Origin of the sequence: Chryseobacterium hagamense (assembly GCF_007991455.1) — a bacterium.
GTDB lineage: Bacteria > Bacteroidota > Bacteroidia > Flavobacteriales > Weeksellaceae > Chryseobacterium > Chryseobacterium hagamense.
Genome location: NZ_BJYJ01000021.1, coordinates 1 through 57,671, shown reverse-complemented (window position 1 = coordinate 57,671; position 57,671 = coordinate 1). Strand labels below are relative to the sequence as shown.

General features: G+C 41.6%; 57 protein-coding genes (1 of these 57 running past the window's edge). 24 read left to right on the top strand and 33 right to left on the bottom strand.

Annotated features, from left to right (window positions below; genetic code table 11):
- Window positions 1–2,930: the 5' portion of an AAA family ATPase gene (locus CHA01nite_RS15605; RefSeq protein WP_146943021.1), read on the bottom strand. The gene continues 109 nt to the left of window position 1, outside the view; only the first 2,930 of its 3,039 coding nucleotides appear in the window; its start codon is at window positions 2,928–2,930; its stop codon lies off the left edge, out of view.
- Window positions 2,931–2,998: 68 nt separating this feature from the next.
- Window positions 2,999–4,210, bottom strand: coding sequence for a metallophosphoesterase family protein (locus CHA01nite_RS15600; RefSeq protein WP_146943019.1), 1,212 nt, complete (start codon window positions 4,208–4,210; stop codon window positions 2,999–3,001).
- Between the two features lie 155 nt (window positions 4,211–4,365).
- Between CHA01nite_RS15600 and CHA01nite_RS15595 the strand changes: the two genes are divergently transcribed.
- Window positions 4,366–4,617, top strand: a complete 252-nt coding sequence (locus CHA01nite_RS15595; RefSeq protein ID WP_146943017.1) for a VF530 family protein — start codon at window positions 4,366–4,368, stop codon at window positions 4,615–4,617.
- A gap of 110 nt (window positions 4,618–4,727) precedes the next feature.
- Window positions 4,728–5,228 carry an FKBP-type peptidyl-prolyl cis-trans isomerase gene (locus tag CHA01nite_RS15590; RefSeq protein WP_146943015.1) on the top strand — a complete coding sequence of 167 codons (501 nt, stop codon included), beginning with the start codon at window positions 4,728–4,730 and terminating at the stop codon, window positions 5,226–5,228.
- A gap of 470 nt (window positions 5,229–5,698) precedes the next feature.
- On the opposite strand, the gene CHA01nite_RS15585 is transcribed toward CHA01nite_RS15590, so the two are convergent.
- From CHA01nite_RS15585 to CHA01nite_RS15570, 4 genes are all read right to left on the bottom strand, one after another.
- On the bottom strand, window positions 5,699–6,076 hold the full coding sequence (locus tag CHA01nite_RS15585) for a YchJ family protein (protein WP_146943013.1): 378 nt from the start codon (window positions 6,074–6,076) through the stop codon (window positions 5,699–5,701).
- Window positions 6,077–6,149: 73 nt separating this feature from the next.
- Window positions 6,150–6,485 carry a superinfection immunity protein gene (locus CHA01nite_RS15580; protein ID WP_146943011.1) on the bottom strand — a complete coding sequence of 112 codons (336 nt, stop codon included), beginning with the start codon at window positions 6,483–6,485 and terminating at the stop codon, window positions 6,150–6,152.
- A gap of 102 nt (window positions 6,486–6,587) precedes the next feature.
- Complete coding sequence (locus CHA01nite_RS15575) at window positions 6,588–8,729, bottom strand: M3 family metallopeptidase (protein ID WP_146943009.1); 2,142 nt, start codon at window positions 8,727–8,729, stop codon at window positions 6,588–6,590.
- 222 nt (window positions 8,730–8,951) lie between these two features.
- Window positions 8,952–9,317, bottom strand: a complete 366-nt coding sequence (locus CHA01nite_RS15570; protein ID WP_146943007.1) for an SPW repeat protein — start codon at window positions 9,315–9,317, stop codon at window positions 8,952–8,954.
- Window positions 9,318–9,548: 231 nt separating this feature from the next.
- On the opposite strand from CHA01nite_RS15570, the gene CHA01nite_RS15565 reads away from it, so the two are divergent.
- Window positions 9,549–10,367: a head GIN domain-containing protein gene (locus CHA01nite_RS15565; protein WP_146943005.1), complete on the top strand. Its 819-nt coding sequence runs from the start codon at window positions 9,549–9,551 to the stop codon at window positions 10,365–10,367.
- On the opposite strand, the gene CHA01nite_RS15560 is transcribed toward CHA01nite_RS15565, so the two are convergent.
- The 6 genes from CHA01nite_RS15560 to CHA01nite_RS15535 form a co-directional block, all read right to left on the bottom strand.
- The gene (locus CHA01nite_RS15560) at window positions 10,368–12,245 is read right to left on the bottom strand and encodes a monovalent cation:proton antiporter-2 (CPA2) family protein (protein WP_146943003.1); all 1,878 of its coding nucleotides are present in this window, start codon (window positions 12,243–12,245) and stop codon (window positions 10,368–10,370) included. It lies immediately after the preceding gene.
- 3 nt (window positions 12,246–12,248) lie between these two features.
- The gene (locus CHA01nite_RS15555; RefSeq protein WP_146943001.1) at window positions 12,249–12,770 is read right to left on the bottom strand and encodes an NAD(P)H-dependent oxidoreductase; all 522 of its coding nucleotides are present in this window, start codon (window positions 12,768–12,770) and stop codon (window positions 12,249–12,251) included.
- A 502-nt stretch (window positions 12,771–13,272) separates the two neighbouring features.
- Entirely contained in the window at window positions 13,273–13,575 is a 303-nt protein-coding gene (locus CHA01nite_RS15550) for a hypothetical protein (RefSeq protein ID WP_146942999.1), read from the bottom strand.
- Window positions 13,576–13,767: 192 nt separating this feature from the next.
- Window positions 13,768–14,574 (bottom strand): TPM domain-containing protein, encoded by an 807-nt coding sequence (locus CHA01nite_RS15545; RefSeq protein ID WP_146942997.1) that lies wholly within the window; start codon window positions 14,572–14,574, stop codon window positions 13,768–13,770.
- Entirely contained in the window at window positions 14,555–14,986 is a 432-nt protein-coding gene (locus CHA01nite_RS15540; protein ID WP_146942995.1) for a TPM domain-containing protein, read from the bottom strand. Before CHA01nite_RS15540 ends, CHA01nite_RS15545 begins: the two co-directional genes overlap by 20 nt.
- Window positions 14,986–15,594: a LemA family protein gene (locus tag CHA01nite_RS15535; protein ID WP_146942993.1), complete on the bottom strand. Its 609-nt coding sequence runs from the start codon at window positions 15,592–15,594 to the stop codon at window positions 14,986–14,988. Before CHA01nite_RS15535 ends, CHA01nite_RS15540 begins: the two co-directional genes overlap by 1 nt.
- A gap of 75 nt (window positions 15,595–15,669) precedes the next feature.
- On the opposite strand from CHA01nite_RS15535, the gene CHA01nite_RS15530 reads away from it, so the two are divergent.
- Together CHA01nite_RS15530 and CHA01nite_RS15525 are read left to right on the top strand one after the other, a co-directional pair.
- A complete protein-coding gene (locus CHA01nite_RS15530) occupies window positions 15,670–16,155 on the top strand; it encodes a dihydrofolate reductase (RefSeq protein WP_146942991.1) in 486 nt (161 codons plus the stop codon).
- A 101-nt stretch (window positions 16,156–16,256) separates the two neighbouring features.
- Complete coding sequence (locus CHA01nite_RS15525) at window positions 16,257–16,826, top strand: DUF2892 domain-containing protein (protein WP_146942989.1); 570 nt, start codon at window positions 16,257–16,259, stop codon at window positions 16,824–16,826.
- A gap of 244 nt (window positions 16,827–17,070) precedes the next feature.
- Here the strand turns inward: CHA01nite_RS15525 and CHA01nite_RS15520 are convergent, their stop codons facing one another.
- The 5 genes from CHA01nite_RS15520 to CHA01nite_RS15500 form a co-directional block, all read right to left on the bottom strand.
- On the bottom strand, window positions 17,071–17,499 hold the full coding sequence (locus CHA01nite_RS15520) for a hypothetical protein (RefSeq protein WP_146942987.1): 429 nt from the start codon (window positions 17,497–17,499) through the stop codon (window positions 17,071–17,073).
- Window positions 17,500–17,697: 198 nt separating this feature from the next.
- A complete protein-coding gene (locus CHA01nite_RS15515; RefSeq protein WP_146942985.1) occupies window positions 17,698–18,330 on the bottom strand; it encodes a trimeric intracellular cation channel family protein in 633 nt (210 codons plus the stop codon).
- Window positions 18,331–18,362: 32 nt separating this feature from the next.
- Window positions 18,363–18,605: a four helix bundle protein gene (locus CHA01nite_RS15510; protein ID WP_228458433.1), complete on the bottom strand. Its 243-nt coding sequence runs from the start codon at window positions 18,603–18,605 to the stop codon at window positions 18,363–18,365.
- A gap of 133 nt (window positions 18,606–18,738) precedes the next feature.
- Window positions 18,739–19,203 (bottom strand): pantetheine-phosphate adenylyltransferase, encoded by a 465-nt coding sequence (gene coaD / locus CHA01nite_RS15505; RefSeq protein WP_146942983.1) that lies wholly within the window; start codon window positions 19,201–19,203, stop codon window positions 18,739–18,741.
- A gap of 4 nt (window positions 19,204–19,207) precedes the next feature.
- Window positions 19,208–20,194 (bottom strand): D-alanine--D-alanine ligase, encoded by a 987-nt coding sequence (locus CHA01nite_RS15500; RefSeq protein WP_146942981.1) that lies wholly within the window; start codon window positions 20,192–20,194, stop codon window positions 19,208–19,210.
- A 153-nt stretch (window positions 20,195–20,347) separates the two neighbouring features.
- On the opposite strand from CHA01nite_RS15500, the gene CHA01nite_RS15495 reads away from it, so the two are divergent.
- From CHA01nite_RS15495 to murI, 6 genes are all read left to right on the top strand, one after another.
- Entirely contained in the window at window positions 20,348–21,445 is a 1,098-nt protein-coding gene (locus CHA01nite_RS15495; RefSeq protein WP_146942979.1) for a PASTA domain-containing protein, read from the top strand.
- 71 nt (window positions 21,446–21,516) lie between these two features.
- Window positions 21,517–22,590, top strand: coding sequence for an RluA family pseudouridine synthase (locus CHA01nite_RS15490; protein ID WP_146942977.1), 1,074 nt, complete (start codon window positions 21,517–21,519; stop codon window positions 22,588–22,590).
- Window positions 22,591–22,641: 51 nt separating this feature from the next.
- Window positions 22,642–23,592, top strand: coding sequence for a PorP/SprF family type IX secretion system membrane protein (locus tag CHA01nite_RS15485; protein WP_146942975.1), 951 nt, complete (start codon window positions 22,642–22,644; stop codon window positions 23,590–23,592).
- A gap of 53 nt (window positions 23,593–23,645) precedes the next feature.
- Complete coding sequence (gene hemW, locus CHA01nite_RS15480) at window positions 23,646–24,770, top strand: radical SAM family heme chaperone HemW (protein ID WP_146942974.1); 1,125 nt, start codon at window positions 23,646–23,648, stop codon at window positions 24,768–24,770.
- Window positions 24,771–24,917: 147 nt separating this feature from the next.
- Window positions 24,918–26,585, top strand: coding sequence for a S8 family serine peptidase (locus CHA01nite_RS15475; RefSeq protein WP_146942972.1), 1,668 nt, complete (start codon window positions 24,918–24,920; stop codon window positions 26,583–26,585).
- Window positions 26,586–26,645: 60 nt separating this feature from the next.
- Window positions 26,646–27,476, top strand: coding sequence for a glutamate racemase (murI, locus tag CHA01nite_RS15470; RefSeq protein WP_146942970.1), 831 nt, complete (start codon window positions 26,646–26,648; stop codon window positions 27,474–27,476).
- 46 nt (window positions 27,477–27,522) lie between these two features.
- Here murI and CHA01nite_RS15465 read toward each other — a convergent pair whose 3' ends face one another.
- Window positions 27,523–28,125: a nitroreductase family protein gene (locus tag CHA01nite_RS15465; protein WP_146942968.1), complete on the bottom strand. Its 603-nt coding sequence runs from the start codon at window positions 28,123–28,125 to the stop codon at window positions 27,523–27,525.
- A gap of 84 nt (window positions 28,126–28,209) precedes the next feature.
- Here CHA01nite_RS15465 and CHA01nite_RS15460 point away from each other — a divergent pair, with 84 nt between their 5' ends.
- Window positions 28,210–28,563, top strand: coding sequence for a winged helix-turn-helix transcriptional regulator (locus tag CHA01nite_RS15460; RefSeq protein WP_146942966.1), 354 nt, complete (start codon window positions 28,210–28,212; stop codon window positions 28,561–28,563).
- Here CHA01nite_RS15460 and CHA01nite_RS15455 read toward each other — a convergent pair whose 3' ends face one another.
- The 5 genes from CHA01nite_RS15455 to CHA01nite_RS15435 form a co-directional block, all read right to left on the bottom strand.
- Window positions 28,564–29,151 (bottom strand): RsmD family RNA methyltransferase, encoded by a 588-nt coding sequence (locus tag CHA01nite_RS15455; protein WP_146942964.1) that lies wholly within the window; start codon window positions 29,149–29,151, stop codon window positions 28,564–28,566. It abuts the gene before it with no gap.
- Window positions 29,152–29,212: 61 nt separating this feature from the next.
- On the bottom strand, window positions 29,213–29,929 hold the full coding sequence (locus CHA01nite_RS15450; RefSeq protein ID WP_146942962.1) for a DUF3822 family protein: 717 nt from the start codon (window positions 29,927–29,929) through the stop codon (window positions 29,213–29,215).
- A gap of 18 nt (window positions 29,930–29,947) precedes the next feature.
- Entirely contained in the window at window positions 29,948–30,442 is a 495-nt protein-coding gene (locus tag CHA01nite_RS15445) for a DUF8465 domain-containing protein (protein ID WP_146942960.1), read from the bottom strand.
- Window positions 30,443–30,654: 212 nt separating this feature from the next.
- A complete protein-coding gene (locus CHA01nite_RS15440; RefSeq protein ID WP_146942958.1) occupies window positions 30,655–31,152 on the bottom strand; it encodes a metallophosphoesterase family protein in 498 nt (165 codons plus the stop codon).
- On the bottom strand, window positions 31,153–31,602 hold the full coding sequence (locus tag CHA01nite_RS15435) for a hypothetical protein (RefSeq protein WP_146942957.1): 450 nt from the start codon (window positions 31,600–31,602) through the stop codon (window positions 31,153–31,155).
- Between the two features lie 139 nt (window positions 31,603–31,741).
- Here CHA01nite_RS15435 and CHA01nite_RS15430 point away from each other — a divergent pair, with 139 nt between their 5' ends.
- The gene (locus CHA01nite_RS15430; protein WP_146942955.1) at window positions 31,742–33,286 is read left to right on the top strand and encodes a serine hydrolase; all 1,545 of its coding nucleotides are present in this window, start codon (window positions 31,742–31,744) and stop codon (window positions 33,284–33,286) included.
- A gap of 172 nt (window positions 33,287–33,458) precedes the next feature.
- Here CHA01nite_RS15430 and CHA01nite_RS15425 read toward each other — a convergent pair whose 3' ends face one another.
- The gene (locus CHA01nite_RS15425) at window positions 33,459–33,935 is read right to left on the bottom strand and encodes a SixA phosphatase family protein (protein WP_146942953.1); all 477 of its coding nucleotides are present in this window, start codon (window positions 33,933–33,935) and stop codon (window positions 33,459–33,461) included.
- Between the two features lie 663 nt (window positions 33,936–34,598).
- On the opposite strand from CHA01nite_RS15425, the gene CHA01nite_RS15420 reads away from it, so the two are divergent.
- The 11 genes from CHA01nite_RS15420 to CHA01nite_RS15370 all read left to right on the top strand — a co-directional run bounded on the left by CHA01nite_RS15420 (window position 34,599) and on the right by CHA01nite_RS15370 (window position 47,085).
- Window positions 34,599–38,264 carry a hypothetical protein gene (locus CHA01nite_RS15420; RefSeq protein ID WP_146942951.1) on the top strand — a complete coding sequence of 1,222 codons (3,666 nt, stop codon included), beginning with the start codon at window positions 34,599–34,601 and terminating at the stop codon, window positions 38,262–38,264.
- A 57-nt stretch (window positions 38,265–38,321) separates the two neighbouring features.
- A complete protein-coding gene (locus CHA01nite_RS15415; RefSeq protein WP_146942949.1) occupies window positions 38,322–39,569 on the top strand; it encodes a hypothetical protein in 1,248 nt (415 codons plus the stop codon).
- A 2-nt stretch (window positions 39,570–39,571) separates the two neighbouring features.
- A complete protein-coding gene (locus tag CHA01nite_RS15410) occupies window positions 39,572–39,964 on the top strand; it encodes a hypothetical protein (protein WP_146942947.1) in 393 nt (130 codons plus the stop codon).
- A gap of 348 nt (window positions 39,965–40,312) precedes the next feature.
- Window positions 40,313–40,729, top strand: a complete 417-nt coding sequence (gene ruvX / locus CHA01nite_RS15405; protein WP_146942945.1) for a Holliday junction resolvase RuvX — start codon at window positions 40,313–40,315, stop codon at window positions 40,727–40,729.
- Window positions 40,726–41,298 (top strand): peptide deformylase, encoded by a 573-nt coding sequence (gene def / locus CHA01nite_RS15400; RefSeq protein WP_146942944.1) that lies wholly within the window; start codon window positions 40,726–40,728, stop codon window positions 41,296–41,298. Before ruvX ends, def begins: the two co-directional genes overlap by 4 nt.
- 100 nt (window positions 41,299–41,398) lie before the next feature.
- The gene (locus CHA01nite_RS15395; protein WP_146942942.1) at window positions 41,399–41,965 is read left to right on the top strand and encodes a DUF5606 family protein; all 567 of its coding nucleotides are present in this window, start codon (window positions 41,399–41,401) and stop codon (window positions 41,963–41,965) included.
- Window positions 41,966–42,284: 319 nt separating this feature from the next.
- On the top strand, window positions 42,285–42,830 hold the full coding sequence (locus CHA01nite_RS15390) for a peptidoglycan-binding protein LysM (RefSeq protein ID WP_146942940.1): 546 nt from the start codon (window positions 42,285–42,287) through the stop codon (window positions 42,828–42,830).
- Between the two features lie 19 nt (window positions 42,831–42,849).
- Window positions 42,850–45,423 carry a phage tail-like protein gene (locus CHA01nite_RS15385; RefSeq protein ID WP_146942938.1) on the top strand — a complete coding sequence of 858 codons (2,574 nt, stop codon included), beginning with the start codon at window positions 42,850–42,852 and terminating at the stop codon, window positions 45,421–45,423.
- A gap of 24 nt (window positions 45,424–45,447) precedes the next feature.
- Entirely contained in the window at window positions 45,448–45,978 is a 531-nt protein-coding gene (locus CHA01nite_RS15380; RefSeq protein ID WP_146942936.1) for a phage tail-like protein, read from the top strand.
- Window positions 45,979–46,062: 84 nt separating this feature from the next.
- Complete coding sequence (locus CHA01nite_RS15375) at window positions 46,063–46,371, top strand: hypothetical protein (RefSeq protein ID WP_146942934.1); 309 nt, start codon at window positions 46,063–46,065, stop codon at window positions 46,369–46,371.
- Window positions 46,372–46,650: 279 nt separating this feature from the next.
- A complete protein-coding gene (locus CHA01nite_RS15370; protein ID WP_146942932.1) occupies window positions 46,651–47,085 on the top strand; it encodes a hypothetical protein in 435 nt (144 codons plus the stop codon).
- Window positions 47,086–47,360: 275 nt separating this feature from the next.
- Here CHA01nite_RS15370 and CHA01nite_RS15365 read toward each other — a convergent pair whose 3' ends face one another.
- The 9 genes from CHA01nite_RS15365 to CHA01nite_RS15325 all read right to left on the bottom strand — a co-directional run.
- Window positions 47,361–48,008: a response regulator gene (locus CHA01nite_RS15365; protein WP_146942930.1), complete on the bottom strand. Its 648-nt coding sequence runs from the start codon at window positions 48,006–48,008 to the stop codon at window positions 47,361–47,363.
- A 3-nt stretch (window positions 48,009–48,011) separates the two neighbouring features.
- The gene (locus CHA01nite_RS15360; RefSeq protein ID WP_146942928.1) at window positions 48,012–48,740 is read right to left on the bottom strand and encodes a sensor histidine kinase; all 729 of its coding nucleotides are present in this window, start codon (window positions 48,738–48,740) and stop codon (window positions 48,012–48,014) included.
- Window positions 48,741–48,814: 74 nt separating this feature from the next.
- Window positions 48,815–50,797, bottom strand: a complete 1,983-nt coding sequence (locus CHA01nite_RS15355) for a response regulator (protein WP_146942926.1) — start codon at window positions 50,795–50,797, stop codon at window positions 48,815–48,817.
- A gap of 27 nt (window positions 50,798–50,824) precedes the next feature.
- Complete coding sequence (locus CHA01nite_RS15350) at window positions 50,825–52,261, bottom strand: hypothetical protein (RefSeq protein ID WP_146942924.1); 1,437 nt, start codon at window positions 52,259–52,261, stop codon at window positions 50,825–50,827.
- 10 nt (window positions 52,262–52,271) lie between these two features.
- Complete coding sequence (locus CHA01nite_RS15345; protein WP_228458431.1) at window positions 52,272–55,076, bottom strand: hypothetical protein; 2,805 nt, start codon at window positions 55,074–55,076, stop codon at window positions 52,272–52,274.
- Between the two features lie 11 nt (window positions 55,077–55,087).
- A complete protein-coding gene (locus tag CHA01nite_RS15340) occupies window positions 55,088–55,888 on the bottom strand; it encodes a fimbrial biogenesis chaperone (RefSeq protein WP_228458430.1) in 801 nt (266 codons plus the stop codon).
- 81 nt (window positions 55,889–55,969) lie between these two features.
- Window positions 55,970–56,515, bottom strand: a complete 546-nt coding sequence (locus CHA01nite_RS15335; RefSeq protein WP_146942922.1) for a peptidoglycan-binding protein LysM — start codon at window positions 56,513–56,515, stop codon at window positions 55,970–55,972.
- Window positions 56,516–56,828: 313 nt separating this feature from the next.
- Complete coding sequence (locus tag CHA01nite_RS15330; RefSeq protein WP_146942920.1) at window positions 56,829–57,137, bottom strand: hypothetical protein; 309 nt, start codon at window positions 57,135–57,137, stop codon at window positions 56,829–56,831.
- Window positions 57,138–57,275: 138 nt separating this feature from the next.
- Window positions 57,276–57,671, bottom strand: a 396-nt coding sequence (locus CHA01nite_RS15325) for a peptidoglycan-binding protein LysM (protein ID WP_146942918.1), incomplete at its 5' end; no start/stop codon positions are given.

The window sequence follows — 57,671 nt, the reverse complement described above, 5'->3', positions numbered from 1 at the left end:
TTTTCTTTCCGGAGATTCATCAGGGTTTCAAAAACGATATTGACCGATTCCGAATCCTGGGTCCCGAAGCCTTCATCGATGAAAAAGAAATTTTTCTCAGCACTCGCATTGCTCTGTACGCTTTCCGCCAGGGCCAGCGCGAGGCTTAAGGAAACCTGGAACGCCTGGCCTCCGGACAATGTTTTTACGCTCCGGCTCCGGCCTTCGTTCAGGTAATCCACAATCTCGAAATCGTTGGCCTCATTCAGCTGCAGGCTGAGCTGGTTGCGGGTCATCCGGTGGAAACGGATGTTGGCATGGTCGCAGAGCTGGCGGAGGTAAATGGAAGATACGTACTGTACGAATCCGGCCCCTTTAAAAAGGCTGGCCATCACCTTCAGGTTATCCGCACGTTTCTGAAGCTGCGCCAGGTCCTTCAGGAGGTTTTCTTTTTTCCTGAATTCCTTTTCCAGCCGCTCGATTTCCGCAAGGGTTTTCACCACCGCATCATTGGCTGTTTTTAATTCCTGTTCCTTGATCTTGAACTGATCTTCAGCTGCTGAGAATTCCTCTGGGTTGAAGGCGGAATCTTTCAGCTTTTGTTCAAGTTCCGAAATGCTGTTTTTCAGGGTTTCAAACCGGATCCTGAACTGCTGGATCACCGCCCTTGTTTCCTGAACATCGATTTTCTGCAAGAGAATTTGTTGAATCTCTTCAATCTTCTCAAACCGATGTTCTGACAGTGCTTTTTCGATCAGGTATTCATTAGCGGAAATTTCCTTTTCCAAAGCGGAAATTCTTTTTCCCGATTCATCAGCCATCGTTTTTTGCCGGGCTAATGCGGGGGAAATCTCTTTTTCTTCCGAGGCCAGTTGCAGGTAAAGCTGTTCCATTTCAAGATTTGATTTTGAAAGGCGGGCATGGGTTTCTTCAGCACCGGCGATTTCCTGATCCCGGTAATCTGCCCACTGAAGCATTTTCAGATTGGCTTCGTTGGTTAAAATCTGTTCTTCTTTTTTCGCTTCATCAATCCTGAATTTTTCCAGAGCCTTACTGTACTGGTCCAGATGGGTCCTTTCTTTTTCCAGGTTTTTCTGTTCGGAAGCAAGCTGCCCGTTCAGCGCCTCCATCTTCTTTTCGATGGCGAAAGATTCCTGTCTTTTCTCTTCAAATGCTTGAGGGTTTTCCGCATCAAATGTTGTCCAGATGAAGTTTTTCAGATGTTCATCAAGCGCGATCCGAATCTGTCTTACGCTTTCTTCTTCCGCTTTCAGCTGTTCTTCAAAAATTTTCTTCCGGTCAAGAATTTTCTCAAGTTCCGCCAATTGTTTCTGCCCGTTTTCCTGTCGGGTGGTAATATCCAGGATTTCTTTTTGGATCTCTCCAAGCTCTGCATTTACATCATTGAATTCCACAATATGCGGATGTTCCAGAGCGCCACAGAGCGGACAGGATTCGCCGTCATGCAATGCACTTGCAAAATGGGCCAGTTTCTGCTGCACTTCGAGCTGGCTGCGCCTTTCGGAAAGGGATTTCTTCCGGTTTTCTAAAGCTTCATGCTCATTTTGGAAATCATTTTTAAAAGTTGCGGTATTGAAGTTAAAGGATTTCAGCTCATCGGAAACCTTTTTGATTTCTGACTTTTTAGCTTCTGCCTTTTCAGTCTGCTTTTGCAGGCTTTCCTCTGATTTCTTTCTCTCCAGGAACCAGTTGCCGGCCAGCAACAAGACATTGGAATCCAATTTACGGGATTTTAAAGCTTCGGATTCTTTCCGGAGCGTTTCGATATTCTGCCGGATCAGCTTCTGGCGGGCTTCCACCTTCTGTACTTCATCATCACCTTTCTTTGTTCTTGATTTTAGTGTCTGGATTTCTTCCGAAAATTTAAGCATCTGCAGGATCAGCAGCAGGTCATTTTCCCGGATTCTCGATTGAGGAAGCGCTTCATATTGCGGCTGAAGCACCAAAAGTTTATCTTTTACCTGCTGATAACGGATTTCGGTTTCCTGCCATGTTTTAAGCTGCTGTTTTTTAAGGCTTTGCTGTTCCGAAATTTCTTTTTTCAGCTTATCCTTTTCAGCCAGCAGAGGCGTAAAAGCTCTGGAAACCCGGTCGAACAGCTCTGTTTTGGTTTCCAGGATATCGATTTCATCTTTCTGTAAGATGAGTTTTTCAAAATCGAACTTTTTCTGACGGAACATTTCAAAATCTGCTTTCAGGTTTTTTAACCGGCCATATTTTTCTTCCGTTTCTTTAAAAGCCTGGCGTCTCTGTTCAAAATTTTCCTGTTCATTTTTCAGGTTTTCTTTCTGAAAAGCGATCCGGTCTTCGCTTACTTCCTCAAAACCTTTCAGGCGGCCTTCCAGGTGATCGAGTTCCGACCGGTTTTTATGATGGAGGGCAGAAACATTGTTCTGCAAATCGAAACGCTGGAGCCCGAAGATTTCTTTCATCATATTCGTACGGTCTGTGGCACCCAGTTCCAGAAACTCTTTGAACTGTCCCTGTGGTATAATGATGGTCCGTTTGAAATTTGCGTAGCTCAGGCCGATCAGCTGTTCCGCGTTGGAATGTTCCAGCGGGATCCAGTTGTCGTTCTTCCATTTGTAAAAAGTAACGGACGGGGTTTTTACATCCTCGAAATTTTTGGAATTCCGCTTGAATTCCCTGGTGGCACGGAATTTTTTATTTTCAAAATTGATGAAATCGAATTCGATGTAGGACCGGTTGGATTTCAGGTTCATCATATTGTAGGTACGCCGGTCCCGGGCATTCAGCCGTTCCGTTTCACCGTACAGGGCAAAAGAAATGGCTTCGAGAATTGACGACTTTCCAGAGCCTACCGCTCCGAAGATTCCGAACAGTCCGGCTTCCGTTAAGTTTTCAAAATCGATTTTCTGGCGTTCCCGGTAGGAATAAAGCCCTTCTAAAGTAAGCTGAACTGGAATCATTGTCTGAATTTTAAATAAAAGAGGATCATTGAATGCTCCCGGAGGAGATTAAAATAATGTTTAAAAAGCTAGGACGGGACAGAGGTGATCTCATGAAACAGCCGAATCAGTTCCTCATTTGCTTCCTGCCCACCGTTTCTGGATTTAAAATAGTTTTTAAATAAAGTCTCCATATCCTGGCTGAGATTGATTTCACCGGGATGGCTGTCATCGGTTTCAAGGCTTTTTACTTTCGGGATCAGGTGGACAATTCCGCTGTGCGACTGGTACAGCCGTTTCCTCTCATCCGCTTTCAGGAAAGTTTCGCTTTCCAGGGTAAGTTCTACAAAAGTATCCTGGTTTCGGGTAAGCCAGTCGACGGTTTTTTCGATACAGTCAAAGCTTTTTCTTTCCAGGTATTTTCCGTTTTTCAGGGCAATTCTTTCATAGGAAACAGCCCTGCCGGGTTCCGCGTCGATAAGGACAACATATTTTGCCTGTCCGGCTTCGCTGAAGCTGTAGCACAGGGGGGAAGAGGAGTAAACCACCGGCTTTTCCTCCGTTCCGATGTTCTGGAAACGGTGGAGATGTCCCAGGGCCGTATACTGGATCTGCGCCGGGATAATATCCGAAAAAACAAGGTCTGCGTTTCCTATTTTGATAGGCTTTTCACCTTCCGGCTCTTCCATGATGGGTGCTCCCTTTTTATTCATGTACAAATGGGTAATCAACAGATTAATCCCGTTTTCGTCACAGAAGTTATCCGCATTTTTTGCCCAGTGCTCTGCCAGGACTTTATTGAGTTCAGCTTCCTTATTTTCACCGAAGTACTGTTTCAGCCTTACTTCGTTGGCATAAGGCGTATGGAGGATCCTTACGGGCTGAGGCTGGTTTTTCAGTTCCAGTTCTATAAAGCCTTCCGCAGATCTGGAAATTTTAAAATGTTCCAGCTCAAAACAGTGGATAACCGCTTTGGGATGGCCGATCAGGATGATACCGCACTCCCGGGCCAGAGGATCGGGCGCGTCAATCAGGCTCGGCGAATCATGGTTTCCGGAAATGGCAATTACCGGACGCTTCCCGTTTAAGGAAAGCCGCTTCAGGGTCTTATAAAAAAGTTCCACCGCTTCGACCCCGGGATTGAAATTATCGAAAAGGTCTCCGGCGATCAGAATTAGGTCGGCGTTTTGTTCATCGGCAACCTGAATAATTTCGTCCATCACCGAAACCTGTTCTTCCAGTCTTGAAAAGCGGTCCAGGCGTTTGCCCAGATGCCAGTCGGCAGTATGCAGAATTTTCATAAGGTAAATGTAAAGAAGATAAATGAAAAGTTAGTGATTTAATACCTGATTCCTGATCAATAATTTTAACCATCAGAAGCAACGATAGATAATAAAATATGCGTGCCGGTAACTTTCAGGATTTTTAATCAGGAAATTTTTAACTTTACAAAATTATGGAACAACAATTGAAAGATCCCCTTCACGGAAAAAGGCTGGACGCCATTCTGGAAGAGCTGGTAGCCTATTATGACGGATTTGAAAAACTCGGCGAGCAGATCAATATCCGGTGCTTTACCGATAACCCGAGTATTAATTCCTCCCTGAAATTCCTGAGAAAAACCGATTGGGCGAGGGCCAAAGTGGAAAGCCTGTACCTTTTTATGCTCCGGGAAAAGAAGCGCAATGAAGCCGGAAAACAAAAGTAAGGACATTACTGCAAAGACTGCTTTAACCCTTTATTTCTTCGGTCAATGATTTCAAAAACAGTATCTTTGTGCTGTTAATCGTGAGGAAATTCACGACAAAAAGAAAAAATATGACAATCGAAAACAATCATGTTGTAGCTGTAAGTTACATACTTCACACAATCGAAGAAGATGGAAGTAAGGTTCTTGTAGAAGAAACAACAGCAGAAAATCCGCTTACATTTCTGTACGGTGTGGGAATGATGATTCCAAAGTTTGAGCAGAATATCCATGGCATGAAAGCAGGTGATAAAACCGCTTTTACCATTCAGCCTGAGGAAGCTTACGGTGAGAAACAGCCGGATGCCATTGCCCAGCTGCCGATCGACATGTTCAACGAATCCGGAGTTCCTCCTGTCGGAGCTATTTTGCCTCTATCGGACAACCAGGGGAACAATTTCCAGGCATTTGTGGTAGAAGTTACGCCGGAAGCGGTCATCGCAGACCTTAACCATCCGATGGCAGGGAAAGTATTGGATTTCCAGGTAGAAATTCTGAATACGCGTCCTGCAACGGAAGAAGAACTGTCTCACGGCCATGCGCACGGAATCGACGGAAACGAAGCTCACTAAATGAAATACAATGTCCGGTTCTGCCGGACATTTTTTTTAGATTAAGCGTGAAAATTTTACCACAAAGCCATAAAAACCACAAAAGCTTTAACATATAAGTCTCAGAAGAATTTGTTGTTCGGCTTTGTGCATATTTTAGAACACAGAAGAAAAAAAATAAGATTTTTTTGGTATTGTATAAATACTACCCGGTGGCTGAGCGGAGCCAAAGCCAGGCCTTCATTTGTGAAATTCCGTGCCATCTGTGGGGGAATTTTACCACAAAGCCACAAAAGATATTCATGCTATAGAATAAGGTTAAATACCTGATGATGGGGAAAGCGCACAGAAGTTTTTAAAAATCCTTGATTTTTAATCTCATGTGTTCTAAAAATACGTGTAAAATTTTAAATCTTTCTTTGTGACTTATGTGTTAAGATGAAGAACTTTCATCCGTATAAATCCGTGCCATCTGTGGGGGAATTAAAAGTCTATCCTAAAAAAAATCCGCTCACATAGAACCAGCGGTCCTGAACCATTTTGAAGGTGGATAATTCATGATGGATTTGCGGATTGCCGTTTTCATCCGTATAAAATGCTTTGAATTCTACCTTGCTGGCATTGGGTTTATTCACGATTTCCAGTCTCGTCCAGGTATTGATTTCTCCCCATTCCTGTAAATCTTTGCGATTGTGGTATTTTCTCTTACTCGGAAGGGTCGTTTCCATCAGATAATCACCATTCGGGATGGCAAATGCCGCGAATCTTGAACGCATCAGGGCTTCGGCGCTCGGCGCATCTTTCTCTCCGGTGTGGTAGGGCCGGCAGCAGTCTTCATAAGCTTTTCCGGAACAGCAGGGACAATTCATTGTTTTATTTTAAAGCAAAAGTCTTAAAATTTCCCGGATATTCAAATTCGTTCCATAAAATAAGTACGGACGTTTACCGCAGCAATCTCTTTTTCTGAGTTTCAAATTCTTCATCTGTAATCACCCCCTGATCGTGTAACGCTTTCAATTGCGTCAGCTGATCAATATTTGAAGCGGTATTTCCGGTAATGGTCTGCCGGTCATTTTCTTTGTTGGATAAAGCCCATATTAATGCACCTGCCCAACCGATGAGTGACCATCCTAAAAATAAATTCAAGGCGAAGATAGCACCGATATTGGATTTTTTTCTGCTCCAAGCAATAAATGTCGGGACAAAATAAAAAGGGATGAAAATAAGAAGAAGCAATAAATGTTGCCAGGAAATACTTAAAAGGGTTAAAAAGCTCATATGGATGTTATTGTTTTTGTTAAAAATAAGAGAATCAAATATATCTCTTTTATAATGAACATCTAAACAAAAAAGCATCCAAATAAGGATGCTTTTCAGAAATTATTTAATAAAACCTCTGTTTCTCAATAAAGGCTTGATGTCCGGATCGTGTCCCGTAAAATCCCGGAAGGCCTGGTTCAGGTCTACCGAATTCCCTACGGAGAGGATGTATTTTCTGAAACGGTCGCCGTTTTCTCTCGTCAGTCCGCCATTCTTGCTGATCCACTCCCAGGCATCGTTATCCAAAGTCTCGGACCACAGATAAGCATAGTATCCTGCCGAATATCCGCCGCCCCAGATGTGTGCAAAATAAGGCGTGTGGTATCTTGGCGGTACGGTAGCTAAGGTAAAACCGTGCTTGGCCAGCGACTGTTTTTCAAAGTCCAGTACAGGAATAAGCTGGCTGTCATCGGTTACCGTGTGCCAGTCCATATCCAGTTCAGCTGCAGATACCAGTTCGGTAGTCATATATCCCTGGTTAAAGGTCGCTGCTTTCTTGATTTTATCAACCAGCGGCTGCGGAATCGGCTGCTTGGTCTCATAATGAAGCGCATAATTTTTCAGCACCGCCGGATCCAGTGCCCAGTGTTCGTTGATCTGCGAAGGGAATTCCACAAAGTCCCGCGGTACATTGGTTCCTGAAAGGGAAGGGTATTTCTGGCTCGCAAACATCCCGTGAATGGAATGCCCGAACTCATGGAAAATCGTTGAAACATCATCATAGCTGATCAGCGACGGTTTTCCCGGAGCCGGTTTCTGGTAGTTATAGCAATTGACGATCACCGGCTTTGTTCCCAGTAGATACGACTGCTCCACAAAGTTGCTCATCCAGGCCCCGCCGTTTTTAGAATCCCTGGTGTAGAAATCCAGGTAATAGATCGCCAGCGATTTTCCGTCGTGATCGAAAACTTCATAGGTTACCACATCCGGATGGTAAACCGGCAGATCCGTTCTTTTCCTGAAGGTAAGTCCGTAGAATTTTTCAGCGGCAAAGAAAACCCCTTTTTCCAGGACGGTCGTGATTTCAAAGTACGGTTTAATCTGACTCTCATCCAGATCGAATTTGGCTTTTCTTACCTGCTCCGCATAGAAATTCCAGTCCCAGGGCTCTACCTGGAAACCGCCTTTTTGCTGATCGATCAGGTCCTGAATGTCTTTGGCTTCCCGTCTTGCCGTTTCTACGGCAGGGGTTGCGATCTGGTTCATGAGTTTGGTCGCTGCTTCAGGATTTTTGGCCATTTGGTCCTGCAGTTTCCATTCCGCAAAACTTTTTTTACCCAGAACCTGTGCTTTTTTCAGCCTAAGCTTTGCCAGTTTTTCAATGGTTTCCCTGGTATCGGTGGCATCACCTTTCTCAGCTCTCATCCACGATGCTTTGAACAGTTTTTCGCGGGTGTTTCTGTTTTTCAGGTTCTGTAAAAGCGGCTGCTGGGTGGTGTTCTGTAAAGCCAGTAAATACTGACCCGGTTTTCCTGCGTTTTTCGCGTCGCTTGCTGCTGCTGCGATTTCATCCGCCGAAAGTCCGTCCAGTTCTTTGGCATCGTTAAAGAATACACCGCCCTGTTTCCGGGCTTCCAGCAATTTATTGGAATACTGGGTAGACAGGGAAGCCAGCTCCTGATTGATCTGCTTTAATTTTTCTTTGTCTGCCGCAGAAAGATTGGCACCGGCGATTTCAAAATTCTGTTTGTAATACTGCACCAGCCTTTTGCCTTCAGCATCCAGTCCGTCTCCGGAAATGGCTTTGATTCTTTTATACAGGTTTTCATTCAGGTACATCTTATCGGAATGCGCTGCGAAAACCGGAGCATATTCTTCATCCAGGGCCTGTAAAGTGGGATTGGTATTGGCGCTGGTAAGATTGGAGAATATAATCATGGCTCTTTTCAGGACCTCGCCGCTTTTTTCCAGGGCCACAATGGTATTTTCAAAAGTAGGTGCCTGAGAATTGTTTGCGATCTGTAAAATCTCGGCGTCGTGCTGTTTTAACCCGAAATCAAAAGCCGGTTTGAAATGTTCATTTTTAATTTTATCGAATTCCGGGGCTTCATATTGAAGCCTGCTTTTCTTCATCAGGGGATTGGAGGCAAGCGATGCGTCGGGCACGGGAATTTCCTTGCCGGTATCGGTGTTTTTCATTGTTGTACAGGATTGATTAAATGCTAATGCAGAAATTAATAATACTGATGAAATCTTCTTCATAAACTATTTATTAATAAAGTATAAAGATATTAAAACTTATGTTATCATATAGAACACAAGTCTGAATTTACTGAATAAGGTCTGCGGACAAGTACATTGTGACAGGCAGGCATTAATCAAAACGGTAACCTCACAGATTTTTGAAACCTATGAGGTTTTAAGGTCTTATGAAAGAAGCTTTCTTAAATTGGGAAGCCTTATTTACTTAAACAGCAAAAATAATTATGCCCGCTTCGACCTGTGCAGTACAGGAATTGATTTCCGGGACATTAAGACGGCAACCAGCTCAAAGGTCCCCAGAATAACGTGCGGCAAATAAACCCTGTCGCTGAATCCGAACAGCCATGGCGAAATCAGGAGCAGTGTTCCGGCAGTAAAATCAATTGCGAGATGTACTTTGTAGGGAATCATCCGGGCCAAGCCGTATTCATAATCGGTAAACAGGCTGTAAAGCAGCGTGGAAGCTCCTAAAATGACCGGAACGGTAGTGGCTGCGGTATCATCTGCAAATCCTAAAATCCAGGGAGCGCCGATCAGCAGGATGCCTACCAGATAATCGAGGACGGCATGTGTTTTTGATGGAATCATATTATTTAATTTTGGTGATCTGCTTTTTACGTTCAATCCCTGTACCGTTTAAAAACTAATTGTGGTATAAGTTATTGATTTTTAATGCTTTTATCTTTAAGTTTATAGATGGAATATATGTGGAAAATTATGATTATGACTCTGGTTATATAATTACCGGGGCAGATGTAATATTTTTTATACCTTAGTTGTTACTAAATAATAATACATTAATCAAATAAATCAATAAACATGAAATCGCAAACTATTTTTATTTTTTCAGCCTTTTTATTGGTGACCTCCTGTGAGAAACACGACAGAAACGACCGTGGGCAGGAAAAAAGCAGTTGGGTGGAAAAGGTGGTCAGCAAAGACCATGGTCCGATGAGAGAGAGAACCGTAACGGGGGATTTTGATGAAATTGAAGTTTCCCAGTCCATCTCTGCAGAAGTCATTAAATCGGATGTGGAAAAAGTAGTTATTTCCGCTCCTCAGAATATCATTGATGAGGTTTTGGTGGATAACAGCGGCGGCGAGCTGCACATCCACTACAAACCGGGGATCAGGGTAATGAATACCCATAATGTCTCGGCAAAAATTTACACCAAGGATTTTTCAAATTTGAATGCCAATTCCGCAGCCTCTATTACGGTTAAAGATAAATTTGTGCAGGATAAAATGAAAGTGGAAGTTTCGAGTTCAGCATCGGTTTCCGGTGATCTGGAAGCTAATGATTTTGAGATCTCCATTGATAGCAGCGGAAGTTTCGAAGGGAAAATCTGGGCGGTCGAACTGGATATGGATGTTTCATCAGCGGCAAGTATCGATCTTTCCGGAAAAGCTAAAAATGCGGAAATCAGTGCTTCTTCAGGAAGCAGTGTTTCTGCTAAAAATGTAGTGGTACAAAATCTGAAAGCGGAATCTTCCAGCGGGGCGAGCGTAGATATCAGTGCTTCTTCTTCTATTAAGGCAGAAGCTTCTTCCGGCGGAAGTCTCAGCATTTATAAAAGAGGAAATATAACCGATATTACCAAAGAAGAAAGCAGCGGCGGAAGCGTAAGCATCCAATAATCAGCTTTCCTCTTCCTCTTCTTCATCCATGGAAGAGTCTTCCCATTGCTGGTTGTCGAAATTCAGGTTATCATAAGCGAGCAGATCCTCCTCTCTCTGGAGGATTTCTCTTGTGGTAAAAAGATGGATTTCATCATCATCTTCCGATTTGGCCAGCCTTCTGATGGAAGCCTTATCGATGGTCATAAACCTCTGTCCGAGACGCCTGGCCGAATATTTACGCATTCCGGTTTCATGGAGGACATCCACCGCCATGTCGACGGCAGTGCCTAATGTTTCCCGGTAAATGTTACTGATGCCGTTATTCAGGTATTCATAAGCATCAATCCGGTTTTTGGCACGGACAAATATTTTCACGTTAGGGTAATTCTCCCGCACTACGTCGGCCACAAATTTATTATCTTCAGGATCGTCAAGGCACAGCACCAGGATTTCCGCATCTTCAATTCCTGCAGCACGCAGGGTCGGGATTTTCGTGGCATCTCCATAATATACCTTAAAACCGTAGCTTCTCAAAAGCTTAACCCGGTCCGAATCCCGGTCGAGAACCGTTGCTGAAATTTTGTTGGCTTTCAGGAGCCGGCCTACCGTACTTCCGAAGTGCCCAAAACCTACAATGATAATCTTTTTCTGGCGGATATTTCTATCCAGGATGTTGAAATCGTTTTCTTCATCCGGCATTCCCCTGATAAATTTCGGAGTGATGAGTTTATCGTTGATAATTAACAGGAAAGGAGTGATGCACATCGTAATTGCGGTTACCGCCATCATCTGGGCATTCAGCTCAGAGCTCAGCAGATAAAGGTTGGAAGCATAATTGATTAACACAAAAGCAAATTCCCCTACCTGCGAAAGGGCAAAAGCATAAAACAGGCTTTGTGGTGTATCAATCTTGAAAAACTTCCCGATCATGTAAAGGACCATGAATTTAATGACCAATACGGCGAACACCGTACTGAAAATAAAGACCGGATCTTCAGCAATAATATTAAAATTCATGGTAGAGCCGACGCTAACGAAAAAGACGGCCAGCAATAAACCTTTGAACGGGTCGATCTGTGCTTCAAGCTCATGCCGGAATTCGCTGTTGGCCAGCATAACCCCTGCAAGGAAAGCCCCCAAAGCCGGCGAAAGGCCGATGGCAATCATTAGTTCGGATACACCAATCACCAGGAACAGAGAAGAGGCAGTCAACAGTTCCGTCATCCCTGATTTCGAAACATATCTCAGGAAAGGCACAAAAACATACCTTCCCAACAGGATCAGAAGCGCAACACCCAGGATAACCGTAGCAAACTGCATCCACTGCGGAAGGTTCTGGATAATCACATGAATTTCGTTATCGTTGCTGCTTACTTTATGGTGGGCCATCAGCGGCAGAATGGCAAGGATGGGAATTACGGCAATATCCTGAAACAGCAATGTGGAAAACGACGCTTCACCGGCCAGCGTATTCAGGTTGTTTTTTTCCTGAAGGGTCTGGAGTACGATGGCCGTGGAAGACAGGGCAAAACACATCGCCACAGCTATGGCCTTATCGACCTTCCAGCCCGCCCAGAGGAAAACCACGAAGAGCAGGGAAATGGTGAGGAGCATCTGCGTCATGCCAAGACCGATAATCTTTTTCCGCATTTCCCAGAATTTACGGGGCTCAAGCTCTAGCCCTACCAGAAACAGAAGCATGATCACCCCAAATTCGCTGGCATGCATAATGTCATCTACATTCCTGCCGGTCAGCTTCAGGACATACGGTCCGATGATAATGCCGCCTGCAATATATCCGATGACGGAACTCAGCCCGAATTTCCTCGCCAGCGGCACCATAATGATGGCTACCCCCAGAAAGAGCAGGGTATTCATTGCTAAGCTTGTTTCCATATTTTATTGATTAAGGAGTTCTACAAACTGTTTTTTATGCACAATAATTTCTTTTTTCGAAAGCTTATTGGCTTCATAAACAATCTTGATATTTTTGATGTTGGCTTTAAAAACACTCAGTGAGACGATCAGCCCGCTGATCAGCTCTTCTACGGTAAAGCGGTAGGTGCCTTCTTTACTGAAAGACCTTTCTTTACCGCCGGTAGTGACCAGGATATAGACTTCCTTACCTTTTAGCGGATTATGCTGATCCTCCTTCAGCCATTCGCGGTCGAACACTTCATCGATCCATAATTTTAAAAGGGGAGGGGTTCCGAACCAGATTAAAGGAAACTGGAATATGAAACGGTCGTAATTCCCGATTCTTTTTCTTTCCCTAAAAGCGGCAATGTGGAAATCCGGATATTCTTCATAAAGGTCCCGAAGGGTAAAATGCTGATGTCGGACATAGAAATTGATGAGCTCCGCATTCGAATTGGAATGCTCCAGATAAGGATGTGCAAAAACTACCAACGTCTTCTTCATAACCTGTTTTTAGTAAATATAACGAAAAATTTTTGAAGCAGAGATTGGATTTTAGCTCATTTAGACGTTTTTTAATGTTAAATTAACGTGAACTCGAAGAAGGACCGGAGTTAACAGGCTGGAAGAGGGAAGCGGGGTGCAGGAAGTTTTTCCCGTCAAAAATAATGAAGACTTTTATAATCAAACAAAACATTTTGTCATTCTATCAGAGGAAATCCTGTTTAATCCTGAATAAACAGCGCTAAGCCAAGGTCTGATTTATATTGTTTTAAAGTCCCGTAGGGACGGCTTACTAAAGGATAGGATAAAATCCTGTCAGAAGCGTGAACCGTTTATTTGTTCTGCCAGAATAGTGGCATCCAAAATCCCGGCTGAATCATTCTGATTTTTATTTTTGAGTTAAATAATCGACTGAATATGATTGTAATACGGTCGAGTTTACATTAAATTAAAGTTTGATGTTAAAATAAATTAAAGATATTGATACGTTATATAAAATTAATTATTCACAGTTATCAAAGCACTGAAACAGGTATCGATATAAATCCTTTTTATTCTTTTCAACAATTATTTTTTTATCTGTAATTTCACTATATCCCTTATCGTCTCCTTTTGTGCCGCCATTTTTCGTGGAGGTGAATGTAACTGTATGATTATCCTGATAAATTTGAACACATTTTGAGTTATTCATTTGTTTTTTTAGGGAAGAAAGGCCTGTTATTTTTTTATAATTTTCAGATAAGTTCTTAAAATCAATATGGCTTTCCTTTACCTTTTTTGAGTAATTAAGGTGTTTGATAATCAATTCTGTAATCTCTGATCCACTGATGTCTTTTTCTGAAATAGTTATGATATCAGTTAATCTCCATAAACCGGTTTCAATCCTAAAATATGTTTTAAAAATATAATTGTCGGGATATTCGACAACAGAAATAAGTTTACTTTCTACTTCTTTTTTTTAACGAAAAATTTGAACATGTAGTTTATTTTGAGAAATCTACCATCCCCCCGAAGCGCCTCCGCCCCCGAAGCTTCCGCCTCCGCCAAAGCCTCCGAATCCGCCGCCTCCGCCGGAACTTCCGCCGCCAAATCCACCGCCGAAGCTGCCCGGGAAAGGGAAGAATCCACCGGGATAATTTCTGCGGCCTCTTCGGGAAATGATGACATCGTCGTCATCTCCGCCGCCGCCTTTGCCACCGCCCTTGTTTCCGAAAAGAATGGCCAGAAGGATAAAAATGATAAAAGCAATAATGATAATTTTGGTCAGGCTGCCGCTGCCGCTGTTTTCCTGATTGTTCAGAGGCTTGAATTTCCCCTGGACCGCTTCCATGATAGACGAAGTACCGCGGTTGATGCCTTCATACCATTCACCCTGCTTGAAGTGCGGGGTCACGATATAATCCAGGATCTGTCCTGCTACGGAGGCCGTCAGATATTGTTCAACGGCACGCCCCTGCTGGATCGACATGGTATGATCTTCAGCGGCTATTAAAAAAACAACCCCGTTGTCCACATTCTTTTTTCCGATCCCCCATTTCTCGCCGAACATCGTGGCCAGAAAGTTTACATCTTCTCCCTTAGTGGAAGGAATAATGATGACTTCGATTTCTGTGGAGGTAGAATCTGCAAAGGCAATCAGCTTTTTGTTAAGTGCCTCTTTTTCCTGCGGTTTCAGCAGATTGGCTTCGTCGAAAACGGGATAAAGTACAGCAGGTTTTTGGGGAACGGTGTATTGGGCCGCTACAAAACTGTAAAAGCAAATGAATAAAAATGAAAAAACTATGTTAAGAGAACGTAATTTCATTTGGCAGCTCATTATGGTTTTCCCCTGTTACGGGAAAATATTTTTTTAGTTCCAGTCCGGTTTCAAGAATTCCGCTTTTCAGGGCTTTGTAATAATTTCCTTTCGAAAATTCAGAGGTGATGTAATCATGCAGATGATCCCAGAAAGACTGATTGACCTTCTTGTGAATGCCTGTATCTCCAATGATCGTCAGGTACTTCCGTTCAAAGTTGATGTGGAAAAGCACTGCATTTCTTTCAGCCGTTTTGTTCAGGCAGAGTTCTTCAAAGACCCTGAAGGCAATTTTGGCATTGTCTCCGTCCGTATGGGTATCGATATGCACCCTGATCTCACCGGTAGAATGTTCTTCCGCCGACTGGATCGCATCCACAAGGGAAGCAATCTGCTGATCTGTCAGGAAAGGAGCAGCCATTATTCTGAGAACACTTCAGGTGCTTTTTCCGCTCCCGCAGCCGCTTTGAAGTAAGGTTTTTCCTTAAAGTTGGTAAAGTTGGCCAGGATATTATTCGGGAATGTTTTTATTGAAGTATTGTAATCCTGGGCCGCTGCATTATAATACACGGTTTCGGTTCTGATGCTGTTTTCGATGGCTGTATATTCTCTCTGGAAATTAATGTATTGCTGGTCTGCCTTCAGGTTAGGATAGGATTCCACCACGGCCATCAAACGGCTTAAAGCGCCTGATAATTCACCCTGTGCCGCCTGGAATTTGGCCAGATCCTGCTCGGTCATATTGGTCGGATCGATGTTGATGGAAGTTGCTTTGGAACGCGCTTCCACTACTTTCGTTAAGGTTTCCTGCTCAAACTTGGAATAGGATTTTACCGTTCTTTCCAGGTTTGGGATCAGGTTGGCTCTTTTCTGGTAGACGGTTTCCACGTTGGACCATTTGGTATTTACGGTCTGTTCTTTCGTTACAAAATTATTGTAGCCGCTTTTGCCCCAGAAAAAGAGGACCGCAACAATGACAAGGAGGGCGATACCGATCGTTCCTGCGCTCAGACAACCTTTATTTTTCATAGTTTGAATTTTTTAATGTTTTTTGTGCTAACCAAATATACAAATTATGTGCTAATTTTGTAAAAATTTATTTTAATGACGACAATTGTGGTGGCCATGGGAGAAAAGAACGGGATCGGTTTTGATAACCGGTTGCTCTGGCATCTTCCGAAAGATTTAAAACACTTTAAAGAGATCACTTCGGGACATCCGGTGATCATGGGAAGAAAAACGTATGAAAGCATCGGAAAACCGCTGCCCAACCGTACCAATATTGTTGTGTCCCGGAAAACCGACTGGTTTGAGGAGGGAATCCTGATCGTAGGGAGCATCAAGGAAGCCATGAAGTTTGCGAAGAAAATCGATGAGGAAATTTTCATCATCGGAGGCGGAAAGATCTATGAGCAGACGCTGGATATTACAGACCGACTTGAGGTAACCCTGGTGAAAGCAGAACTTGAAGCAGATACTTACTTTCCGAAGATCGATCCTAAAATCTGGAAAAAGACCCATGAAACCTCGCATGAAAAAGACGATAAAAATCAATACGATTTCTGCTTTCAGACCTATGAAAGGATTTGATATCTGAAGTACTCGGTTAAGCGTTTAATGAAAAACTTTAGACCCTGAACCTTAAACTTTGAATCTTAAATTTCTTATCTTTGCACTTCTAAATTTTACGAATGAATAAATATATAAAAATTGCCGTGGCGGCAGTTCTTATCCTTTCAGGACTTTATCTGATGATCTTTACCAGAAGCTTAGGCTGGGGAATCGTTGTTTTTCTTTTAGCAGCATTGCCTATTCTTATTTTCTTCAAAAACGAATACATCCTACTTGCTTTCTGGCAGCTGAGAAAGCAGAATATGGAGAAAGCCGGCGAGTGGCTGAAAAATATTACCGATTATAAATCCCAGCTTCATAAGACCCAATTCGGATATTACCATTATCTGATGGGATTAACCAACGCGCAGGACCACCCGACCAAAGTGGAGCCTTTCATGAAAAAAGCCCTGGAATATGGGTTGAATATGAAACACGACCGGGCGATGGCTACCCTGAATCTGGCGGCAGCAGCGATCTCCAAAGGAAGAAGACAGGAAGGACAGAAGCTGTTGGATGAAGCCAAAAGGCTGGACAGTGCCGGAATGATGACCGATCAGATCAAAATGATGAAAGACCAGCTGAAAATGCCGACCATGCAGAAACACATGCACAATCCGAATATGAGAAACCGGGGGAAATTCTCTTAATAAAAGGACTAAATAAAAAACAAAGAGCATCTGAATGATTTCAGGTGCTCTTTTATTTGGTCTTTGTATAAAATTGATTTTTCAGGAGCTTAATCCCGCTATCCGCTATATCTTTTTCTGCCGGTGCCGGGTCTTGTACAGAAAAAGGATGCCGCTGCTATCGGGGCTATAAATCTCATAGGTTTTCAAAACATGTAAGGTTTAACTAATTGTAAATCAAAATCTATAATCTTTCAGCAGCTTTCTACTGTGTAAAGTCAGGCGGCGGCGGTTCTGGTGCTTTGAAAAATAGATCATGGGGATAAATTTCTTGGCGAAGCAATCCGAAGCGGTCCAGCTTTTCAAATTTATCCTTTAAGCCGTCATCATAAAAAGATTTTGATTGGGCTTTGTTCTTATAATAAATGACAACAAGAGGTGATTTTGTTTCTGTTTCTGGCTTGTTTTCCTTAGTCAGGTATTTAAAATAATTCTCAAAAGACAGGTGACTTTTGTTTTTTATGTTGTATACTTTTTTTGGTAATGTTTGTTCTCTTTTTTCAAATGAACTTATTTCCGAATAGGTCTGTAGAAATACGGTATCTTTCTGTTTGACAAAAGTATATATTTCATGAGATAAAAATAAGCAGGCTGAATGATTTACCTTTATTTCAAGGGTATCCCCGTTTTCCATTTTATCGGAAAACTGGTATAAATCTCTTTCTAAATCAAAATTGCTTTTGGGTGTACAGGAGAAAAGTATGGAGAAGATGATTAAAGAAATGAAATTTTTCATACTCTTAACTAAATTTGATAGTAATCACAAAAACTTCCGTCACCGGCATCCATCTTCCAGCCAATTAATCCGGGGCTAATTTCAAGTTCACGAAAACTACATCTCCGCATTATTTTCATACCCGTAAAATTTCGGGATCTGCCAGTGGTACTTTACCGCTAAAGTCCGGATCGAAACAATCAGCAGGATGGTGAATATCTGCACAATGGTATACGTTAGCGTAGTGAATTCTGTAAGTAATAAAAAAACGGAGCCCCCCAGAATACAGGCTGTCGCGTAAATTTCCTTCCTGAAAATCAAAGGGATCCTGTTGAGCAGGATGTCCCGGATAATCCCTCCGAAGCAGCCGGTAATGGTTCCCAGGCCAATGCAGATCAAAGGATGGATATCGGCATGCATTCCTTTCTGGACGCCGATAATCGTGAACAGTCCGAGCCCGAAGCTGTCAAAAATAAATAAAGTGACCCTGAAATTCTTTTCAAAGGATTTAAAAATCATCGTGAAAATACTCGTCAGGATAATCAGGGCACAGGTCAGCAGATCATGCATCCAGAACACCGGAATGTCCAGCAGGAGATCCCGCACGGTTCCGCCGCCTACCGAAGTCACGAAGGCGATGATCAGCACCCCGAACGGATCCAGGCGTTTCTGCATTGCCGCAAAGCTCCCTGACATCGAAAAGGAGATCGTTCCAAGGACTTCTATGGCAAAATTGAACTGTTCGTGCATTTTTTATGGGTAATGAGTAATAAAACTACTCTTTATATATTTGGGGGTAATTTAAATTTATATGGGGTGATGACCTTTACCAGTTCATCACATTCCTTTTTTAAGCAGATGATTTTTTCAGGGCTTAAATCCTGAACTTCTTCAATAAGTTCAAGCCAGAACAGGGTTTCATCAACTTCTTCAGCGACAATGCATATTTTGGCAAACTTTTCTTTTTCAGACCTTGCCCTGGAAACTGCTCTGTAATTGGAAGCAACGGAAGTCGAAGATCTGATAATCTGCTAAAAGATCATCCGAATAAGATAAAGGGATAAAGATCTGATCATGGCAGTAGACAACTGCTTAGTCCGGTCTCTAAATAAATAATTGATTAAAATCCATATATTAAAAATTACGTATACCCATTACTTATTTTTCCACTCTCACCGAGTCCGGGACCAGCAACCCGTATTCACCGCCGTGGTTGATGATTTCCCGTACAATGCTGCTGCTGATGAAGGATTTTCCGGAAGACGTCAGTAAAAATACCGTTTCCAGCTTTTTATGGGCCAGGGTTCTGTTGGTATGGGCAATGGCCTTTTCAAATTCGAAATCGGCCGGGTTTCTCAGGCCCCTGATGATGTACTGGGCGTTTTTCTCAAAACAGTAATCAACGGTGAGGCCCTCGAAAAAGTCGACTTCCACATTCGGGAATTCGGCTACGGAGTTCTGGATGAATTCGATTCTTTTTTCGAGAGGAAACATATATTTTTTCTGGGAATTCTGTCCGATGGCGATAATCAGCTTGTCGAAAAGCGGAGCCGCTCTTTCAATGATATCGTAATGTCCTAAAGTAATCGGATCGAATGAACCCGGGAAAACAGCAATTTTCATACGTCTAATTTTTGTTTAAAGCTTTTTCAACCTCGTTGCCACAAAGGTCGGTAATGGAAATTCCATAAATTTTGGCCTGCTGAGGAAGAATGCTGGCAGGGGAGAATCCCGGATTGGTATTCATTTCAAGCATATACGGAATGCCGTCCATCAGGATAAACTCGCTTCGGGAAAAACCGCTCATGCCCAAAGAATTATAGGCTCTTTTGGCAATTTCTTCAACACGGATCCTGGTTTCATCATCGATGCGGGCCGGGGTAATCTCTTCAGACGCTCCTTCGTACTTCGCTTCATAGTCGAAAAATTCATTCTGAGGCACGATTTCCGTAATTCCCAGAATAATGGTTTCTCCTTTATAGTCAATAACGCCTACGGAAACTTCCATGCCGTCCAGAAAGCTTTCTATTAAAATTTCATCATCTTCTTTAAAGGCCATCTCCGTTGCGGCCAGCAGTCCGGACTTTTCCTTCACTTTTGAAATTCCAAGGGAAGATCCCGATTGGTTGGGCTTCACGAAGACCGGCAACCCGAGATTTTCTATGATTTCATCTGTATTGATTTCTTCTCCTTTTCTCAGATAGACACTTTTTGCGGAAGGGATTCCGTATTTTGAAAGAACGGCTAAAGTGTCTTTCTTGTTAAAAGTCAAGGCACTCTGGTAAAAATCGCAGCCGGTATACTTCTGTCCGATCGCATCCCAATAGGCCTGGAGGATCCCGTTTTCCCCCGGCGTTCCGTGGATGATGTTGAAGCAGACATCAAATCGTAAAGTCTCCCGGTTGCCTGGCGTTACGGAAAAGTCTCCCTTGCTGATGGCATGCTTCTGATTATTTTCATCTAAGAAATACCATTCGTCTTTCAGGATGACCACTTTATAAACGTCATAAAGATTCCGGTCTAAAGAATCATAGATTAATTGTCCGCTTTTCAAGGATACGACGTATTCGTCAGAATAGCCTCCCATAACTACGGCAACTTGTATTTTGCTCATTTTTTCTAGTATCAGTAAGGCAAATTTAATGATTTTATGGAACGGATAAATGCAAATCCTTAAAATTTCAGGTCAAAAGTGAAATGTGTTAAATAAAAAGGACATTCTAAAATTATTAATTATATTTGCTGTCTAATTATAGTCATTTTAAGTATGCTTAAATCACTTTTCAATTGGAAAGTTTTACTGAACTTAATCGTAGCCATCGGTGTTTTTGTGGGGTTGGTCTGGCTTACTTTCCGTTGGCTGGAGTACCATACCCACCACGGTCAGGAAATTCCCGTTCCGAATATTGTTAATAAATCTGTGCAGGAAGCCATCAAGATACTGGATGATTCAGGATTGGAATATGAAGTGGACAGTTTTAATTATGATCCCAAATACAGGCCTTTCCAGGTACTGCAGGTCTATCCGATTCCGGGTTCCCGCGTGAAAGACGGCAGGGCGATCCAGCTGAGGGTAAACCCGAGGACATGGGCTAAAGTGGAAGTTCCGGATGTCATCAATAAATATTCAGGACTTGCCTTCCAGCGACTGGAGCAGGTGGGATTAAAGGTAGGCGATACCATTTTCGAACCGAGTATTCAGAAAGATGCGGTGATCCGTATTTTATATAACGGCAATGAAGTAAAGCCTAAAACCAAGCTGGCAAGATTCTCCACCGTTGATGTGGTGATCGGATCCGGGCCGCTGCGGAATATTGCCATCCCGAATGTGGTGGGATTAACGGTGAAAGAAGCGAGACAGGTGATTGCCCGAAGCATGTTTGAAGTAGGGCTTGTGGATCATGAAGACGGAAGCAAAGATGAATCCGATGTGATTTACTATCAGGATCCGGCCGCCGGAGATGTCCGGGACCAGGGGATGCAGATCGATCTCTGGGCAAGTAAGCGGACGTTGGCCGAATTAAGTGCCAAAATCGAACAGCTGAATTCCACTTACCGGATGAAAGTAGATACCACGCTGCCTCCGGTACAGTATCAGGAAATGCCGGTACGGGAAGAATCCGGTTCCGATATACCGCCGCCGCCTGCACCGAGAAGAGAGAGTACAAAGCCTTCTGCAGAAATGCCAAGAACGGAAACTTCAAGAACCACTGTTCCGGCAACGGAAACCAACAGGCCCAGAACCACGGCTTCCGGTAACAACTCTGCCACTACTGTTTCCGGCTCAAACAGCAACAGGCCTGCAACGACAATGACGACAAAACCCGCAGAAAAGCCAAAGGCTAAAAAAGTGGTAATCGATTAATCTATTAATCATTATAAAATACAGGCTTCAACTTTCATTATGTTGAAGCTTTTTGTATAAAAAATAAAACAATGGCAGAAGATAACGAAGATTTTTTGGACGAAGAATTATTGGATGAGAACCGTATCGGGGATATCGATATCGATGAAGAGAACAAAGGGCTGTATGAACATCTTAACCTTACGGTAGATAAAAACCAGGAACCTTTAAGGATCGATAAGTTTCTGCTGATTTTCCGCCAGAATTCTTCAAGAAATAAAATTTCGCAGACCTGCAGGGCCGGGAATGTCATGGTGAACGGAACCGCCGTCAAACAGAACTACCGCGTGAAGCCGGGAGATCAGGTTTCCGTTCTTCTGGCCCATCCTCCGAGAGAAAATGTAATTGTCCCTCAGAATATTCCCATCAACATCGTATACGAAGACGATGATCTGATCGTTGTAGATAAGGAGCCGGGAATGGTTGTGCATCCGGGATTCGGAAACTGGGATGGAACGCTGGTGAATGCTCTGGCCTATCATTTCGAACAGAACGGGCAGAAGTCGGATCTGGACCGGGTAGGGCTGGTTCACCGGATCGATAAGGATACTTCCGGACTGCTGGTAATCGCGAAAACCGAATTTGCCTTAAGTTTTCTTGCCAAACAGTTCTTCGACCGGAAAACCAAAAGATTGTACTGGGCTTTCGTGTGGGGGAATGTACAGGATGATGAAGGGACCATCCGGGGCCATATCGGGCGCCATCCTAAAAACAGGATGCAGATGTATACCTATGAGGACGGAAGCCAGGGAAAACATGCGGTAACGCATTATAAAGTTTTGGAACGTTTCAGATATATGACCTGGGTAGAATGTAAACTGGAAACCGGAAGGACCCACCAGATCAGGGCGCACTTCAAGCATATCGGACACACGCTGTTCAATGATGAAAGGTATGAAGGCCATACGCCGCTCCGCGGAGTGAATCTTCCTAAGTATAAGCAGTTTATCAAAAATGTATTTGAAATTCTCCCAAGGCATGCGCTTCATGCCCACACTTTAGGATTTATACATCCCACTACCAGGAAAGAATTGTATTTTGAAAGCCCAATGCCGAAAGATATGGCGGATGCTGTAAAAAAATGGAGAAATTATTTAGAAAACTAAAAATATATTGAGAATTTTTTTATATTTGTTGAATTGAAATCAAGATTTGTTATGAGAAAACTATATGCTATCGTATGTTTAGCTCTTTTGTCAAATGCATACAAAGCACAAGAAACTTTACCGTACTATCAACAATATCTTTTAGATGGTGAGTTTTTGTTCAACCCGGCACAATACGGAAAGACCGACTATGTGCAGCTTAATCTTAACTATCAGCAGCAATTTTCGAAGTTCAGTGAGTCTCCCAACGTACAGTCGGTAGGGATCAACGCGAACATCTTCGATAGGGTAGGAGCAGGTTTGTCTGTATTCAGAGACAGCAACGGGCCTATTTCTGCCGGCGGTATTACGGCGGGTGCTTCATATTTTATTCCTCTTAGCAGCGAAGGAGACCGAAAAGACCAGTTCTCATTCGGTACCAGTGTGAGCTTCTATAACATGAATTTTGATTATTCAAAGATTAATACCCAGGACGCTTCAGATCCTTTATTACAGGGAAGCGAAAGCAACATCTTCATGGCATATGCCAACTTCGGGGCGCAGGCCACTTACCGGAATATCTTCGCAGGAGTTTCCGTGAACGATATCGCTCTTACCAATGACGAAGCGATCGTGAACGGACGTGAGCCTTCTCCGATCAAGTTTTTCTTAAATTTAGGATACGACTGGCATATTGGGGATAACATCTACTTCACCCCATCTGCTTTGATCAATCTTAATACGAATTCAACAAGAACGATCGATTATAACCTGATGGCAACGTTCTTCAATGATATCAACGCCTTCTCTTTCGGGGTAAGCTACCGTTCCGTACAGAACAGATTCGACAGCCAGCAGCTGCAGATTGCACCGGTGGTAAAAGTAAGATTCAACAAATTCATGATCGGAGCAACTTACAACTTGGGATTGTCTGATATCCAGCAATACGGAGGAAACAGCTTCATGATCGGGTTAGGATACAACTTCGACAACTTCATTAACCACAGAGGTTATAGATATTAATTGATTTAATTTAAATACATTTGAGCTCTGAATTTTTTCAGGGCTCTTTTTTTATGATCTATATTCACATTCCCTTTTGCAAGCAGAAATGCAGCTATTGCAACTTTCACTTTTCAACCTCCCTTAATTTCAAGGAGGAAATGCTGGCGACGATGAAAAAGGAAATCGTTTTGCGTAAAAACGAACTGCAGAACAGAAGCTTAGGATCCCTTTACTTCGGCGGCGGAACACCGTCCATCCTTTCTCCGGATGAAATAAAATCGCTGATTGATGAGGTACTGAAACATTTCAGCTTCGAAAAGGATATTGAAATCACCCTGGAGGCCAATCCGGATGATTTGGATAAAAACTTTCTGAAAGGTTTGTCCGGTTCACCAGTCAACCGGCTTTCCATCGGAACCCAGAGTTTTTTTGAGGCCGATCTGAAACTGATGAACCGGGCACACACGGCCAACGAAGCGGAAGATTCCATTAAAAGGGCACAGGATTACGGATTTGAAAATTTAAGCATCGATCTCATTTACGGTTCGCCCACCTCGAATCTGGAAATCTGGAAGGAAAATTTACATAAAAGCATATCTCTTGAAGTTCCCCACATTTCTTCGTATGCCCTGACGGTGGAGCCCAAAACCGCTCTGGAAAACTGGATTGCCAGGGGAAAAGTCATCAGTCCGAAAGAAGAGGAACAGAATCTGGAGTTTTATTATCTGTCGGATTTTCTTAAAGATCACGGCTTTGAACATTATGAAGTTTCCAATTTTGCGAAGCCCGGTTTTTATTCAAGACATAATTCTTCGTACTGGAAGTATAAGGAATACCTGGGAATCGGGCCGTCTGCCCATTCGTACAACGGATCCGATATCAGGAGCTGGAATATATCCAACAATCAGCAATATATTAAAAAACTGAATGCCAGCCTTCCGGCGAAAGAAGAGGAAATCCTTTCTAGTGAAGACCAATTCAACGAAATGATTATGATCGGCCTGCGGACGGTCTGGGGCGTTGATCTCGGAAGCTTACAAGGGAAATTCAATGATCGGATCCTGGAACATTTCCGGCGTGAAATCAGACAGAAGCTGGATGAAGGAACCCTCGTCATTGAAAACAGCCACCTGAAAATTCCGGAAAAGCACTGGTTTATGGCTGATGGTATCGCTTCGGACCTGTTCATGGTTTAAACTGTCCGGTATCCTGAACTTACTTAAACGGAGTTCCTGCAATGAGCAAAACGTTTAATCAGGCATCTGATGGAAATTTGCATAAAGATCTATATTTGTGTATTTTTACGGTTATAATCTAAAAACCTAATTAAACAATTAATACACATGAGAAAAAATATTCTGACGGTGTTTTCCGCATTGCTTGTATCACTGTTCCATGCTCAGGAATTTGAGAAAAATCAACTGGTCATTAAGATCAAAAAAGAATCTTTCAGTAAACAGAAATTCGATGTCGTCCGCAATATTACCGGAATACAGAGTCTGGACCGGCTGAATGACCATTATGTGATCCGAAAAATGGTTCCGGTCGGAAAGATTGAAGATACGACTTCCCTCGTTCTCGAATTCAACAGCGACATGGATGTTACTTCAGTTCAGAAAATCTATTCGGAAAATCCTGCCATCGAGTTTGCTGAGCCGAATTACATAGCCCACGGCGCAGGAGTAAAGGGAGCGGATGCTTTTTCCACTTTCCCGAATGATTCTTATTTCCTGTCCAGACAATGGGGACTCTACAACAACGGGACATTTTCAGCGTCCGGAATGACCACCACCACCGATGCCGACGTGGATATGGAACTGGCATGGGATATCGAAACCGGTAATCCCAATCTGATTGTTGCCGTATCGGATTCCGGGCTTAATATGTCCCACGAAGATATCGCCGCCAGGGTATGGAGCAAACCGGCGGAAATTATTGACGGTATCGACAATGACGGAAATGGCCTGATTGACGATTATCGCGGATGGGACTGGGTAAATAACGATAACAACCCGACTGACGACCACGGCCACGGAACCAACTGTTCCGGAATCATCGGAAGTATAGCCAGTAATGGAAAAGGATATGCCGGCGTCAACTGGAACAGCAGGATCATGCCCCTGAAAGTGCTGAACAGTTCCAACAGCGGTTCCTACGCCGCCATGGCCAGCAGTCTCTATTATGCGGTTGATAACGGAGCCAAAGTAGTCTCGATGTCCATCGGGGGATCTTCCTCCTCTTCGTTACTGGCGGATGCAATCAATTATATGAAAACCAATAATGTATTGCTGGTTGCCTGTATGATGAATAATAACAACGAAGTACCGTACTACCCGGCTGCCTATTCTACGGCTTATGATAACGTGATTGCCGTAGGTTCTACCGATGCCAATGATAAAAGAACCCAGCCTTTTTTCTGGAGCGCTACTTCCGGAAGCAGCTATGGAAATCACATCAATGTGGTGGCTCCCGGGAATTATATTTACGGCTTAGGCATCGATTCCAATATTTCCTATAACTCCTACTGGGGCGGAACTTCCCAGGCTACGCCTCTGGTTGCAGGAGTTGCTTCACTGATCTTATCGAAAAAACCAACACTCACGCCTGCACAGGTGAGAAACATTCTCCAGTTGACTGCCGAAGATATGAAAGGCCTTCCTGCTGAAGATACGGCAGGTTTTGACAAATACCACGGATGGGGAAGGATTAACGCCTATGCAGCACTCAATTCCGTTGTTTTAAAAACTTCAGATGCTGAAAAAGAAGGCGAGCTGAAAGTTATTAATCCCGTTACTAACGGATATATAGAAATCCATAACGGCAGGAAGTTCCGGGGAAATACGGAGATCATGATATCCGCCTTCGACGGAAAGACGATTGACCATCAGAATATTGACCTCCGAGAAGGCAAAAACCTGATTCCTATAAACGGGATGATTACCGGAAGCTACGTTCTTACCGTTGAAAATAAAGCGTTTAAGAAAATATTTAAAATACTTGTGAAATACTAAGGCAACGGGCCGTGCGGATATTGAAATTTAAATTAATTTTGTAGCCATTAAATCAGGATTTTGAAAACGAAAAAAAAGGATTACCAGCATCTTTCACCGAAACAGCCGATCGGAATTTTTGATAGTGGGGTGGGCGGATTAACGGTAGCCAAAGAAATCAAGCGGCTGCTTCCTCATGAAGACCTCATTTATTTCGGGGATACCAAACACCTTCCGTATGGTGAGAAATCGAAGGAAGCCATCATCGAATATTCTACGAAAATCACCAACTTTCTGTTGCAACAGAACTGTAAGGCCATCGTTATTGCCTGCAATACGGCAACGGCAAATGCTTTGAGCGAGGTCATGCTGTCGGTAGCTGGAAAAGTGCCGGTTATTGACGTGATCAATCCTGTGGCGGAAAAGGTGTCTTATGAGATTCATAACAATGTGGGCGTGATTGCAACGAAAGCCACGGTAAATTCCGGGCTGTACAAGAAAAGCATCCGGAAGCATAACAAATGGATCAAGGTGGATGAGCTGGCCACCCCTTTGCTGGTTCCGGCCATCGAAGAAGGTTTCAAAAACCATCCGATTACCCACGCTATCATCTACAATTACCTCAGCAACAGCAAGCTGAAAAATATTGAAACGCTGATCCTGGGCTGTACCCATTATCCTTTATTGATTGATGAAATCAAACAATATTACGGCAACCGGGTCCGTGTGATCGACTCCCCGAATATTGTGGCCAACCACCTGAAAATCATTCTGGATAAATACCATCTCCTGAATGATCAGAACCCCAAACCGAATTACCATTTTTATCTTTCGGACCTGACGAAAAACTTTGAAAAGATCTCGAAGAAATTTTTCGGAAAAACCATCGATCTGGAACTGAAAGTCTTATAAAAATAAAAGCTGTCTCTTTAGAGGACAGCTTTTGTTTTGAATTTGATTACATTTCGAGAATCACCTCTCCCCGTTCCAGTCTTTTCTTGGGCGTAATCGCAGGCTGATTGGTATCTTCTTCCGATCGTGTTCCGATGGTGACGGCAAATAAGGTCTCGTATTTGTCATTGCTGATGATTTCATCGTACCTGTCGTTTTCAATGCCTTCCATCGGGGTGGAATCCAAGCCCATTTCGGCACAGGCGGAAAGCAGTACGCCCAGTGAAAGGTAGACCTGGTGCGCCATCCAGGATTTTATAAACACTTCCCCTTTGGATTTAACAAAGTTTTTATAATAATTGATGGAACCTTCCGGCAGATACGCTTCGATCTGCTTTTCAAAATCTTCCGGGTTTTTCAGCACCTGGAATACAATCAGCAGGTTGCTGTTAACAATTTTATCTTTGTTCCAATACGAAGCATCGGCCAGTTTTTCCCGGTTTTCCGAAGACTCATCTACAAAAACAAAATTCCAGGGCTGGCTGTTGATGGAAGACGGGCTCAGCCGTAAAATGTCTCTCAGTTGCTGTACCGTCTCACCGGTAAGGGTTCCGTTCGGATTATACTTTTTTACGGTATATCTCGATTTCATTTTTTCTAAAAAGCTCATAATTTTTAAACTATATTTTTTATAGTTGCAAAACTATTGTAAGTTTTATACATTTGCAATAACGGTAAAAAATGATAGTATAAAATGTATACGATAGACAATAAAACATATCCCTGCTGTACGAGCGTGACCATGAAATTCATCGGGGGGAAGTGGAAAGCGGTAATTCTGGTCCATCTTATGAAAGGGCCGAAGCGGTACAACGAACTCCGGAAACTGATTCCCACGATTACTGAACGGACACTAAGCCTGCAGCTGAAGCAGCTGGAGGAAGACCATGTAATCAATAGGAAAGTGTATACGGAAAAACCGCCGCTGATGGTAGAGTACACCCTTACCGATTTTGGGAAAACCCTGGCTCCGGTGATCGGGGAGATTACCAGATGGGGCATTGAAGCGGCACAGACCTCAAAAAAAATAATCAGGAAAACGTCCTGATTATTCTTCGGTTGCTATAGCGGTTGCATCTTCTTCTTTATTCGGCCTGAAAAAACTGAAACTTACATTTCCGTATTTCCGGGTATCCATGAGGTTCGGATGGTCAAACTTCATCCGGCTCTGGTGCTCAACGACGAGAATGCCGTTTTCTTTTAAATATTTATTGTTCAGCACCAATGAAATAATTTCCTGGTATTTCTTTTCTTCCATTTCGAAAGGCGCATCGGAAAAGACGATTTCAAAAGATTTTCTGTTTCTGAATTTCTTCAGCCAGTCGAACACATCGCCCCGCTGGACGTTCACCTGAAGGCTGAATCCCAGTTCGGAAGCGGTGGTGTTAAGAAAAGACGTATGTTTCGGGTTCATTTCCACGGAAGTGATGTCTCCGCAGCCCCTGGAAGCAAATTCAAAGCTGATGGAACCGATGCCGGCAAAGAGGTCCAGTACGGAAACCGACTGCATATCGTAAGTGTTTTCCAGAATGCTGAACAGCGCTTCCTTCGCAAAATCCGTGGTCGGCCTTACATCAAAATTTTTCGGAGCCGCTATTTTCTTGGCTTTCCATTTGCCTGAGATGATTCTGTACATAGTTGTTGGGTTATAGGTTGGTAAAGACATCGGAAAAAAACAATCCGCGGTTTCTTTCAGCCTAATTTAAGATAAAATTTTTATTGGGAACATTATCAAATACAATTTTCATATTCTTCACGAATTTCTGCAGTTCCGAAATAAAGGTTTCATTCTCCGTGGTTTCCCCGTAAGCGAAAAAGTTGGTTTCATTGATGCCGAAACCGATTTTGCTTAATGTAAACATCACGAAATAAAGGAAGTCTACTTCCGAATTAACGTCCAGGTTATTGTATAGGATAATTTTTTTGTTGTCGATGGCGAAAAACTCACATTGGTTATGGTATAGGTTAATGTGGATTTCCTTATTGTTTTTATAATGGATCGAATTTAAAAATTTCTCTCCTGAAAAATTGAAATGAACAGGTATGGCCAGTTCTTTGATCTTCTGATAAAAGCTCTTCGGAAAGGTATAATAAAACTGGATTCTGAATTTTTCATTCACCGAAAGCATCAGTTCTTCTTTTTCCTTGTCCACAGGCGCATTAAAAGCAATCAGGTCGAATCCGGTTTCATGCTCGGAAAATCCTTCAGGCATCAGCGTAAAATGGTTTAAGGCAGAAACCACATGGATTTCATCAAAACGCTGCTTCAGCAGAATATCATCCAGCTGGCCGGCAATAAAATTTTCCGGAGATTCTTCGTCTACGAAATATGATTTTTCCTCCACAATGCTTTTATTTTTAGCAATCTGGCAGATGAGCCCGTCTTTGGTAAAAAGTAAATTGAGTATATTCATAATCTGATTCCTGCAAATTTAGTGAAATTCTACCATTACCGCACCTGATTGGTGGTGAAGTATTTCTTTGTTGTAAAACTCGATATTGGTCTGGCTTTCCAGCGTGTCGTGTACCATTCTTTGCAGAACGCCGTCTCCGATGCCGTGAACGATTTCCAGCCTTTTCAGATGGTGCCTGCGACAGAAATTCAGGGTTTGCACCAGCTTTTCTTTCTGAATAAAGAGCCTTTCGTAGCTGTCGTAGTCATTTGGGTTTTTTACCAGATGATGAAAATGGAGATCCAGAATCATCGGGGTCTTCTGATGTGCTTTTGAGGTGATTTTTTTAGGCTCCGCTTTCCTGACCACCTGAATGTTTTCATAAAAGTCCGAAATCTTCGGTACCAGCTTTTCTTTCGGGTATTGGTATGTAAATCCGTATTCGTCTTTAAAAACCACGATATTCCCTTTCACCGAAGTTACGACTCCGCTTAAATCCTCATCCACCACCGAAACTTTATCGCCTATTTTCATAACTGTTTTATAACCACAAAATGCACAAATGATTTTACAAATTTCCACAAATTAGATTCGTGATATTTTTGCACCATTAGCTACATCCGTGTTTGAAATTTACTTCCAAATCCTTTATCTAATTACTGTTGAAACACAAAAATCACAAATAATTTCACAAATTTTGACAAATATAATTCGTGACATTCGTGAAACATTAGTGGCCTCCGTGTTTAAAATTTCGCTCCCAGTTCAATCACTTCCAGATCCTTTATTTCCGCACCGTCAATGGCAAACCGCATCATCGTCCGCATCTTATGCCAACCCTGTTTTCCGCAGGCTCCGGGATTCAGGTGCAGCAGGTTGTTTTTCTGATCGAACATCACCTTTAAAATATGCGAATGTCCGGAAATAAACAATTTCGGTGCCTTTTCCGCAATTTCCTGTTTGGCCGGCGGCGTATATTTGCCGGGATAACCGCCGATATGGATCATCATCACTTCCACCTCTTCACAGGTAAAACGATTTATTTCCGGAAATTCGGACCGGATTTTGGCATTGTCGATATTTCCGTAAACACCTTTTAAAGGTCTGATTTTTTCAAGCTGCTCAATTACGTCCATGCTTCCGAAATCACCGCCGTGCCAGATTTCATCAGCCTGTCCTGCATATTCTAAAATGCGGTCGTCAATATAGGAATGGGAATCGGAAAGAAGGAGGATCTTTGTCATTTATCTGATGGTTCTGTCGGTAATATTCTGGTCGTATTTTTCTTTGAAAACAGCAACCCGGTCCGGATTCAGGGTACCTTCGGGAGTCAGTACTTTTTCTTTGAGAAGCCATTTGACCAGTTTTTCCATCGCTTTCTTGGAATTCATAAAACTGGCAATTTTAGAAAAATCATTTGTTTCCACCTTAATTTTTTCAGTTAAGAAATTCAGGCTGTAGTAATCATCATTTACATACTTGGGCGTTTCATTGTCAAATGCCCTGTACAGTAATATTTCATCATCATTCTTAAGGTCATAGAAGGAATACTGGATCATGTTTATTTTTTCTGTCCTCAGGATCTGTTTTCCATCAAGTAAAACTTTATCGTCTTTAATTTCAACCTCCTGAGAAAAATAGAGATTGGCACTTACGGCGAGTAATATAATGGCAAATAGTTTTTTTACTGTCATTTTTTATTTATTTCTGCAAATATAAAAATGCTGTTGTAATAATTGTTCTTTTTGGAGATGTATTATTCGTTATCGTTTTTAAGATTCATAAAAAGGAAGTTAATCATGATGAATTGATTAAATTTGAAAAAAATTAAAAATGAAGCAGAAACTTTCTTTTTTCCTTCTTCTGTTGACTGTAGGTATTGCCCAGGCACAGGTGGAAGAAAAAAAACTGGATGAATTAATTCAGAACACCCTTGAAACGTTTGATGTTCCGGGGATATCGGTCGGCGTTATCAAAGACGGAAAAATGATTTACTCGAAAGGCTTCGGTGTGCGTTCTTTAACGACGAAACAGCCGATGGATGAGAATACCCTTGTCGGTATCGCCTCCAACTCAAAAGGTTTTACCTGTACCGCACTGGCCATTTTAGCCGACGAAGGAAAACTGAGCTGGGATGATAAGGTTTCGAAATACATTCCCGAATTCCAGATGTATGATCCGTACGTTTCCCAGAATGTGACCATCAGAGACCTTATAACCCACCGCGCAGGATTGGGACTCGGGCAGGGCGACCTGATGTTTTTTCCGGAAGGCGGAAACTTAACCGTGAATGACATCGTCTATAATGTACGCTATCTGAAGCCGGAAAATCCTTTCAGAACAACGCTCGATTACAACAACATTATGTTTATCGTGGCCGGGGAAGTGATCCACCGGATTTCCGGATTAAGCTGGGCTGAGTTTATCGAGCAGCGGATCATGAAACCGGTAGGGATGAATTCAAGTTTCGGAAGCTACAACAGGGCAAAAGCCGTGTCGAATAAAATTGATGCTCATGCCCCGGTAGAAGGAAAAGCCGTTGCCGTTCCCCATGACTGGAATGAAACCGCCAATGCTGCCGGAGGAATTATGAGCAACATCAAAGATATGACAACATGGGCCGAATTCCTGCTGAACAATTTTACCACCAAAGACGGGAAGAAACTGGTGTCGGATAAAAATGTGCAGCAGCTCTGGAGCATGCAGATTCCGGCTGGTGTAGCCGCGAAAAACCCTTATGATACCAGTTTCTACGGATATGGGATGGGCTGGTTCCTAAGTGACGTCAAAGGGCACAAACAGGTTCAGCATACGGGAGGACTGATCGGAACCGTAACCCAGTTTACCCTGATTCCCGATATGAAGCTCGGCATTGTGGTGTTAACCAACCAGCAGTCCGGAGCCGCTTTCAACACGATCACCAATACCTTAAAAGATTCCTATCTTGGGATTGCCGACCGGAACTGGCTGAAAAACTACGGCGACCGGATGAAGAAAACGGAAGAAATGTTCGACAAGCAGAAGAAAGATGCTTATGCAAAATCCGAAGCCTTCAGAAAAAATAAGAACCTTCAGCCGAAAGCGGAACAGTTTGCCGGAACTTATACCGATAAATGGTTCGGTGATGTGGAAATTGCTCAACAGGGAAATACCTACAGAATCTTATGTAAAAATTCTCCGAGACTGAAGGGAGAGTTGCTCCCGTATTCCAATAATTCATTCATCATCAGATGGGACGACCGGAGCTATGATGCGGATGCTTATCTGATTTTCGATTATGATGAAAGCGGAAAAGCGCAGTCTGCCAGATTGAAACCGGTTTCCGATGTTACGGATTTCAGTTTCGATTTCGACGACCTGGATTTAAGAAGAAAATAATTTCAAAATATTTATTGAAAGAAACGGGCTTCGGCCCGTTTTTGTTTTTAATAATGTTATCCATCAGAAAGTAAACATTATCATCAGGGGTAAAAGGCTGATATCATTAGTGTTAACGGAAGAAACTTCCAGCATCCGGCATCCCTCTTCCAGCCTGATACAGATATTTCCTTTAAATTTTCCCCGGCTCGTAAAAGAACATCAGCTTCTTCCGGGCACCGTCGAATTCAGACCATGAATTACAGTCGATTTCAAATCCTGCCACCCCGCAGGTCGGAAAGTGGAAAATATTCTGGGAAATGGAATTGGCAAAATTGGAGATCCCGTTATTATGAGAGAAGAAGGCAACGGAAGTATGGCTGTCATCCAGTTTATAGATTACCGATTCAAAATTGCTTTCCAGAGGGTTGTAAAGTTTATCATCCGTATCCATGCTGATTTGATAGGTCTGGTTGAAAATTCTGCATGTATTCAGCGCACGAACCGCCGGGCTCGATACAAAATAATCAATGGCTACCTGGCTGCTTTTCATAAATCTGGACATCTGCATGGCTTCTTCCAAACCCTTGTCTGCCAACGGTCTGTGGAAATCGTCCGTCTCTTCCGGCCAGTCGCTTTTTGCATGTCTTACGAGAATGAGTTGCTTCATAATTTTATTTTGAAAATTAAATTTATAAAAAAATTAGCGTATCAGAACATAATTTATAAAAAAAGCATCCGATTGCATGGAATTTTTACAGCCAATCCCAATTCAGTCAGGTATTTAGTGCAATCAGGAGTTGCCGAAGGCAATAAAAACCATCCCGACAAGAGGTAAGAGCCCGTTCAGGTTCTGATTCAGAAACGTTCCGTCGTTCTCTTCATTTCCTGAGTTAAAATAAACTTTGTTTGTTCTTTACTTTAATATGATGGTTTTCTGAGACTGATAAATATGAGAGATACTTATTTTATTTATTAAATATGATAATATAGACAATCATCGAATCTTATGACAAAAAATTAAGTTTTCAGATAAAATAAATATAATACGACAAGTTCTGTCGCTGCCTGACATTATCTTTCTTCAATAATAAAATCACGGCGTATATCAATTGAAAAAATATTTAAAAATAAATTTTAATGCGACGAGTTTTGACGCTATGCCGATAGATATTTGCATTATAGAAAAAAGAAATGAAATTGGATTATAAAAATTACGGTGGACATTGTTAGTCTGAACCACCTAAAAAAAGAAGGCTAAAACCTGAAGTTCACTCTAATAAAAAGAGCCTTCAAATTTTAACCTATATAAAACCAAAACAAATTTACACAAATGTCTACAAACAACAATGCGTCACAGACGCTTTTCAGATTCGTAAGCTTAAGAAATCCCCAACTCACAGAAACAAAAAGAAGAAATCTAGGATTTATTCACAGACCTTCCGGAGTAAAAGGGCTTTTTGATGAAGCTATTGCAAGTGATGCTGAAAAAAATTTAAAATTAAATGTGTTGTCTGAAGTTGCACGTCAGTTTGATACTGCCAGTTTTAAAACAGAAAAAGAAATTGAAACCAGCGATTTTGGACAACTTTTGATCATCGGAAGAAAAATCTCAAAAAATGAAAAACTTGATGACTTTCATTTTAAGTTTACTAAAACTTTTTATGGAAACTTAATTGATCTTAGTAATAAAGAATTAAATAGTAAAGGTTTAGAGCTGTTCCAAAATCTTTGGAACAACTTTATTTACCAGGTTGTTACCCAAAAAGACTTCTATACAAAGGAGGCAATCGGTCATGTCCTGAAAGCTCTTCATATTGGATTTGCCCAGCATATGGAGATTGATGAAGATGTTATAAAGGCAAATGGAGAGAAGGAACCTTTAGAAAATGCGCTGATTGGTAAGATCGTACTTCCGAAATATCTTTTTTCTGAAGATAATGGTTTGAATGTATCTACATCAGATACTTCGAGATCAACTTCCGAGGATAAAATTGGAAATATTGCACAACAAAGGCTTATTTCCCAGGCCGAAAAAAACTTAGTCGTAAGTAAGGCTACTTATAGAAAAGAATCTTTGATACAACTAAAATCTGAGTTAAAAAGCCTTCAAGAGGATTATAATAAAGATAAAAACGAAGCCTATGAAAATGCTTATTCAGACTACCTGAAAACTTATGGAGAGGCACTACAGCTATTCGAAAGAAAAGTATTGGCTGTTGAAAAGAGAATTACTCCGGAAACTTCAGAAGAAGAAAAAGAAAAGCTCTATGAGTCTTTAAAAGAATTTGTGGTGCAGCCATTTGAATTTAATTACTTTGAAGAACTCAGTTCGAGATACCTACAGCAGAATCTTTCTCCAAAATCTTTTGATTTATTTGTTGAAATCTTCTTAAGCTCAGATTTTGTAAAACTTTCAAAAAGTACTCCTGAAGCGAAGTCTAAAATTATTGCAGAAATTGGAGCAAATACCTTTCAGGCCAACCGGCATGTTGATACTTTACAAAAAGCAATAGATATAGTAGAGCGAGAAATTTCTTCAGAATCTCAAATTGCAATCGAAAATGGAAGGTTACAACAGGAACAATACGTAAATGTAGGTGGGGCAGCAATTCCTGTAGTAAATAATACTTCAAAAACACCTCTCGCCTATTCATTTGTAGCTTATAATTATTATTCGATCTATTCGGAAGCCAGATCTTTTGCAGACTTTTCTTTTGAAGTGGAGGATACGTCCTGGAATGTGTCCAATGCTAAAATAAGTGCAGATACTGACTTAGGCCATGTTGAAGAAAAATACAGCCATATCGCGGTATCTGATGATAAAATTACTTTCCCTACAAGTTTGATTAATAAATTTCAAAATATCAATGGGCTTTTAATAGAGGTAATTTTTTCAAATGGAAGAGAGGCTTATATGGAGCTGTCCCGTCTAAGCAATAAGGAAGTTTACACCGGGAAGCTTATTCTGAAAGGGGCTGCTTTTACAGATGCAGAATCCCAAAAGGAAGGTTCTAAAAGAAAACATTTTGGAATCAAGAGATTAGGGGTTGCCGATTATCTGAAAGTTGTTCAGAGTGTGCATGCATATGTTCCGGGAGAAGTTTCTAATATTGAGAATGTAATGGCAAGCGAGCTAAGACACAAGTCATCTGTTGCAAGAGACTATTCTGAAATAACCGATACGACTTCAAAATCCCAGGAAACGGAAAAAACTTCTGATACAGGAAAGACTTCAAGAGCAGATATGCAAACCGAAGTTGCGAAGGAACTTGAAAGACAACAAGCTTTTAATGCCCATACGAGATATAGTTTTGACGGATTAACGAATAAGTTTGAGATCGGAGCTGATTATGCCAATAATACAGCGCAGCATGACAGCACCAGGCAGGCAGTAATGAAGTCTCAGGAAATTACGGAAAAGGCAATGGAAAAAGTCCTTACGAAAATTTCCGAAGAAAGGGTTCAGAAGATTATTAAGGAATACACCGAAACCAATGTTCATGAATTCGATAACCGGGGAAAGGTAACCAATACGGACAGCTCTGACACGTCACCCAAACATATTACCGGAGTTTACCGATGGATCGATAAAAAGATGAAGAATCAGATCTACAACTATGGTAAGCGTACCATGTTTGAATTCATGATTCCCGAACCTGCAAAATTACACCGCTTATCTTCAGCTGTTTCAAAAGGTCATATTCTTACAGCTCCGGTAGATCCGAGAAAAGCAGAGAGACCTCACAATATGCCGAATCCTAAAGCTGCTACAAAGGAGTTACTCGAATATTGGGCACAGATTTACGGGGTTCAATTGACGGATCTCCCCAAAGAAGAATTGCAGATCAACCAGAACATTACAGGAAGCCCCAATACCACCGGGGATTTCGGTCCCATTGCAGTCCCAATCAATATTACTCAAAATTATACGGCGAAAAAAATGAGTGTTAAGGTGACAGCAAGTTATGGATGGTTTGTAACGCCATGCATATTGTATATTGATAACGGAAAAGGAGGCCTGAGAGGCATTATAACATTTGAAAGTCCTTTTCAGAGAACCTGGGATGAAGATGGATTAAATCTTGAAGGTACGTTCAATTTTACCTATAGGGGAAAAAATGTTAAAAATGTTTCATTTGGTGTAACGTTAACGTGTAAATTATCTGAAACCTTCATGCAACAATGGTATACTGAAAACTTCAATGCCATTATCACAGCCTATGAAGCGGCATATAAAAAATTCCTTGATGACCAGGCTAAGCTGGATGCAGAACAAAAAGATAAAGAAGCTGAAGCAAAAGAAAAATCCAGCAACTTTTATCGTTATATGGAACATGACGTTTTAAAACATAATTGTGTAGCCTATTTATTACAGGACTATCTAAATGTTTTAGGACAAAACTTCACGAATGGGGACAAGATGGAAAATTTTGAGGTGTACCTAAACGAAGATTTAGACAAATATACTGCTCTTGCTAAATTTTTGGAACAGGCATTTGAATGGGAAATTATGGATTATACATTTTATCCTTATTATTGGGCCAACCGTAAAATGTGGCAGGAAATGTATGTAAGCGAAAGTGTGGATCCACTATTCAGAAGCTTCCTGCAGGCCGGTATGGCGAGAGTGATTGTAACGGTTAAGCCAGGCTTTGAAGATGCCGTACAGTTTTTCTTAACCACAGGAAAAATTTGGAACGGTGGTGAGGTTCCGGTTATCGGTGATCCGTTATATATGAGTATTGTTGATGAAATGCGTCAGCCAACCGGAAAAGCGCAAGGAAAATTCTGGATTACAAGGCTTCCTACGACATTGACTATCCTGCAGGATAAATCTACAGGACTGCCGGTAGACCAGCCTTTACCGATCTTCCATGAGAATAATCCGGAGAACTGTGAAAATCCTATGGAATTGGAAAGCGATACAAGCTTTATCCAGAGAGATATTCAGTTAAACCGTTCTGATAAAACAGAGAGTACATTACCTAAAGATTAATCTAACCTAGAAACTGAGCGGCATTCGCCGCTTAGTTTTATTTAAAATTGAAAACAGATGAAAGATAGAGTTACGGCATTAAGATTACCTAAAAACAACCTTGGCAAAAATTTCAATAAAGTAGATTCATTGAGATTACCGGCTACGCCACTTCCATCAGCAAAGATGTTATTAGATATGAAAAGGAAATATGATGAGTTTTTAAAATATGAAACAGATGGACATTATAGCACAGTTTACTTAGTTTGCCTGATGTTAGGTATGGATAAAAAATTAGCTAAAACATTAGCAGAAGCAACAGAAGCGCCGGATACTACAATACATAGTGAAGAAAGATTTGAATTAAATGATACGTGGGGTCATCCTTTTGGCCCACAACAGAAGATTCACTCACTTACCGGAGGTTTTCACGGAATTGAGGAGTTTTTTACCGCTATAAAGTTTTTATATACACCGAATGACAAAATAGAAGAATTAGGGAAACTCTTACATCGTTTTGGTGATACATATGCACATACTAAAATTGATAATTTAAAACCTGATGACATTAAAGAACATATTAATTTAGAAAAAGTTGATGACGAAACAATTAAAAAATATATTGATTCCTGGCAGGTAGGTTCCGAACAGAATCTTAAGAGCAAAGTAGAACCATGGGTAACTTTCTTTAATTATTATATGCAGGAATATGGTGCCGAATTTCTAGAAAATGAAATTAAGCAGAAAGATATATTTAAAGGCAAAACATTAAAAGAAGCGTTAAAAGATATATATCTGCCAAAAGGAACCTCTGATTTTATTATGTATGGTGCAAATGGGTTGACTGATGAACATCTCTCTGTAGATGGCGGATATCCTGATATGATTTATTTACGTCCAAATTGGTATCTAATATATGTAGAAAACTTAGCATGGCTTATTGCAAATAAATATAATTTGGAATATTCAAAATTAGATTTATCTTTGTTTAATAAGATGGTTAATTTTCTCGCAAGAAATATAAATAAAAAACCTTCTATGAAAGGGATTATTGATTATGAAATTGCAAAATTTTTAGGAAAGAAGGAAATTTATATCCCAGTCTATTATGCAAATTCTCCTAGAATATTAGCATCAATTGATGGAATTAAGACTAATTATCTACAAATAGCTAAAAATGTTCTGGAGCTTACAAAAAAATATATTGTTGAACAAGGCTTACCATCAAATAACATTATGGTTGAAGAAATAAATAATTGGATCAATCCTAAAATAAATATAGGTGGATTTTATGTCACTGAGGCGTTTAAAATACTTTTAAAATAAATATGAATTTTTTTCAAATATCCTTATTGATTATTACACTGGCGATTATATTTTTTACTTGGAAAAAATACCGCTTAATTGCAAATTTTTTCATTGGAATATTAACTTTGATAGCTTTAAGTAATCTTGATTTCTTAGATTTTGAGGGGAATTTAGATGTTTTTACAATTTCTCACCTCATATTTTCCTTTATACTATTAAGTCTCACAATGTTAATTCCGAATAAGAAGCAAGTTTATATATTTTCCATTTTGGTTTTCTTATTAATCACCTTTTTCCTATTATTTGGCATTGATTCCGGCAAATATTTTGAAAGAAAATTTGGAGTAATTATTCGGGTATTTTTAGCATTCTTCCCAGTTAATTATTGGTATCTATTACGTAAAAAAGATTAGAAAACAAAACTTTATATAATTTTATAGAGAAGTTTAAATCACCCACTAAAATCCCAAGCTACGGCTTGGGATAATTTTATTCTAAAAGTGTTGCCTTTTTATTCAATTACCTCAGCCACTCTTCATAAAATACGCCTGCGATAAAACGTATAAAGAAAAATGGGTATTATACGATGGTTTCCATTGAACTAATTGAATGCCTCTAAACAGCCAATACCTTGATTTTTAAAGCTAAAATACCTTAATCGCTGAATGGCAAAAAATAAACGCCGGATTTAAACAGGCTCTAAGGGAATAAAAAACGGCTTTTGGAATAAAATCATTAAAATTTACTAAATTTGCAAACCTATGGGACAGATCCTTGCAATTGATTACGGAAAGGCACGTTGCGGCATCGCTGCGACGGATGACATGCAGATTATTGCAAGCGGCCTGGATACGGTACAGACTTCATCCGCCATCGGATTCCTGAAGAAATATTTCAGCGAAAACCGGGTAGATGAAATTGTGGTAGGCCTTCCGGTAGACCTGAAGGGAAACGTTTCCGAAGTGGAAAAGGATATTTTAAAATTCATAGAAGTTTTTGAAAAGGAATTTCCGGCTGTGAAAGTTCACCGCTTCGATGAAAGATTCACTTCCAAAATGGCTTCGTTTTTTATCTCCCAAAGCGGGAAAAGCAAGAAGCAGAGACAGGAAAAAGGATTAATAGATAAAGTAAGTGCAACCATTATATTGCAGAATTTTTTAGAACAAAGAACAAGATGATTTTACCGATAAGAGCTTTTGGTGACCCGGTTTTAAGAAAAGTAGCCAAGGATATAGATCAAGATTATCCCGGGCTGCAGGAACTGATAGGGAATATGTTCGACACGATGTACAGTGCCAACGGAATTGGTCTGGCCGCACCTCAGGTCGGTCTGGATATCCGTCTTTTTGTGATCGACGTAAGCCCTCTGGCGGAAGATGAAGATTACGAGGATATCAAGGATGAACTGGCAGAATTCAAAAAAGTATTTATCAACGCGCAGATTCTTGAAGAATCCGGGGAAGAGTGGAAATTCAATGAAGGATGCCTTTCCATTCCGGATGTACGGGAGGATGTAAAGCGGAAAGAAACCATCGTAATTGAATATTATGACGAAAATTTTGTAAAACATACAGAAACTTTTTCCGATATTAGAGCCCGCGTAATCCAGCATGAGTATGATCACATCGAGGGAATTCTATTTACCGACCATTTAAGTGCTTTAAAGAAAAAGCTGGTAAAAGGTAAGCTGACCAAAATTACCCAGGGCGACGTAAGCATCGGTTATAAAATGAGGTTTCCAAAATAATCTGAATTAATAATAAAATAAAAAATAAAAACGCAGAAGGTTCTTACACCGAGCCCGCCGGAGTGCAGGAGCCGACCGCAGAATTAAAAAAATAAAAATTATGCTGTTAGAAAAAATAATTTCAATTTCCGGAAAACCGGGACTTTTTAAATTGGTTTCCCAATTAAAAAACGGATTCATTATCGAAGATGTGACGACCAAGAAAAAAGTAAGCATCGGCAACTCCAGCCAGGTAAGCCTACTGGATAACATTGCGATGTTCACTTTTGATAAAGAAGTTCCTTTGTTCGAAGTTTTTGAAAATATTGCTAAAAACTATAATTACAAAGAAGCGATTCCTCATAAAGCAAGTGATGCCGAACTGAAAGAATTCATGACGGCCTCTCTTCCGGATTATGATACGGGCAGGGTGTATGCTTCCGATATCAAAAAACTGGCACAATGGTACAACATCCTTCAGAAAGCGGGATACATCACTCCGGAGAGCTTCGTAAAATCAGAGCCTGAAACTTTGGACGGCGAGCCGGCCCAGACGGAAGACCTGAATGCAGAAAAGGAAGCGCCTAAAAAAGCCGCTCCGAAAGCTGAAAAGCCTGCCGCTCCGAAAGTAAAAACCACTTCCGCAGCAAAATCCGCTCCGAAAAGCACCCACAGAAAACAGGGATAATTTATTCATGTGAATTCAAAATATAAACCTCGTCAGAAATGACGGGGTTTTTTGTTGGAATTTATAAGAATAAGTAAATATCGGAATATGATATTGATATGGCCGGATTCACGTTATAAAAACATTAAAAACCATTTTACATAATCCCTAAGCACTAAGAATTGCTGAGGGGTTTCTTTTAATCCAGAAGGATCATCCTGTAGTCATTTTACTACACCAGCTTCTATTTTCCACTACAGGGAAACTTTTATCGCCGCCGTAGATTTGTAATGTCAAAAGAGGACAATTAATCAAGAATAAAAAATAAAATAATACGATCATGAGCAGACAAATCGCCATCGCAGCCTTAACCATCGGAGTATTCATCCTAGGAACCAACAATGCCCAGGCTCAGAATACGACTGCCACCACAACGGTAAACATCACCCTGAACGATGTGATCTCGATCGATGCGGGAAGCACGGCCATCGGGAACACGGTTGACTTCAACTACGCTACGGCAGCAGACTACAACTCGGACCAGACCGTTACCAAAGCCAACTCTCTGAAAGTGACTTCAACGAAGAACTTCAATGTGAAAGTGAAAGCAGGGGGCGCCAATTTCATGAACGGAACCAACTTAATCCCTGTCAATGTACTGACCATCAAGGCAGCGGCCGCTTCCGGGACAATGGGAGGAACGAAAAGCGCAGTTGTTTTATCGGCAACGGACCAGACTCTGGTAACCAACGCTCCGCTGGGAAGCGCACTGACCCTGAACCTGGACTACACCATCCCTGCAGCAAAATCGTCATCTTCCGATATTTTAGGTAAACCGGCCGGAACATATACGCAGACAGTCACGTATACTGCGACGGCTTTATAGTAAAAATAGTATCTGTATTATGAAGAACTTTATTCATCCGGTGGATTTAATCATCCTGTTTTTTAGAAATTGCAGAATTGGAATCACACCTTTCAATGTTTTACTTACGGTTTTGTTTGTCTGTACTGCAAATAATTCAGTCTTTTCCCAAAGCTCCGGTAAGCTTTATTTATCCTCTGCAGGAACAGGTTTTGTCTATGATATTACCGGTACAACGCCTTCTACGGTTGCTGCCGCTTTGCCTGCAGGCATTACGGCCCCCGCTTATTATGCCGGTAATAATGGTGCATCAGTCAGTAATCTGGCTGTCGGTTATGATGATACACAAGCCAATCGCCCGCTGGTTTTCCTGAATTCCAATACTGCGGCCAGCAGCCCGCTGTTAAAGAACGGAGTATCAACCGGCCTGACATTGCCTGTCGGAATTGGAGGAATCGGTACAAATAATGTGATCGGACCCTATTTCGGACAGTCTTTCGGATTTAACGGTAAAAACCTTTACAGGCTTTATCCCACCGTTTCAGCCACCCCAATGACCATTACCGGCGATGCCATATGGAACGCTTCGTCTTCCACAATCTTTGCCAGTGACACCTTTTATGATTATCAGAACAACGTATATACGCTTCTGCAGAATCTTTCCGGAACTACTTACACCAGATATTTATATCGTATCGCCATTACCGGCGCCACTACAGCAACCGCAACTCAGATTGCAGCCGTTTCAGGACCTGTAGGGGTAAGAAATGCAGATGCCAACGTCAGTACAGCCACGGATGCAGGAAATGTCCGCGGAACCGCTTATCTGAACGGATATGTGTTTTTAAGTTCCGGAAATGGCAATGATAATGTAGTAATTTACAGGATCAATATAAACACAGGTGTTTCGGAGTACCTCACCCAATATAATGTGGCCAACTTAAGTTCGTCTAACATCGATTTGGCGTCGGTCGACTATTTCCAGCCTTTCGTTTTTACCTGCGGAGCTATGGCGCTTCAGGGGACGGCACCTTACGTATCAGGGACTTCTTCCCAGAGAACGCTTCGTATTCCCGTTTCCAATGTATACACTCCCGGTACCTACACGATTAACGTAACCGGTGCGGATTTTACCAATCCTGCATATTCTGCTGCGATCACTGGCAATACCGCCTTTATTGACGTACCCTTAACATATAACGGAACGGGGCAGGGAGGATACAGGACCTTAACCGTAGACCTGAACGGAAGTACGACCAGCTGTACCTATAAAGCTTTTATCGATGCGGACTCTGACGGGGACGGCATCCTGGACAGTGCAGATCTTGATGACGATAATGATGGAATTCCGGACAGCGCGGAAGGATGCGCCGCTACGGTAACGATGGCCTCCGTATCATCGGCTACCGCTACCAGCTTATCAAATACCAATACAGCTGTTGTCCCGCTTGTCCCGCCGGGCGGAGCCGCATTACCCGGAGGTGGGGTGACCGTTACCAAAACCTCAGGAACCGGAAACGGATGGGGAGTATATACGCCGCCGGTTGCCTCTACGGCTATTTCGGTAAACGGCGCCCAAACGGCTTCTTTTTCCACGACTTATCTGGACCTTGTAGGCACCGTTCCGAGAACCTTAAACATTAATTTTGGAGTATCCGCTAATTTTTTAAGCTCAAATAATAATAGGTATCAGTTTATTATAGGTATCGCCGGATTGGGAGGAGAGAACACTTCCGTTACCAATACATTTTCCGTTCCCTTGACCGTCGCGGCCAATGCCAATGTCTTCAATACCGGAGTGTATTCCTTATTAGACGGTGTTGTTTCCACTACGCCTGGCGTAAGCGGAACGACCTTTACGACCAATACACCTTTCAGTACGCCGCAGGGGTATACCTTTTTTCTTGTGCCTGCGGATGTTGCTTCATTAACCATGACCCTGACCGGAAATAATGACCCGCACGGAATTATTTTCGGAGTATACAACGCCAACTGTACAGCGGATACGGATGGTGACGGAATCATAAACAGCCTGGATCTGGATTCCGATAACGACGGTTGTCTTGATGCCATGGAAGGAGATGAAAATGTTGCCTACAGCATGCTGGTCAGTGCGCATCCGGGTCTTAGTACAGGAACGGGTTCTTCAGCTGCCAATCAAAACCTGTGTAATGCTGCAAATTGTGTAAATATAAATGGTGTTCCCGTCCAGGTAAATGCAGGAGGTCTTGCCGATACATCAGGAACCCAGGGACAGGGCATTGGTGATTCTCAAAATGCTTCCGTATCAGCATGCTATTGTTATAAGCCGGTTGTTACTACCGGTGGAGCAGTTCTTGGTACCTTGCAGGGAATTACTTCCCTCGGAAGAGCAGGTGCAAATAATGCGAACTGGCCGATGGTTAGAAATGGTGCATGGACCGCACTGGAATCCAAGACCAAAGGATTTGTCATCAACAGGCTGACTACAGCGCAAATCTCAGCGATTCCTGCAGTGAACCTGGTTGAAGGTATGATGGTATACAATACGACCTTAGACTGTTTACAGGTTAATACGACAGGTACGCCTGCCGGTTGGTCATGTCTTAATACACAAAGTTGCCCTACGAACTAATTCATAATCCAACGTTTAATAAAAATGAAAAATATATTCATCATATCGTTCACTGTTCTTTCAGGAATGATTTCAGCCCAGGTTGCTATCGGAAAAACAACACTGTCATCACCGGCCGTTTCCCTGGAATTCGGGACAGCAAATCGGGGTATGATTTTACCGTGGGTAACATCTGCGGCTGCAGCAACCGGTGCAGTAAACGGAACAATGATTTACGATCTTACCGATAAAAAAGTGAAAATAAAATATGCTTCTGCCTGGAAAGATCTTTCTGTGGATACAAGCGGGACTACTGTAGACCCGTTAACCAATATAGACGGCACTTTAATTCAGAACGCCGCGACAGAAAATATAAATGCTAAAATGGCTATCGGACCACTTACGTCGACTCCGGGAATTCTGGTACTTGAAGCCAACGATAAAGCCATGGTATTACCCAAAGCAGCGAGTCCGCATCTGAACATTATTAATCCTTCTGCAGGAATGATGGTGTATGATACGGTTAATAAGCAGCTGGCTGTCTTTAACGGTAAAGTTTGGACATTTTGGAAATAAATTAAAAACCGTTGATTCTTTATTCCTTTTGGATAAAGGATCTTACGAAGCAGAAACAGAACTTCTAATTTTTATCTCATGCTTATGATCAACATTATTTTTCAGAAATTTCTTAAGTATCCCGGTAATCAGCTTCAAAATGTATGGATAAGGAATAAAAAAGTGCCGATAACAAAAGTGCTTCATGACCATACAATTTGTGGGAAAACCAAGATAGAAGTAAAGGAATTATTCGGAGAGGAAAAGCTGTGTGACACTTATACCGATAAATGGAAACTACCCATAAAGACTACCCCTAATAAAAAATATTTTTTGGTTTTTTATTTTGAAGATGAGCAGCTTGCAGCAATACGGTATAAATATAAAGTGAAAGAATACAGATCATATTTTTAAAAAAAATAAAGTTTAAGCTGGAGAGTATCCGGGCTGCCGGGCAAAGTGGCAAAGAACGGTCAGATCAACCGGAGGATTTAACAGGTTGGAGATTTATTCTTCAACCTGTTTTAATTGTGTAACGATTTGAAATAATGCGGATTTAAATCACAGTTCTATCATCATCCTGTTTTTACGGATTTACAGGATGGCTGAAATTATATGCATTTATAGAGAATAAATTTGTAATTTAGACCCTTATATGAAAGTCACAGGTATTTTCACTAAAGCTATATTCTCATGAGGCAAATCAGAATATGTTTGGTTTTTATGACGCTTTTGGTACTGGTCAGCTGCTCAGTTTCGACGGAATTCTTTATTCAGAACCTTACCTCTTCAAAACAAACGGTAACGATTAATTTCAGAAAAAATAAATCAGCGGATCCGGATACTGTTTATGATGTACATTTAGACTTTAAATATGAAAACCGGATATCAACACCAAAAGAATTCTCGAAAAGCAAAAGATTAATAACGCTGGAAAAAACAATTGTTAATGACCGTATTACGATTGACATTCCTGCCCATGCCATGTTAAAGATTGAAAAATCAGATCATTTCGATTGGAAATCCAATGTGAAAAGTATTGAAATTAATGATAAACAATATTCCATTGAACAATTGTATCATAAAGCTCAAAAAATAAAATACAATTATATCTATAAAATTGAATAGAAACTGAAAAATGGTGGTCCTGTAAGTGAAATTGTACAATATGCTGATGATGGAGCAGGAATAACCAAAGAAAAAAACATCTGAATTACTTCCGGAATTTTATTTTAAAACTTATTTGCTTCCAGGAGTATTGAAGTAAATAAGCGAAGGATCCGAATGAGGATATATGACTGATTCTTATTTACCGGGATGACAGGCATGGCCCTCAGCAAGCAACGATGAGGGTTGGATGAACAACAGGACACGGAAAGCAGACGGTCTCTTCTGAGAATAGCTTACTGATTATACATCCTGAGAATTTCCACCAGTTCCGGGATAGACCGTATTTTCAGTTTCTCAAAAAGCCTGTTTTTATAGGTGCTGATCGTTGATGAATGGAGGTTCAGCTGATTGGAAATTTCTTTGAGGGGAAGGCCTTCTGCAAGCTTGTTGGCAATTTGCAGTTCGCGGTCGGAAAGCGCTTCGAAGGGGGACGTTTTTGCCGTACCGGTTAAGGATTCTAAAAGAATCGCTTCTTTAACCTGTTCACTTACGTAGCGGCCTTTAGTGAGCATTGCCGTTAAAGCCGCCTCAATGACTTCAGTAGAACTTTGCTTGCTTAGATAGCCGCCGGCACCCATTTTCAGGTAACGCATCCCGTACAGTTCTTCATCCTGTGAAGAAAAGATCAGAATTTTTAATTCAGGCTGGCGGATCTTTATATAATCTATTGCTTCCTGAACCGTACCGTTTGGCATATTAACGTCCATAATAGCCAGATCCAGTTCCTCATTCAGAATCAGTTTGTACAGGGATTTATAATCTTCTACTTCTGAAATCAGGGCATCGGGCATGAGCCGTCTTATCGTTTGTATCAGACCCATCCGGACAATACCATGATCATCTGCTACAACAATACGGATATTTAATTTCAAATCCTTCATTGATTAAAGTTTAGGTAAAAAAAGGGAAACTGTTGTTCCGTTATTTTCAGACGAAATAATGGTAATGTTTCCGCGCATCAAGGATATAAAATTTTTTACAATTTTCAAACTTAATCCGGCACCTTTTTCGCCCGAAGTTCCGAGGAATACGGGGTTATCATAAGTATAGATCCCGGATAAATACTTTTCATTCATTCCCGTTCCGGAATCAGTTACAGAAATCACCATCCGGTCGTCTTCCGTAACCGCTTGTAAATAAATATCCTGCCCCGGCGAGGAAAATTTTACCGCATTGTTTAAAATTTTATCCAAAACATATTCCAGCAACAGGCGGTCGTTGGTAAGGACGGCATTGTGGTCTCCTTTAAAATAAAAATTAATGTTCTTTTCCTGTAATCTGGCAGCGTATTTTTCTTTCAGGTACTGAAAAAGATCCGTTACCATGATTGTAACGGGCTTAATTTTAAATTCCCCGTATTGTGTTTTCAGCCAGGCAGTGCTGTCCTGAACCGTCTGCAGATTCTTCCGGGCATCGCTTTTCACCTGCGGCAATAACTTAAAAAAATCTTCTTCAGTTATGGTCTTTTCTTCCAGCGCTTCAATAAGCCATAGAAAATTTCCGAAAAGTTCTTTTGAGTCATGAGACAACATTGAGATCAGTCCGTTCCTGAAATTGATTTCATTTTCAAGTCTTTCGATTTTTAACTGCAGTCCGTCGATCAAATCATTCATAAAATTCAATATCAAAAGTTAAAAATATACTATATTTTTTAAATAATAGTTTATTATTTACTTTTTTTTCTGATTTATCGGCCAAACCATTTTTGAACCATATCAGACAGCGTCTGTTTCAATAAAGGTTTGGTTAAAAAGTCAGACATCCCGGCCTGCAGGCATTTTTCTTTCTCACCGGGAAGGCTTCCTGCCGTCAGTGCAATAATAGGAATTTCGATATTCTTTTCAAGGGCCCTGATTTGTTGGGTTGCTTCAATGCCGTTGAGACGGGGCATCTGAATATCCATAAAAATAAGATCAGGGCTCTCTTGCTGGTATTTTTCAACCGCTTCCATCCCGTCTTTTGCCTCGATGATCAAAACTTGTGGAATAATATCCTTCAGATGGGTTTTGGTCAGAAGTAAATTAACAACATTATCTTCAGCAATTAAAATTTTTATTTCGCTTCTATTTACTTCGCTTACAACATTTTTTACGGGCTCCGGTTTTTTCTTTTCAGTGCTCTTCAGCGTAGACAGAACCTGGTACATCTGTTTCATCCGGATGGGCTTTACGAGCCTGTTTTCTATTTCCAGTTCGTCACATGCATTCTGTAAATTACGGTCGTCGGATGAGCTGTACAGGACAACACACGGTGCTGCCCGGGTAGCCCCGGCAGTCATATCTTTCATTTTTCTGATGGTTTCAATGCCATCCATAACGGGCATGTGATAATCCATAATGATCACATCGAATTCAGACCTTTCCATGATCAGAAGCAAAGCCTTCAACCCGCTATCGCATTCCACGACTCCGATATTTTTCCGTTCCAGCATCCTTTTCAGGATTCTCCGGTTGTTTTCATTATCGTCCACAATGAGAACGTTCTTAATATCGCTTAAGCTTAAATCATATTCCTCTTCCTCCGTATCAAACTCAATATCAAAGAAAAAATCGCTGCCCTTTCCCGGCTTGCTTTCGACCTGCAAAACACTGCCTGCAAGTGCCAGGATTTGGTTCGAAATGGTAAGTCCCAGACCGGTACCTGCATATCTTTTATTTATACTGCCATCTTCCTGTGAAAATGCATTGAAAATTTCTGACTGATTTTCAATGTTAATTCCGATACCGGTATCGCGGACACCGAACCGGATGCGTTTTTTCCCTTCTCCCAGGTGATGTAAAACTTTCACATATAAAACAATCTCGCCTTCTTCGGTAAATTTCAAAGCATTGCCCAAAAGATTGACGAAAACCTGTTTCAGGCGCATTGCGTCGGTCCATATATACCGGGGTATGGTATCATCAATATCGATGAGCATTTCCAGATGCTTTTTGGTATTGCTGTATGCAACAATATTGAAGGCTTCTGAAACCAGTTCTTCGATTTCCACTTTGTCTAGGTTCAGCTTTAGTTTTTGTTTTTCCAGTTTGGAAAAGTCCAGAATATCGTTAATGATGCTGTATAAGGAAGCTGCGGATTGGTTGATGATTTCCAGATACTGTTTCTGTGTTTCATCCGGATGGGTATCTAAAAGAAGCTCTGTAAAGCCGATGATCCCATTTAGCGGGGTTCTGATTTCATGGCTCATGTTGGCTATAAATTCCGATTTTAAGGCATAGGCTTTTTCTGCCAGCTCTTTTTCTTTACCCAGATGCCATTTCGACGCCTGGTTCAAGATCTTATCGATGAGCTCTTCCTCTGACGGATCCAGATTTTTCTTTTCCCGGTCGAATAAATTCAGATGAACGGTAAGATTGTTTTCAAAGCCGGGGATGGGATAGCTTCTTTGAAATTTAAACTCCGGGTTCCTGAATGCATAAACCGAAGTCTGGCCATCCTGAAGAAAGCGAGGGCTCTGAGGATGAATCTGATCAGGGGCTGCATCACCGGAAGCAATAACATAAACCCGCCCGTCATGGGTCACCGACAAGGTACAAAGCTCTACACCGGTCATCCTGGCAGCAGCGAACACAAAGAAATCAAACGCACCGGCATATTTTTTTTTGAATGTACTTAATTGATCCATATCATGCTGATCCGGCACCTGATTATTGCCGTTAAAATGGTCCATAAGGAAAAGTTGTTTTGGAAAGTAAGGTTAAATTGCCGTAAAGCTGTAATAGATATTAATCGAGTAAGTGGTATTTTCCTTCCCTACCAGACTTTGGGCTCCCGCAGGGGGGATGGTGTATCGTACATTTAGCCCCCGGTCCAGGACAGGTGTTCCGTTGAAAAGTATTTTTTGAGGAGTTTTGGATAAGGGGACATCTGCGGAACTTCCATCCATACCAATCTGCAATATATTGGAATTGATGTCGGTCTGCAGGCCGCCTTTCTTGAAATAATTTTCGTCCGATTTTACATAGAGTTCAAAACTTTCATTGTTGGACAATACAATTTGGTTCGGGATTACCTGTGACTGACCATTGGTGTACTGGGCAGCGGTATTAAAATTGAAGTTTACATTCCGCCCGGAACTGGGGATGGTAATCTCCGACAGGGGGAGTACCTTCAGCTGGACCGCCGTATTCTGCAAACTGTTGATCGAGTTGTCTGCACTTCTGGCATTGAAGTTCAATTCAAAGGTGTAGGTTCCGGCTTCAAAAAAAAGATTTTTAAAATCTTCCGCAGACACATACAGTTCCGGAAGGAAGCTGTTCCGGTTTCCTGCAACCACACTGAAATTAGCCACGGAAAAATTCTGAAAATCGGCAGATAAAGCTTTGGTCGTGAGGGCAGGTCCATTACTTCCCAGCTTGATGGCTGATATATTCCGGGTTCCCGGAACCCCTTTGGAAGAAGTGAACTGAATATTTATGGCAGCCGCTTTAGCCCACAGGCTGAAATCAACCGTATTTGCAAGTTCCGCATTATCCAGACTCAATACCCGGCTGCCTGTGATCCGGTAGTCATTCAAAGAAGATATTTCCACGTATTTTGTCAAAGATGAGGTGATCCATCTCATGGATTGGGGAATAACTAAAATGGTTTTAAAATTACGGGGCACGAAATCATTATAGTTCTGCGTAATATCCATGGAGTAGTTCCCGGCGCGGTACGTATTGGCCGCAAACTGGGCAGCCGGTATTTTAAAGGTAAAATTGATATTTCCCCGGTTGAAGCCTCCTCCGAAAAGAACAGACCCCGGCGGTTCAAACCATCTTACAGCACTTGTACTGAACGACTGAAAACCGGGCAAATAACCCGAATATCCGTTAGCCGGCAGCTGCCCGCCCATACTTTCCAGCTGCCACAGCAGCGTGGAGGCGGGTAAAGTAGATGAGGAGGTAGACTGGGTGAAATTCGGCCCGGATACCGAGGTAAACGTAGGAGCTATGGGCCCTAGTCCAAAAAAAGTGTAATCCCAGTTGGTTCTGTTGGCGTTCGTCATTACCCTTGTGGGGACTGAGGTAAATTCAATCCTGTTAAAAATGTTATTTTCAGGAACCGACAGGTATACATCCTGGGCTTTCGTGGCTGCAGACCCGAAGAGCACAATAAAAATTCCTGTTAAAAAAGCCCTCATCTTTTTCATACTTTTAAATTTAAAACTTTTTCACCTTAATGGTGGTATCTTTCTTCTTATATTCAAAAACCACGGTTTTCGAATAACCTTCTTTCGTCACCTGAATTGTTTGGGTGGGTTGGGTATAGCTGTATTTGTCATTCTCAATATAAAGGTCGTATTTTCCATCCTTCAGGAAAAACTCAAACTCATTTTTTTGGTTAACTACCGCAGTATAGATCTTACCGTCTTCACTTTTTGCATATACCACGATTCCGGTGACATCCGTTTCCAAAGTATCGTAGGCTTGTTTCACCTCGGTTAATCTTCCGCTTACCTTAATGTTTTTTACCAAACCTATTTTGCGGTTGATGTTGTTATCAACCATAATGACAGGATCTATCATTAAACGGGCGCCCGCACTTTCATTTACCTTCAGGGTATAGATACCTTCAGGCACATTCTGGAAAACCACTTTTCCGTTCTTATCCGTCATTGCAACAAAATTGTCCAGTTTCACGATTTCATTCGCAAGTACCGGTTCACCGGCCTCCAGGAGCCCGTTGAAATTTTTATCTTCAAATAACTGGAAAGTCACTTTATGGTTGCCCAGGGCCGTCGCTGCAGCAAAGTATTTTTTAATGCCGATTCTGAACTGGTAATAATTGCCGCTGCTTGAATAAGCGGCTGTGGATTTATAACCTGAAAAATTAAAATAACCTGTGGTAGACCATGAAGGTGAAATTTTATATTCCAGATTACCGCTTACATTGCTGTTCAGGTTTTTATAAAGTTCCGAATAGGAAGTTCCTGCTGAAAAAGATCCGGTCAGATTATTATTCATCATCTGGAAATTATACGAAGCATATACATTGTAGTTGGCGAAATTACGGTCCGTATTGTAATAAGAAGTTAAATCAAAGACATTGATGGCGTTCCATTGGGCTGTTCCGTTGAGGGAAAAGGATTTGTACCGGTAAGACAGGGTTGTTTTAAGGCTGTTGAACCAGTCCGGATTGTCGTTTGCTTTTGAATACGAATATTCCGCCATCAGATTCAATCCGTGCGCACCGAATGTACCGCTGATATTGGTTTCCAGGCGGTAAGAAAAAAGTTCCTGTGCGGTATAAAAACTGGCTGTTCTCTGCCTTTCAACCTTTGGGGCCAGCAGAAAATTCCACTTCTTTAAAGAAACCTGATAACCGGTTCCCAAAGCTTCGGTACTGTTGAAATAATAACGCAGATTAGCGGTATTCCCGGGTTGAATGGGTACATTCTGGAAACTCAGGAATTCGGGGTCTACCTGCGAATTCTGATATTGTATAAAAGCACGCTGAGAATCGGAAAACTGGCGGCCGATCCGCTGATTTGAGATAAAAGATCCCCTCTTGATCCCTGCATAACTTTTGGTAGCAAAGGAATTCACCGATTGGATATCCCACTGTCCTAATTTTCCTTCGTAATTGGCTCCCATCAGAGCACCTGCATTTTCATCCCTGTTCGAAAGGCCTTTTTCGTTGCTCAGACCCATTTCCATACGGATGGTATGCTTATCGTTAACTGAATATGAGGTTACTGCATTCGCCACCTGCGTATCTACGTTAAAGCGCGGATCATGGTCGAAAAGATAAGATACTTTCCCGTTGAATGATTTGGCATTCCCAAAAGCATATTTTGCCCCGGCCATGGTAGATCCTTCCGTCTGTCTGAAATAAGTGCCGTACAGGTTATAATTGTTTTCCAGCGCAAGCACTTCAACCTGATTGTTTTTACCGAATCGGGAAGACACTTTCCCGCCTCTTCCGAAAACCGGGTAATCATAATCGTTGCTGTTAACATTTCCCAGCCGCAATACCGTATTTTTTCTCTCCAGTTCCAGCCAGGTATCATACAGGTTGTAACGGCCGTCCTCAAGGTAGTAATCGGCACCCATATTGAAGCGCGATTTCAGATTCTCAGTCATCCTGAATGAGGTGTTTCCCCTTAACTGAAGATAATTGAAACCTGAACTGTTTTCATTATAGCTGAGTTCCGCAAAATTACTTCCGTTTGTCGCTTCGGTCCCCCGGGCAATCTGTCTGTTGTGCGATAAAATAACCAGGTAGAGCGTATTGCTTCCCACGGTTTTATGATCAAGCAGATCGGTGGCGGTTGCATTAATATTAAATTCCGGATAGAGCGTATTCTGTTTTCTGACTGAAATTTTGATCTCAACCGTTTGTTTTTCCAGGCCTTCCAGAGAAACGGTTTGTTGTCTGGGCATCATTTCCAGGCCATCAGGGATGGATTGCAGATCAATCTTAACGGTCCGCTTACTATAGCCTTGGTTTTCCACAATCAGCTGAATCGAGGATTCGGGCAGGGCAGGATTAATGAAATTTTCGTAGGTGGCCGTATAGATGGCGATGTTTTTGTTCTCGCCTTTGTCAACGAAGAACGAGGCACTTTCAGTCCTGGTAACCGTCGGGGTCGTATATGAAACCTGGAATCTGATCTCATTGGATCTCAGCTTCATAAAATCCAGGTTGGCGATCAGCTTCACGGGAAGATTTTTAGACTGGCCCGCAGCTAAGGTAAAGTCGTTTTTGGGATAGAAAAGCAATCCCGGATATTGTTCTTCAGGGATGATATTCTGAATGGTAACCGTTTCAGAACTTTTATTTTCAATGACCAGGAAATCAGTAAAAGTAGAACCCTTTTCAACCGCTATACTGTCATTTTCAAAATGGATTCGGATATCCTTCTGATCCTGAGCAAAGGCCAACGAAAGGTCCAGAAGAACAAAGGCAAAAAATAAGAGTGTTCTTTTCAGGACTGATATCGGTATTCCATTCTGTGGTTTCAAGACTTCGTTTTTTAAAATTTAAAGTTTTTTTCGCCTACGCGTAAATCATTGGATTCTGCCATTTTGATAATTGCCACGCCCAGGAAGTTCCCTGAGAGGTTCTCCGGTAAAGAAAACTGAACAACCTGATTGGTATCGGGAAGCATGGAGATGGAAATGGCCGGTAATTTTATTTCCTTGCCACTGTCTGTGTTGGTCAGTTCAAACTCAACGGTGGCATCGTTGATGGTGTTTCCGTCATTATGGATGTTCACGGCGACTTTTCTGTTTTTTGTATTGTCACCGCCCACCTCTGAAATATTGGTAATATCCAGGCTCTTCACATGGTTCCCCGGTGGCGTATAAAAAATGTGAAGTCCTACTTCAAATAAAGTAATGATCCCAATACCATTCTGAATACGTGCCTTATCGGCCTGCTGGGGAAGTTGGGTGAAAAACAGCATGCTGTTTGTAACGGCAGAAAGTGATGCGTTTGCCGGAATCTGCATGGTTACTACAATCTCCTTTGTCGTCTTTGCAGGAACGGTAATGGCGTTTTCCAAAGTCGACATCCAGGAGGCATTGGAAGTTTTTGAGCTGCCTGCATCAAGGTAAACCTTATTCCCGTCTTCTTCTCTAACCCAATCTTTATAATTGAGATTAAAAACATAATCCTTATCCGAGCTGTTCTGAAGCGTAACGGTCTTGGTCACTTTTTCCCCGGGATTGCCGGTAAAAAATAAACGGGTAGGCGACATCGAGATGCTTTGTGCCAGAATTGAAGAAGACCCGATGAGGATGAAGAAAATGAAAAGGTAAATAAACTTGCGCATGGTGTAAATTGTTTAAAAATAAAGATTCCCAAAACTACTGAAAACGTAACAAAAGGAACCTTTATAAACTAAAAAAAATTATTATAAAGCTGTTGCAGTATAAGTTACTGTCTGTGTGTACGTTCCGGCCGGTTTTCCTAAGATGTCGGAAGAAGATGATTTTGCTGCCGGGATGGTGTAGTCCAGGTTCAAGGTCAATGCACTTCCAAGCGGAGCGTTGGTTACCAGAGTCTGGTCCGTTGCCGATAAAACAACTGCGCTTTTCGTTCCGCCCATCGTTCCTGAAGCTGCCGCTGCCTTGATGGTCAGAACATTGACAGGGATGAGGTTAACGCCGTTCATGAAATTGGCACCTCCTGCTTTTACTTTGACATTAAAGTTCTTCGTTGAAGTTACTTTCAGAGAGTTGGCTTTGGTAACCGTCTGATCCGAATTGTAGTCTGCTGCCGTCGCGTAGTTGAAATCAACCGTGTTCCCGATGGCCGTACTTCCCGCATCGATCGAAATGACATCGTTCAGAGTGATTTTTGCGGTGGTCGTTGCCGTCATATTCTGAGCCTGGGCATTGTTGGTTCCTGAGATGAATGCTCCGATGGTTAAGGCCGCGATGGCGATTTGTCTTGTCATGATCGTATTATTTTATTTTTTATTCCTGTTTATTTGTCCTCTTTTGAACAATACAAATCTACGGCGGCGATAAAATTTTCCCTGTAGTGGAAAATAGAAGTTGATGTAGTAAAATAACTACACGATCATTCATTTCGTATGAACAGAAAAATCCCCAGTACTTGGGAGTGCTGAGGATTATTTTAAATTCATGATTGCTTACAATGCAATGGAAGTTTATGAAGAATCTTCAGAACAAAACTTTCCCATTCTGTAAAAGCATTCATTAAATGGTAGTAAAGAATAAATTTTTTATCTTTTTGTATGGTAAATATTACTCCTTTATTTTTAACCTTATATTGGTTACAATTTCATCTTTAAAATATAATGATAATGAAGTAAGGGTATTTCCAAACTGATCTGATTCTACAGGATAAGACCATGTCTTGGAAGTGTAAATATGGGCCTCATGTCCAAAAAGTTCACATATTTCCTTTTTGCTTTTCCCGATGGGAATTTTAAATTTGAAAATATCATCAACAAGAGTTTTTCTTTTTTCCGGATGAGTTTTCCAAAGGATGCTGTCAAATTGATGATTACCGATTTCAAGTAAAAACAATAGCTTTTTTATTAGATTTGCCATATGATCTTGTAATTATTTAATGATTACCTGAATTTAATTTATAACTAAAATAGGCCGTTTAACATTGCTTCATAAGATATCTCAGAGTTATATCACTTTCTGAGCTCATTAATTTTTAACGACATAAATAATGTTTTATTATAAAGCCGTTGCTGTATAAGTCACCGTTTGCGTATACGTTCCGGCCGGTTTCCCTAAGATGTCGGAAGAAGATGACTTCGCTGCCGGGATGGTGTAGTCCAGGTTCAGGGTCAGTGCACTTCCAAGCGGAGCATTGGTTACCAGAGTCTGGTCCGTTGCCGATAAAACAACCGCGCTTTTCGTTCCTCCCATGGTTCCTGAAGCTGCCGCGGCTTTGATGGTCAGAACATTGACAGGGATGAGGTTAACGCCGTTCATGAAATTCGCACCTCCCGCTTTTACCTTGACATTGAAGTTCTTTGTTGACGTCACTTTCAGAGAGTTGGCTTTGGTAACCGTCTGGTCCGAGTTGTAATCTGCTGCTGTCGCATAGTTGAAATCAACCGTGTTTCC

What these genes read in the sequence shown, in the direction of transcription:
- CHA01nite_RS15600 (WP_146943019.1), bottom strand. Translation starts at nt 4,210, where the DNA reads ATGAAAATTCTGCATACTGCCGACTGGCATCTGGGCAAACGCCTGGAC.
- CHA01nite_RS15595 (WP_146943017.1), top strand. Translation starts at nt 4,366, where the DNA reads ATGGAACAACAATTGAAAGATCCCCTTCACGGAAAAAGGCTGGACGCC.
- CHA01nite_RS15590 (WP_146943015.1), top strand. Translation starts at nt 4,728, where the DNA reads ATGACAATCGAAAACAATCATGTTGTAGCTGTAAGTTACATACTTCAC.
- CHA01nite_RS15585 (WP_146943013.1), bottom strand. Translation starts at nt 6,076, where the DNA reads ATGAATTGTCCCTGCTGTTCCGGAAAAGCTTATGAAGACTGCTGCCGG.
- CHA01nite_RS15580 (WP_146943011.1), bottom strand. Translation starts at nt 6,485, where the DNA reads ATGAGCTTTTTAACCCTTTTAAGTATTTCCTGGCAACATTTATTGCTT.
- CHA01nite_RS15575 (WP_146943009.1), bottom strand. Translation starts at nt 8,729, where the DNA reads ATGAAGAAGATTTCATCAGTATTATTAATTTCTGCATTAGCATTTAAT.
- CHA01nite_RS15570 (WP_146943007.1), bottom strand. Translation starts at nt 9,317, where the DNA reads ATGATTCCATCAAAAACACATGCCGTCCTCGATTATCTGGTAGGCATC.
- CHA01nite_RS15565 (WP_146943005.1), top strand. Translation starts at nt 9,549, where the DNA reads ATGAAATCGCAAACTATTTTTATTTTTTCAGCCTTTTTATTGGTGACC.
- CHA01nite_RS15560 (WP_146943003.1), bottom strand. Translation starts at nt 12,245, where the DNA reads ATGGAAACAAGCTTAGCAATGAATACCCTGCTCTTTCTGGGGGTAGCC.
- CHA01nite_RS15555 (WP_146943001.1), bottom strand. Translation starts at nt 12,770, where the DNA reads ATGAAGAAGACGTTGGTAGTTTTTGCACATCCTTATCTGGAGCATTCC.
- CHA01nite_RS15545 (WP_146942997.1), bottom strand. Translation starts at nt 14,574, where the DNA reads ATGAAATTACGTTCTCTTAACATAGTTTTTTCATTTTTATTCATTTGC.
- CHA01nite_RS15540 (WP_146942995.1), bottom strand. Translation starts at nt 14,986, where the DNA reads ATGGCTGCTCCTTTCCTGACAGATCAGCAGATTGCTTCCCTTGTGGAT.
- CHA01nite_RS15535 (WP_146942993.1), bottom strand. Translation starts at nt 15,594, where the DNA reads ATGAAAAATAAAGGTTGTCTGAGCGCAGGAACGATCGGTATCGCCCTC.
- CHA01nite_RS15530 (WP_146942991.1), top strand. Translation starts at nt 15,670, where the DNA reads ATGACGACAATTGTGGTGGCCATGGGAGAAAAGAACGGGATCGGTTTT.
- CHA01nite_RS15525 (WP_146942989.1), top strand. Translation starts at nt 16,257, where the DNA reads ATGAATAAATATATAAAAATTGCCGTGGCGGCAGTTCTTATCCTTTCA.
- CHA01nite_RS15520 (WP_146942987.1), bottom strand. Translation starts at nt 17,499, where the DNA reads ATGGAAAACGGGGATACCCTTGAAATAAAGGTAAATCATTCAGCCTGC.
- CHA01nite_RS15515 (WP_146942985.1), bottom strand. Translation starts at nt 18,330, where the DNA reads ATGCACGAACAGTTCAATTTTGCCATAGAAGTCCTTGGAACGATCTCC.
- coaD (WP_146942983.1), bottom strand. Translation starts at nt 19,203, where the DNA reads ATGAAAATTGCTGTTTTCCCGGGTTCATTCGATCCGATTACTTTAGGA.
- CHA01nite_RS15500 (WP_146942981.1), bottom strand. Translation starts at nt 20,194, where the DNA reads ATGAGCAAAATACAAGTTGCCGTAGTTATGGGAGGCTATTCTGACGAA.
- CHA01nite_RS15495 (WP_146942979.1), top strand. Translation starts at nt 20,348, where the DNA reads ATGCTTAAATCACTTTTCAATTGGAAAGTTTTACTGAACTTAATCGTA.
- CHA01nite_RS15490 (WP_146942977.1), top strand. Translation starts at nt 21,517, where the DNA reads ATGGCAGAAGATAACGAAGATTTTTTGGACGAAGAATTATTGGATGAG.
- CHA01nite_RS15485 (WP_146942975.1), top strand. Translation starts at nt 22,642, where the DNA reads ATGAGAAAACTATATGCTATCGTATGTTTAGCTCTTTTGTCAAATGCA.
- hemW (WP_146942974.1), top strand. Translation starts at nt 23,646, where the DNA reads ATGATCTATATTCACATTCCCTTTTGCAAGCAGAAATGCAGCTATTGC.
- CHA01nite_RS15475 (WP_146942972.1), top strand. Translation starts at nt 24,918, where the DNA reads ATGAGAAAAAATATTCTGACGGTGTTTTCCGCATTGCTTGTATCACTG.
- CHA01nite_RS15465 (WP_146942968.1), bottom strand. Translation starts at nt 28,125, where the DNA reads ATGAGCTTTTTAGAAAAAATGAAATCGAGATATACCGTAAAAAAGTAT.
- CHA01nite_RS15460 (WP_146942966.1), top strand. Translation starts at nt 28,210, where the DNA reads ATGTATACGATAGACAATAAAACATATCCCTGCTGTACGAGCGTGACC.
- CHA01nite_RS15455 (WP_146942964.1), bottom strand. Translation starts at nt 29,151, where the DNA reads ATGTACAGAATCATCTCAGGCAAATGGAAAGCCAAGAAAATAGCGGCT.
- CHA01nite_RS15450 (WP_146942962.1), bottom strand. Translation starts at nt 29,929, where the DNA reads ATGAATATACTCAATTTACTTTTTACCAAAGACGGGCTCATCTGCCAG.
- CHA01nite_RS15445 (WP_146942960.1), bottom strand. Translation starts at nt 30,442, where the DNA reads ATGAAAATAGGCGATAAAGTTTCGGTGGTGGATGAGGATTTAAGCGGA.
- CHA01nite_RS15440 (WP_146942958.1), bottom strand. Translation starts at nt 31,152, where the DNA reads ATGACAAAGATCCTCCTTCTTTCCGATTCCCATTCCTATATTGACGAC.
- CHA01nite_RS15435 (WP_146942957.1), bottom strand. Translation starts at nt 31,602, where the DNA reads ATGACAGTAAAAAAACTATTTGCCATTATATTACTCGCCGTAAGTGCC.
- CHA01nite_RS15430 (WP_146942955.1), top strand. Translation starts at nt 31,742, where the DNA reads ATGAAGCAGAAACTTTCTTTTTTCCTTCTTCTGTTGACTGTAGGTATT.
- CHA01nite_RS15425 (WP_146942953.1), bottom strand. Translation starts at nt 33,935, where the DNA reads ATGAAGCAACTCATTCTCGTAAGACATGCAAAAAGCGACTGGCCGGAA.
- CHA01nite_RS15420 (WP_146942951.1), top strand. Translation starts at nt 34,599, where the DNA reads ATGTCTACAAACAACAATGCGTCACAGACGCTTTTCAGATTCGTAAGC.
- CHA01nite_RS15415 (WP_146942949.1), top strand. Translation starts at nt 38,322, where the DNA reads ATGAAAGATAGAGTTACGGCATTAAGATTACCTAAAAACAACCTTGGC.
- CHA01nite_RS15410 (WP_146942947.1), top strand. Translation starts at nt 39,572, where the DNA reads ATGAATTTTTTTCAAATATCCTTATTGATTATTACACTGGCGATTATA.
- ruvX (WP_146942945.1), top strand. Translation starts at nt 40,313, where the DNA reads ATGGGACAGATCCTTGCAATTGATTACGGAAAGGCACGTTGCGGCATC.
- def (WP_146942944.1), top strand. Translation starts at nt 40,726, where the DNA reads ATGATTTTACCGATAAGAGCTTTTGGTGACCCGGTTTTAAGAAAAGTA.
- CHA01nite_RS15395 (WP_146942942.1), top strand. Translation starts at nt 41,399, where the DNA reads ATGCTGTTAGAAAAAATAATTTCAATTTCCGGAAAACCGGGACTTTTT.
- CHA01nite_RS15390 (WP_146942940.1), top strand. Translation starts at nt 42,285, where the DNA reads ATGAGCAGACAAATCGCCATCGCAGCCTTAACCATCGGAGTATTCATC.
- CHA01nite_RS15385 (WP_146942938.1), top strand. Translation starts at nt 42,850, where the DNA reads ATGAAGAACTTTATTCATCCGGTGGATTTAATCATCCTGTTTTTTAGA.
- CHA01nite_RS15380 (WP_146942936.1), top strand. Translation starts at nt 45,448, where the DNA reads ATGAAAAATATATTCATCATATCGTTCACTGTTCTTTCAGGAATGATT.
- CHA01nite_RS15375 (WP_146942934.1), top strand. Translation starts at nt 46,063, where the DNA reads ATGATCAACATTATTTTTCAGAAATTTCTTAAGTATCCCGGTAATCAG.
- CHA01nite_RS15370 (WP_146942932.1), top strand. Translation starts at nt 46,651, where the DNA reads ATGAGGCAAATCAGAATATGTTTGGTTTTTATGACGCTTTTGGTACTG.
- CHA01nite_RS15365 (WP_146942930.1), bottom strand. Translation starts at nt 48,008, where the DNA reads ATGAAGGATTTGAAATTAAATATCCGTATTGTTGTAGCAGATGATCAT.
- CHA01nite_RS15360 (WP_146942928.1), bottom strand. Translation starts at nt 48,740, where the DNA reads ATGAATGATTTGATCGACGGACTGCAGTTAAAAATCGAAAGACTTGAA.
- CHA01nite_RS15355 (WP_146942926.1), bottom strand. Translation starts at nt 50,797, where the DNA reads ATGGACCATTTTAACGGCAATAATCAGGTGCCGGATCAGCATGATATG.
- CHA01nite_RS15350 (WP_146942924.1), bottom strand. Translation starts at nt 52,261, where the DNA reads ATGAAAAAGATGAGGGCTTTTTTAACAGGAATTTTTATTGTGCTCTTC.
- CHA01nite_RS15340 (WP_228458430.1), bottom strand. Translation starts at nt 55,888, where the DNA reads ATGCGCAAGTTTATTTACCTTTTCATTTTCTTCATCCTCATCGGGTCT.
- CHA01nite_RS15335 (WP_146942922.1), bottom strand. Translation starts at nt 56,515, where the DNA reads ATGACAAGACAAATCGCCATCGCGGCCTTAACCATCGGAGCATTCATC.
- CHA01nite_RS15330 (WP_146942920.1), bottom strand. Translation starts at nt 57,137, where the DNA reads ATGGCAAATCTAATAAAAAAGCTATTGTTTTTACTTGAAATCGGTAAT.